Source organism: Mesorhizobium sp. M0491 (genome assembly GCF_040321265.1).
Taxonomy (GTDB): domain Bacteria; phylum Pseudomonadota; class Alphaproteobacteria; order Rhizobiales; family Rhizobiaceae; genus Mesorhizobium.
In genome coordinates, this window is the sequence record NZ_JAMYRE010000010.1 from 115,344 (window position 1) to 172,162 (window position 56,819).

Sequence of the window (56,819 nt, forward strand, 5' to 3'; positions counted from 1 at the left end):
CGTTGGCGAAAGCGATGCGACGGTCCGATCTCCCCCCTTGAGGGGGAGATGCCCGGCAGGGCAGAGGGGGGTGCAGCGCGCTAACCTTGGCGGTATTTTCCAGTGACCCAGCTCGGCGCCACCGTCACCCGCGAAGGCATCCGCTTTGCCGCCTGGTCGCAGGCCGCCCGTCGGCTTTGGGTCTCGATTTTCGACGAGCAGGGCAACCGGGAGATCGAACGGCTCGAACTGCAGCCGGAAGGTGAGGGCGTCCATGCGCTGTTCGTTGCGGGCCTTGGCCAGGGCATCCGCTACGGCTTTCGCGCCGATGGCGACTACGCGCCGGAACGCGGACTGTGGTTCGATCCCGCCAAGCTCCTGACCGATCCTTATGCCGTCGAGATCGACAGGTCCTATGTCTATGACTGGCGGCTGGCCCAGCGCCGGGGCGAGGGCGCTGATACCGCACCGCTGATGCCGAAGGCGATTGCCGCTGCGCTGCCGAAGCCGGTGCAGGCTGCCCCGCCGCTATTCCAGCCGGGCGGCCTTATTTACGAAGTGCCGGTGCGCGCCTTCACCATGCTGCATCCGGACATTCCCGAAGAATTGCGCGGAACAGTCGCCGCACTTGCTCACCCGGCGGTTATCGAGCATCTGAAAAAACTGGGGGTTGGCGCGGTCGAGCTGATGCCGGTGACCGCGTCGATGGACGAGCGACATTTGCCGCCGCTCGGGCTGCGCAATGCCTGGGGCTACAATCCCGTGACTTTCATGGCCCTCGATCCGCGTTTGGCGCCGGGCGGCGTCATGGAGTTGCGAAACACGGTCGCCGTGCTGCGCGAGGCTGGCATCGGCGTCATCCTCGACCTCGTCTTCAACCACACCGGCGAGAGCGACTGGCTTGGCCCGACGTTGTCGCTGCGCGGTCTGGACAACCAGGCCTACTACCGGCACTCATCAGACGGCGGGCTGGCCAACGATACCGGCACCGGCAACACGGTCGCCTGCGACCATCCTGTCGTCCAGGAGATGGTCCTCGACACGCTTCGCCATTTCGTCAGGGATGCCGGCGTCGACGGCTTCCGCTTCGACCTGGCGCCCATTCTGGGCAGGGTTGAAGGAACATTCGATGCCGAGGCGCCGTTGCTGAGAGCGATGCGCGACGACCCGCTGCTGGCCGATCGGGTGTTGATCGCCGAGCCGTGGGACATCGGTTCCGACGGCTATCAGCTCGGTAATTTCCCGCCGCCCTTCCTCGAATGGAACGACAAGTATCGCGACGATGTCAGACGCTTCTGGCGCGGCGACGCCGGCATGGTCGGTGCGCTGGCGACCCGGCTTGCCGGTTCGTCCGATGTGTTCGCAACGAACAGGCAAAATGCCAGTCGGACCGTCAATTTCATCGCCGCCCATGACGGCATGACGCTCGCCGATATCGTGCGCTACGAGCGCAAGCACAACGAAGCCAATGGCGAGCAGAACCGCGACGGCCACAATGAAAACCTGTCCTGGAACAACGGCGTCGAAGGGGATGCGGACGATCCGGCCGTACCAACTGCTCGCCTGAACGATCAGCGCGCGCTGCTCGCCACGCTGTTTGCCTCACGCGGCACCATCATGCTGACCGCGGGCGACGAATTCGGCCGCACCCAGCAGGGCAACAACAACGCCTATGCGCAGGACAACGAGATCACCTGGCTCGTCTGGGCCGGCCGTGACCAGGCGCTGGAGCGCTACACGGCGGAACTCTCGAGGCTGCGCCGGTCGATGCCGGCGCTCTTCGATACAAACTTCCTAACTGGCCAGCCGCAGGCAGGTTCGGGGATGCCAGACGTCGCATGGCTGACCGAGACAGGCGCGCCGCTCAATGAACAGTGCTGGCAGGACCCGCAGCGGTACCGCCTCGTCGTGATCCTGGGTGGCGTCAGCCGCCTTGCCGTCATCATCAACGGCGATCGCCGGGCCTGCATGTTCACCTTGCCTGAGCGAGACGGATTCTTCTGGGCTCCAGCCATCAAAGCGCCGGATGCGGCGGACAGCTCGCGACCGATATCGGGACGGGCGGTGATCTTCATGATCGAACGAGCGCAAGCCGGCACAGGGGAGAAGCGCAATGGCGGCAGGTGACAGGACCGGATGGTGGCGCGGCTGCGTCATCTACCAGGTCTATCCGCGCTCCTTTCAGGACACGACCGGCAACGGCAGCGGCGATCTCGCCGGCATTACGTCGAGGCTCGCTCATGTCGCCTCGCTTGGTGTCGACGCAATCTGGCTGTCGCCTTTCTTCAAGTCGCCGATGGCCGATATGGGCTACGACGTGTCGGATTACTGCGATGTCGATCCGATGTTCGGCACGCTTGAGGACTTCGATGCGCTGGTCGCCGAGGCGCATCGTCTCGGCCTGAAGATCGTCATCGACCAGGTGCTGTCGCATTCGTCCGACAAGCACGACTGGTTTGCCGAAAGCCGCGCCAGCCGCGATAATCCCAAGGCCGACTGGTACATTTGGGCCGATACCAAGCCCGATGGCGGCGCGCCCAACAACTGGCTCTCCGTCTTCGGTGGCCCAGCCTGGGAATGGGATTCGACCCGCCGGCAGTATTACATGCACAATTTCCTTGCCTCGCAGCCCGATCTGAATTTCCACAATCCGGATGTCCAGGACGCGCTTCTCGACACGGTGCGCTTCTGGCTGGAGCGCGGCGTCGACGGTTTTCGGCTCGATACGGTCAATTACTATGTCCACGACCGCTGGCTGCGCAGCAATCCGCCGCTGGCGTCGAGCGTCGCCGGCACCAACGGCGAGACCAACACCTACCTCTACCAGGAGCATCTGTTCGACAAGACGCAGCCGGAAAACCTGGCGTTCCTGCGCCGCTTCAGGGCGCTGCTCGACGAATACGCCGACCGCGCCGCGGTTGGCGAAATCGGCGATGAAGGCCGCTCGCTGCAGACGCTCGCCGCTTACACCTCAGGCGGCGACAAGCTGCATATGTGTTACACCTTCGACCTGCTCGGTCCGCAGTTCTCGGCCGCGCATGTGCGCGGCTGCGTCGAAGCCTTCGAAGCGGCCGTCTCCGACGGCTGGGTCTGTTGGGCGTTCTCCAACCATGATGTGGTGCGCCATGTCAGCCGCTGGACAAGGCCGGACAGCGATCCCGATGCGGTCGCAAGATTCTCGATCATGCTGCTCGCCTGCCTGCGCGGCTCGATCTGCCTCTATGAGGGCGAGGAGTTGGGCCTGGAGGAGGCGGAGCTGGCCTATGAGGATCTGCGCGATCCCGTCGGCATCCGCTTCTGGCCAGGCGTCAAGGGCAGGGATGGGTGTCGCACGCCAATGGTCTGGGAGGCCGGCGCCGACAATGCAGGCTTCTCCACGGCCAGGCCGTGGCTGCCGATACCGGCCAGCCATCGCGCCCGCGCGGTCGACGTCCAGAATGCCGACACGGCCTCGGTGCTGAAGTCCTATCGGACCACGCTGGCCTTGCGCGGGAAGCATGAGGCGCTGGTATCAGGCTCGATCCGCTTTCTCGACGCCGAGGGTGACGTGCTGGCTTTCATCCGCGAGGGCGGCGGCGAAAGACTGCTCTGTGTCTTCAATTTCGGCGGGGGATCGGCCAATTGGCCGTTGCCGGGGGACATCGGAGTGGTTACGGAACTTGACGGCGATGCCTCGCTAACCAGGGAGGTCGAGCTTTTGCTGCCGGGACTTGGATGCTTCCTCGGTAGGCTCGACTGATGCCTCGACTGCTCTACTGCACCAGCACGGAGCGTCCACAAGTCGCACCGGTGACCCGGACATCCGCCTCGCCGAGACGCACGCCAAGGGCTCCAAGCAGGTTGGCAAGCAAGGTATCGATCGGGGCTGCCACGCTGTTCAGAAGTGCCACCACCGGCGGCTTCACAAATCCCAGAAGGGCGTCCAGATTCAGCGGCAGGCCGAGTAAATTCGCCGTCAGCGACAGGCCGCTGACCAGCGACGTAGTCAACGATTGGGTAAAGTTTTGCGTGTAAGCGGTCCTTATCGTCTTGGCATCGATGTCGGCCTTGTTGAAAGTCAGCGTCGTCGCGGGGTTATTGGCCATGTTAAACGCCGCCGAGCCCACTACGGACACCACGGGGATGAGCAGAAGTTTCACGGCCGCGATTTCGGTGTTGGAAAACGTCTCCTTATTGGTGAAATCGGCAAAGCCGGCGCTGCTGCTGTCACCGAGATGTCCTTCGACGATACCGGGACGTGTAGCAACGGTGACCTTGATACTGTCAGGGCCTGTTGGACAACTTATGTCCATGAGCTTGGCCTCGGCATAGGCGACTTCGACATGCAGGGGCAAACTGACCGATACCAAGGTGATACCGCCTCCGACATTTTTGTTGCCGCCCCCGATCTTCACTATTAGCTTGATGCGGGTCTGCGCCGTCCGCACAATGGCGCCGACCTCGCCAACCGCCAGCCATGGCGAGGATTGCGGCGGTTCGCCGATAGCGATGGCGAGCGTGGTCGACAGCACCCCCGGAATGGCGGCGCCGAGCGCGACGTCGACCTGCTTCGAACCGTTTGCCAGTCCGGCGGCGGCGGTCAGCATGCCCATCGCACTGGCATCGACGCCAAGGCCGGCCGGCTTTTGGCCGAGGCCCAACTTGCCGACGGAGCCGAGATCGACCAGATGACTGAGCGGGATCTTGACCGTGCTGGTCGACTTGGAAGCGATCGTCTGCAGGGCGACCTTGGCCGTGTTGCCAAGCCCCGGCACATTGGCCATGGCCGTGGCGATTTGGCCGACGGTCGCCTTCGATGCCAGCACATCCGTATACGATACGCCGGTCAGGTTCAACTGTGTGGCAAGGCCGTCGACGAAGGAGAGCACGCTCACATCCGCAGAGAGCAGCGCGTTGTAGTCCATGACGCTGAGCGAGATGTTGCTGCCGAGAAGTCCGCCGAGAAGCGCGTTGAGGATACCGCCATCGAGGCTGGCGAGCCTCGATCCGACCGAGAACGTCGCCTGCGGCGTCATGCTGGCGATGGCTTGGGTGCCGATGACGGGAGTGGGGATCAGCGAACTCGCGAAATAGCGGGCCGGGATCTTCTTCAGGGTGACACGGACGGCATTGTAGGGTGTTACGCTGGCCTGGAAACGCTGGCCCACATTGGCGCCGGATGCCACATATCGCCCGGGTGTGACCGTCACGACGGTTTTGCCGGCCGCCGGCTCGATCGTCTGTCCCGAGCTTTGAACGACAACCCCTGGCATGCCGTTGTCGGTCAGCGTGGTGACAACCGCGGTGTTGACTTTGGTCATGTTCGAGGCGGCGGTGATCGCCGCCAGATCCACCATTGCCTGTGCTTCGCGGCGCTCGGTGTAGATCGAGGCTTCGTCGATGGCCACCGCGGCCAGCGCCAGCGCCACCGGCGCGCTCAATGCCGCCATGACGGTGAAGTTCGCTTTCCTGTCACCCAGCATCAACCGGGCAAGCCGACCGATCCCATTGCACGCATGCAGCAGCATTTAAATGCCCCCGACCCTAATCGTTGACTGGCGCTTGATGGTGGTCCCGGGCATGGCTATGCCCGGGAAAAGGTTCCAGATCGGCAGGTTGCGGGCATCGTACTGGATGGCCACCACGAACTGGCTTCCATCGGCCGCGCTGTCGTTGGCCTGGTAGGTCAACTTGCTGACATCCACGAAGGGATATCCGCCGGCATTGTTGGTGACGAAGCTGGCCACGAGCGTCTGGCGCTCGGTCTGGTTCAGCCCGGCAATGGCCGTGCGGGCCGCATCCGCTGCGATCTGCTGGATCGAGTTGGCGGCGCCGAAATATATACCGTATGCAACCATTCCGAGTAGAAGAAGAATGAAGATCGGCGAGAGTAAGGCAAATTCAACCGCTGAAGTTCCACGTTCTTCTTGAAATTTTCGCACCAAATGAAAGACTTTGGGCAATTTACTTGCTCCGTTGCTCATAGCCGCCACGCGTCTGAGATCGAACTGTATAGAAGGCAATCGTAATGTAACCTGTGGTTGCTTAAGAACGCATTAAGACATTCCGGCAAACTGGCGTGGCTCCGATTCGCGGTGAAAAATGGCGTCGAGGTGAAGAAACCAAGTCAAGCTTCTGGTTTCGGCTGGTGTTTCAGCGGCCACGCCATAGCTTTCGTCCGCCTTACTTTGGGTGACCCAGAGAGTCTGTTGAAATAAAAATTCTCCGCGTTAGTGTCTGGGCACGAGCCGCAGGACGGGAACCAGCGGCGCGCTCAAAGGGGTCAGATATCGGCTCCAGGGCGTCAACACTTAATAGGCGCGCCAACGGCAGCGCCGACAGGGAGAACTTCATGCTGAAAAACATGCTGAAGGCGACGGTGCTCGCCACGACCATGGCGCTGGCCGCCGGCACGTTCTACACGCCGGCTTTCGCCGAGACCGTCTATAACAGAGGCAGCGCCGCCGAAGCGGAGACGGTCGATCCGCACAAGACCTCGACAGTCTACGAAGCCGATATCATACGCGACCTGTTCCAGGGCCTGGTCATGCATGACCAGAAGACGAACCTCATTCCGGGCGCGGCCGAAAGCTGGACAGTGTCCGACGACGGCACTGTCTACACCTTCAAGCTGCGCAAGGATGGCCTCTGGTCGGATGGCAGCCCGGTGACGGCGGACGACTTCGTCTATTCGTTTCGTCGGCTGGAAGACCCGGCCACCGCTGCCGAATACGCCTCGATGCTGTACCCGGTGAAGGGTGCGGAGGACGTCAACACCAAGAAGGGCAAGCCGGAGGATATGGGTGTCAAAGCGATTGATGCAAATACCCTCGAAGTCACGCTGAAGGCGCCGACGCCTTACTTCCTGGAGATGCTGACCCATCAGGCCACCTATCCGGTCAACAAGGCTTCGATCGACAAGCTCGGCGCCGACTGGATCAAGGCGGGTAATCTCGTTTCGAACGGCGCCTATACGCTGGCCGAGTGGATTCCCAACGACCACATGAAGCTGGTCAAGAATCCGAAATTCTGGGACGCCGCGACCGTCAAGATGGACGTCGTCAACTATATCCCGACCGAAGACCGCTCATCGGCGATGAAGCGCTTCGAGGCCGGCGAACTCGACAGCTACGGCGACCTGCCGACCGAACAGCTCGCTGACCTCAAGACCAAGTTCGGCGACCAGGTCCGCGTCGGACCTTATCTCGGCACCTATTATTATGCGATCAAGACCGACAAGGCGCCGTGGGACAATGTCGAACTGCGCAACGCCATCTCGATGGCGATCGACCGCGACTTCCTCGCCGAGAAGGTCTGGCAGAACTCGATGCTGCCTGGCTATTCGATGGTGCCTCCGGGCATCGCGGGCTACTCGCCGGCAACGGCCAAATACGCCGACATGTCGCAGATCGACCGCGAGGACGCTGCCAAGAAGACCCTCGAGAAACTCGGCTATACGCCCGAGCATCCCTTGAAGATGGAGATCCGCTACAACACGTCGGAAAACCACAAGAACACGGCCGTCGCCATCCAGGAACAGTTGAAGCCGCTCGGCGTCGACGTCTCGCTCGTCAACACCGACACCAAGACCCACTACTCCTTCCTCGAGCAGAAGGGCGACTACGACGTGGCGCGTGCCGCCTGGATCGCCGACTACAAGGATCCGGAGACCTTCCTCGGCATCACCCGCAAGGCCAGCGGCAACAACTATTCGAGCTATGTCAGCCCGGCATATGAAGCGGCCATGGACAAGGCTGCGGCTGCCGGCGGCAAGCCGGAAGAGCGCATGAAGGACCTCGCTGAAGCCGAGCGCATCCTTGTCGATGACGTCGGTAACATTCCGCTTCTCTACTACAGCTTCCACGACATCGTTTCCTCGAAGCTGCATGGCTTCGACGACAATGTGATGGACATCCATCCGTCCCGCTTCATCAGCAAGGACTGATCCTTAGCCGGGCCGCCGCGCAACTCATGCGCGGCGGTGCTGGTTTGCCATCGCATCGGTCCGGAAACCGGAATCGATTTTCGGCATGTCGGTGCGAAGATTTGAAGGCTAGAGCGCAACCGTCCGGCTGGACGCGCGTTGCTCTGGATCAAGCGGGGCACCGATGCTGCGATACGTATTACGGCGGCTTCTGACCGCCATCCCGACGCTGTTCGTCATCGTGACCATGGCGTTTTTCCTGATGCGCGTCGCGCCGGGCGGCCCATTCAACCAAGAGCGGGGGCTGAGCCCCGAGATCAAGGCCAATCTCGAAGCCCAGTTCGGCCTCAACGACCCGCTCTGGCTGCAATTCGTCCATTATCTCGGCAATCTGCTGCGCGGCAATTTCGGCCCGAGCTACAACATGCCGGACTTCACCGTCACCGAACTCTTCGCCAAGGGCCTGCCTATATCGGTTCAGCTCGGCGCCTCGGCGCTCGTCCTGGCGCTGCTGCTCGGTTGTGTGCTCGGCACCATTGCGGCGCTTAACCAGAACAAGCTTGGCGACTATACGGTGATCGCGCTGGCGACGGCCGGCAGCACCATCCCAACCTTCGTCATCGCGCCGGTGATCCAACTCCTGTTCGGGCTGACCTGGAGGCTGCTGCCGATCGGTGGGTGGGGCGATGGCGCTTTCATCAACAAGGTCGGTCCGGTGTTGACGCTCGCTCTGCCGCAGATCGCCATCGTCGCCCGGCTGATGCGTGGCTCGATGATCGAATCCTTACGGTCCCATCACATCCGCACGGCGCGCGCGCTCGGCCTGTCCGATTGGTCGGTGGTGGTCAAGCACGCGCTGCGCGGCGCCATCCTGCCGATCGTCTCCTTCACCGGTCCGGCGGCGGCGGCATTGCTGACCGGCTCGGTCATTGTCGAGACGATCTTCTCCATTCCAGGCGTTGGCCGCTATTTCGTCGATGCCGCGCTCAATCGTGACTACACGCTGGTGATGGGAACGGTGGTGGTGATCGCCATCTTTACCATTGTCTTCAACCTGATCGTCGACGTCATGTACGCGGTCGTCGATCCGAGGGTGCGCTATGACTGACATCACAGCCACAGCCCCCGCCGTCATCGGCCGTTCACTCTGGGGGGATGCCTGGGCGCGTCTCAAGGCCAATCGCGCCGCCATGTTCAGCCTGTACTACCTTGCCCTGATCGGTGTCGTCAGCGTGTTCGGGCCGTGGTTCGTGCCACATCAATACACTACCATCTATGCCGACTATGTGCGCATGCCGCCAAGCCTGTCAGCCTATCCGAAGGCCGACATGGTCGAGACGGCGCTTACCGAAGCGATCAAGCGCATGCGGGTCGACATCAAGGAGTGGCGGCAGGAAGGCAACCAGGTCTTCGTCACCGTCAAGTCGACCAGGCCGATCGACGATCGCAACATCCGTTATCTCGACCGTTCCGATGCCTTTGACGGCACCAAGATCGAGAGCAAGTCGCCCGACGGTCTTGAAGCGACGATGAGCGCCTCGATCAAGCAGCAATATTTCCTGTTCGGCACCGACAACACCGGCCGGGACCTGTTGTCGCGCACGCTGATGGCCGGGCGCATATCGCTGGCCATCGGCCTGCTCGCGGGTGTCGTGGCGGTGGTCATCGGCGTGGTCTACGGGGCCGCTGCCGGCTTTGCCGGCGGCAAAATCGACGAGGTGATGATGCGCATCGTCGACGTGCTCTATTCCTTGCCCTTCATCTTCTTCGTCATCATGCTGGTGGTGTTCTTCGGCCGCAACTTCGTGCTGATGTTCCTGGCGGTCGGCGCCGTGCTGTGGCTCGACATGGCGCGCATCGTGCGCGGCCAGGCGCTGTCGATCCGCCGGCAGGAATATGTCCAGGCGGCGGAAGCCATGGGTGTCGGCCAGCGCGGTATCCTGCTGCGCCACGTCATTCCCAATCTGCTCGGCCCGGTGGTCATCTACATGACGCTGCTGGTGCCGCAGGTCATCATCCTGGAAAGTTTCCTGTCATTCCTGGGGCTCGGCGTACAGGAGCCGATGACCAGCTGGGGCGTGCTGATCTCGGTCGGCGCCAAGAACATCGGCACCGCCAACTGGCTGCTCCTGTTCCCCGCCTTCTTCCTCGTCTCGACGCTGTTCGCGCTGAATTTCGTCGGCGACGGCCTGCGCGACGCACTTGACCCAAGGGATCGCTAAGATGGGGATCGCCGAGATGGCTGCTTCCGAAACGATCCTCAGCGTCAAGGATCTGCGTGTCCGCTTCCGCACGCTTGACGGCGCCGTCGAAGCAGTCAAGGGCATCAACATCCATGTCAAATCTGGCGAGACCGTTGCCGTGGTTGGCGAATCCGGGTCCGGCAAAAGCCAGACGATGATGGCGGCGATGAGCCTGCTGGCATCGAATGGCGAAGCGACAGGCAGCGTCGATTATCGCGGCCGCAATCTTCTGACGCTCAGCAAATCCGAGCTCAACCAGGTTCGTGGCCGCAAGATCAGCATGATCTTTCAGGAGCCGATGACTTCGCTCGATCCGCTCTATTCGATTGGCAATCAGTTGATCGAGCCGATCCGCCGGCACCGGGGCCTGAATGCCCCCGACGCGCGGGAAGAGGCGCTCAAGCTGCTGCGGCTGGTGCATATTCCCGATCCCGAGCGGCGGATGAAATCCTATCCGCATGAAATGTCCGGTGGCCAGCGCCAGCGTGTGATGATCGCGATGGCGCTCGCCAACGACCCTGACATATTGATCGCCGACGAGCCGACGACGGCGCTCGACGTGACCATCCAGGCGCAGATCCTGATGCTTCTGGCCGAATTGCAGCGCAAGCTCGGCATGGCGATCGTCTTCATCACCCACGATCTTGGCATCGTCCGCCGCTTTGCCGACAGGGTCTATGTCATGCGCCAGGGCGAGGTTGTCGAGGAGGGGGAGGCGGAGGCCATCTTCGTCAATCCCCAGCATGCCTACACGAAAATGCTGCTGGCGGCCGAGCCGACCGGTAGCAAGGCGCCGCCGCCCGCCAATGCTCCGGTGCTGCTTGAAGGCAGAAATGTCGAAGTGACGTTCAGGATTGGCGGCGGGTTTCTTGCTGGTGAACCGCTGATGCTGCGTGCCGTCGATCACATCTCGATCCGGCTGCAGCGCAACCAGACCATCGGCATCGTTGGTGAATCCGGCTCGGGCAAGTCGACGCTCGGCCGCGCCTTGCTGCGGCTGTTGCCGAGCGACGGGCTTATCCGTTTCGGCGATCGCGACATTTCCCAAGCCGACAGGCAGGCGATGCGGCCGCTGCGGCGCCAGATGCAGCTCGTCTTCCAGGACCCGTTCGGCTCGCTGTCGCCGCGCATGACCGTCGGCCAGGTCATCACCGAAGGACTTCTGGTGCATGAGCCTGATCTCTCGGGCAAGCAGCGTGATCAACGCGCGGTCGACGCCTTGCGCGAGGTCGGCCTCGACCCCAACGCACGCAATCGCTACCCGCACGAATTCTCCGGCGGCCAGCGGCAGCGCATCGCCATTGCTCGCGCCATGATCCTGAAGCCCAGGCTGGTGGTATTGGATGAGCCGACCTCGGCGCTTGATCGCTCTGTGCAGAAACAGATCGTCGAACTGTTGCGCAAGCTGCAGGCGGACCACGAATTGTCCTATCTCTTCATCAGCCACGATCTGTCGGTCGTGCGCGCCATGGCCGACTACATCATCGTCATGAAACAGGGCAAGATCGTCGAGGAGGGGCCGACCGAGGCGATCTTCAGCGATCCGCGGCACGCTTACACACAGACGCTGATGGCCGCCGCGATCGACGTGACGCGATTTCGCCTGAGCGCCTGAACCAGGCTTCGCACCGATACACTGGCTGTCCGCTCAATTTGTGGAACTCGGGCACTTGCGTGCTCGCACAGCGGCAATGGCATCCTGTTGCTGCTTGAGCCGGTCGATCCTGGCTGTTTCACGGTTGGCCACCGCGGTCTTCACGCGTGAGCCGCCGAGCAGCCAGCGTGGAACATTGGTGTTGGCGACCTTGCCGCGCGTGATTGCCGTTTGCGAGATGTCACGGGCGACGTCTCCCATCGCCCTGTTGAGGTCGGTGCACGTCATCGAATCGTATTTCGCTGGATCGACGGTTCTGCCGAGCGATGAACAGCCAGCGACGAGAACCAGCGTCATCACGAGAATCAAGGGCGAGGCTGTGGTTGAATTCAAATTCATGTCGCACTCGGCCCGCCGTTCACTGACTCCATCAAGTTCACGACCCTAAGACCGACAGACCTTTTCGTCAAAATATGTGGCCTCGAAGAAACCTCCCACTGGGCCCGGCCTTTGCGGCCGACGCAGGAACATCTCAGTCACTGGAATTGCTATCTGCCGAGTGTTGGGCTCAATCGCTGGCAAACGGAGAGTACCGGTTCCGGCGACGTCGGGGCGGCCTTTCCTACGCTGCCTCGGCCACGAACCTCGACGGGGGGCAACCGCCGAGCACTGTCTGAGCGATGTCGGCGTCATTTTCATCGACATGCGCCGTCACCAGAACGACCCCTTCGGCAACCTCCTGATCATCCGCCTTTATGGCGGCCGTGGCGAATGTTCCAAACAGACCGGCAACGCCGCCACAGACCGCGCCAGCCACCGCTGTTGGCAATACGCCCGCAGCAACAGGATTGATGCCATAGGCCGCAACGGCACTCAGGCAGACCAACCCGCCGGCGGCAGCGCCAAATAACGATCCCAAAGCGGAAACCCGAAGAGATCCCGCCTCGTCATTGTAAGGCCCGATGATCGCGATCTGTACGCGAGGAATTCCGGCTGCCACCAAGTCGCTGGCGACCCGCGCCGCATCGACGGGGGAATCAAAAAGTCTGCAAATCGTCGGCATGGTCGCTTAACGCTTCTGGCTGTTCAGCGTCGTCTCGGTGAGGAATGACGCGGCAATCAGATCGTCAACCTCGATTGGGCCCTCGCCGCCCTCCATGATGGCTGCGACCTTCTGGAAGGTCTTCATCTCGTCTTCGGTAATCTGGGCTTCCTGCATCCTGGCTTTGATCTCTGTCATGCGCATGCTCAGGGCATAGGATTTCTTGGTCTCACGGTTCGACATGCTGCTGCTCATAGTTCATTGATCATTTTTTGCCCGCCACTCGAATTTGGGGCAAGGGGCAAACGTTTCCAACCCTGGACTTCGGTCGGGGAGGGGTCGGACCTAAGTCTGGTCGTGGGCCGCAATGGTCTTGCCGACGGCGCCGCCAAAGCATGACCCAGGAATGCGTGCCAAAAGGCCTTTCGTGGCCCGACTCATCAAGAATCGGGCCGGAGATCTGCGATCAGTACCCGTCGTTTTCGATCACAACGGGATGGTGCCGATGGTGGTGACGATGGGTGGAGACGGAACCTGTCACGACAACAGTATCGCGGTGATGATGCCGGCGCCCATGGTCATAGAACGCTACGGTACCATGGCGGCGGTGGTGCAAGCGCTGACCGTCTTCGTTGATGATCTTGACGCTTTCGTGATGTCGATGATGGGTTCTAACAACCACATCGGCTTCGGCTGCCGAAGCCACAACGGGTAGTCCAAGGGAAAGCGCCAACGCGCACATGATCATTGTTTTCATTGCAGTTTCTCCATTTTCTTAATTAGCCCTTCATTGGATAAACTGCCCCTGATCGCTTTGGTTCCGGTCGTCCGGCATCGACCCGAACGTTCACTGGTCATCGCTGGATCTCGTCAAACGGCGGAACATTAGGCGTGCCTGATGGTTTATTTCCCGCAGCCGGGATCACGATTTGGTGTCTGCTGCGGATCAGTCGGCAAAGGCTGGTCGGCCCGCGTTCTCTGCCAGAGGCGCGGGCTTCCCAGGCAACAGGAGAGAGATAATGAACAATATCATTTGGCTCGTTGGAGCTGTGGTCATCGTGATAGCGATCTTGAGCTTTTTTGGCCTCCGCTGAGGGGGACGCGCATACCAGTCGGGATGTTTACCCGAAACTGTCCGCGAGCGCACGCATGAAGGCATCAGGCGGCCGGTTGACTGGTTACTGTCCAGTGCAACGGGCATCGCTGTCGGCCGGGTCACAGAGGCACGGCGAATAGAAATTCGCCCATCCGACTGGCGGGGGACGCGAGTAATCTCGCTTGAGGGGCAGGCGGAGCGCCGAAGTCGGGATGCGCTAACTCTTTGTTTTTTCTGGTCGGAGTGGCAGGATTTGAACCTGCGACCCCCTCGTCCCGAACGAGGTGCGCTACCAGGCTGCGCTACACTCCGTGACCAGACCGCGGGCTTATAGCCGCCACACTTGGTTCCTGCAAGCGGCACGGCGGCACTTCTGTCGCATTTCGTCGGCTTTCGTCGAGCATTGCCCGAAAGGCCCGGATTCCCTTCCGGAATAAACGTGGCTTAAAGCCTTGTGTGCTAAGCCGCAGCCCTCGACAATTCGTAATTTCGGCCATTCGGAGTTTCCAGTCTTGTCCTTCAGCATCGTTGGCGACGCCCGGCCCAACAGTTTCGAATTCGAAACCGAAGCGCTGATCAAGCCATCCGGCTTTCGCGAATATGATGCGCGCTGGTGGTTCGGCCATCCCGGCTCCGCGCAACGACCGGAACTCAATCTGATCGGCGTCCAGGCGCTCGGCATGGGGCTTGGTACGCTGATCCGCCGTCTCGGCGCCGGTCCCGATATCGTCACCGGGCATGATTTCCGCTCCTATTCGCTGTCGATCAAACTGGCCCTGGTGTCCGGTTTGATGGCTGCAGGCGCACGGGTGAGGGACATCGGACTGGCGTTGTCGCCGATGGCGTATTTCGCTCAGTTCGCTTTGGATACGCCCTCGGTCGCCATGGTCACCGCTTCGCACAACGAAAATGGCTGGACCGGCGTCAAGATGGGTGCGGCGCGGCCGCTGACCTTCGGCCCGGAAGAGATGAGCGCGCTGAAAGCAATCGTGCTGTCCGGCGATTTTGACCTTGTCGGCGGCGGCTCCTACGATTTCATCCGCGACTTTCGCGCGACCTATCTCGACGATCTGACCCGCGACAAGCGCATCGCCCGAAAACTGAAAGTGGTCGCAGCCTGCGGCAATGGCACCGCCGGCGCCTTCGCGCCGCAAGCGTTGCAGCGCATCGGCTGCGAGGTCATCGCGCTCGACGTCGAGCTCGACCATACATTTCCGCGCTACAATCCCAATCCCGAGGACATGCGGATGCTGCATGCCATCCGGGACAAGGTGCTGGCATCAGGCGCCGACATCGGCCTTGGCTTCGACGGCGATGGCGACCGCTGCGGTGTCGTGGACAATGAAGGCAATGAAATTTTTGCCGACAAGGTCGGTGTGATGCTGGCAAGGGATATTTCCAGCCAGCATCCCAACTCGACCTTCGTCGTCGACGTCAAATCGACCGGCCTGTTCCATACCGACGCAATGCTGCGCGCCAATGGCGCCGTCACTGACTATTGGAAAACCGGCCATTCCTACATCAAGCGCCGCGTCGCCGAACTCGGTGCTGTCGCCGGTTTCGAAAAGTCGGGTCATTTCTTTTTCAATCCGCCGATCGGGCGCGGATATGACGACGGCCTGGTCACCGCCATCGCCATCTGCCAGATGCTGGATCGCAGCCCGGGCAGTTCGATGGCCGATCTTTATCGCGCGCTGCCGCTGACCTTTGGCACGCCGACCATGTCGCCGCACTGCGCGGACGAGGTGAAGTATGGTGTGGTCGAACGGGTGGTTGCCGATTTTCAGGCCATGAAGCGGGATGGAAGGGTTTTCGCTGGGCAGAAGATCGCAGACCTCATCACCGTCAACGGCGTGCGCGTCGTCGCCGACGACGGCACCTGGGGGCTGGTGCGTGCCTCGTCGAACAAACCGGAACTGGTCGTGGTGGTCGAAAGCCCGGTGTCGTCGCAGCGTCGACGGGAGATGTTCGAGGCTGTCGACGCCGTGCTGCGCCGCAGCTCCGAGGTGGGCGCCTACAACCAGACCTTTTGAATGGTAGTTGAATGACCGAGCGGATCGTCAGTTTTGTCATGAGCGGTGGCGTCGGCTCGCGGCTGTGGCCGCTGTCGCGCGAGGACAACCCCAAGCAGTTCCACGATCTGTCCGGCGACGGCTCGATGCTGGCCAAGACCTTGCGTCGGCTGACCGCCCGGCTGGAAGGCGGAACGCCGATCTTCCTGATCGCCGCGGAGCGCCATGCTGATCGCGTTCACGCCGATCTTGCTGGTCTCGACCTCGCCGGCGGCGGTCCGCTGTTCGAGCCGACCGGGCGCAACACAGCCGCCGCCGTCGCACTGGCGACGCTGCGCACACTGTCCGAGTTCGGCGACAGCCTGGTGCTGGTGGTGCCGTCTGACCATGAGATATCGACCCCGCGCCAGTTTTGGCAGAGCGTCGAAGCCGGCACCGAGGCTGCGCGCGTCGGCAGGCTGGTGGTGTTCGGCATCAAGCCGACGCAACCAGAGACCGGCTATGGCTATATCGAGGTCGCGGCCGAAAGCGGCGGCACCTTCGACGTGTCGCGCTTCGTCGAAAAGCCGGATATTGCGACTGCGCAGAGCTATCTCAAGGCCGGAAATTTCTACTGGAACACCGGCATCTTCCTGTTTCGCGCCAGCACCATGCGTGACGCCTTCATAGCGTTCCAGCCGGATATCTGGCAGGCCACCGAAGCAGCCTACAAGGCGGCGACATCGGATCTGTCGGGCCTTTACATGCCGCTGGAACTCTACGCCGCCATTCCGTCGAACTCGATCGACTACGCCATCATGGAGCGGGCAAAAGACATCGCCATGGTGCCGGCGGGCTTCCGCTGGAACGATCTCGGCTCGTGGCAGTCGCTGCTCGATGTCGGCCCCGCAGACGACCGGGGCAATGTCATCATCGGCGATGTCGTCGCCATCGATTGCGAGAATTCCTACATTCGCAGCGACGGCCGCCTGCTGTCGGCGATCGGCATGAAGGATATCGCCATCGTTTCGACATCGGATGCCACCTTCGTCGCCCCGGTCAGCCACAGCCAACACGTCAAGAAGATCGTCGAGCAGCTCGAAAAATCGGGTCGCCTGGAAACCAGGTTCACGCCGGCGCATGACCGCGTCATCGAAAGCGGCGCCTGGCGCCGGCGCGTGCATCACTGGCTGTTTCAGGAGACCTTGCCGCTGTGGTCGACATCGGGGGTCGACGAACGCCATGGCGGCTTTCACGAAGCGCTCGGCCTGGACGCCTCGCCGTTGATTAAGCCCAAGCGCATGCGCACCATGGCAAGACAGGTCTATGCTTTCGCCGTCGCCCGGGCGCGCGGCTGGGACGGCCCGGCCGATCGGTTGATCAGCCACGGCATCGCCTTCATGGCCGGCAAGGGCCGCACCGACAAAGGCGGCTGGGTTCGCACGCTGAATGTCGACGGTTCGGTCGCCGACGCCACCGAGGATGCCTACGATCATTCCTGCGTGCTCCTGGCACTGGCGCATGCGCATATGTCAGGCAATCCCGACGCCTTGCGCCTCGGCGAGGAAACCTTCGCCTTTCTCGATGCGCATCTCGAAGACAGCCGTATGACCGGCTTCCTTGAGACATCGGACGGCAAAGGCGAGCGCCGCTCCAACCCGCATATGCACCTGCTCGAGGCCTTTCTCGCCTGGCACCAGGCGACCGGCGAGCGCGCCCATCTGCGGCGCGCGGCGCGTATCATCGACCTCTTCCGCAGTCATTTCTTCGATCCGGAAAGCTGGACGCTTGGCGAGTATTTCGATGCCGAATGGAAACCCTCCGCCGGCGAGAAAGGGTCATGGACCGAGCCCGGCCACCATTTCGAGTGGGCCTCTTTGCTGGTAGATTTCGCCGGGCGTAGCGGCCAGGCCGAGTTGAGCGGCTTTGCCCGAAAACTTTACGCGTCGGCCACTGCCAATGGCCTCAACCGCGCCACCGGGCTTGCCTATGGCGCCGTCTCCAGGCAAGGCCTGCCGCTCGACCTGATATCCCGCAGTTGGCCGCAGGCCGAAGCCGTGAAGGCGGCGATCGCGCTGGATGGCTCTGGCGGCCCCGATCTCAAGCCGGAAATCGAAGCGCGCGTCGGCCGGCTGTTTCGCTGGCACATCGACCCGGCGCCGCTCGGCCTGTGGATCGACCGCATCGACGAGCGCGGCCGCTCGCTGGCATCGGACGTGCCGGCCAGCATCTTCTATCATCTGGTCTGCGCGCTGACCCAGTATCTGGACAGCACGGCGGAGAAGGGATGAGGCGTTGGGACAGACGACTGCCAAGGAATTTGTGGACGTTCCGGGTGACACAACTCTCTGGAAGACTCAGGACATTCCGCCACAAAGAATTGATCTTCCATTGGAGGTCGGTGGCCGCTTTCGTTGGTATTACCCAATCTTCGGAATCGCTGCCTTGTTGGCACTGTCCTCTTCGATAAAGTTCTATTTCGTCGCAGTCCAAAATTGGGAGCTCGGAAATTCACTCGACCGAATGGCGTGGGTAGCTGGAGTGATCGGATGCCTTTTTGTCAGCGTTCTCTTTGCGGGAATGTTGGTAAGGATGATAGTCGACGCCGCGAACTCTCTCCCATTGCTCATTCTTACCAGAGAAACGTTGTGGGATCAGCGTCAGTTAGACAAGCCAATCCAATGGAGCGATGTCGAGCGCATAAGGTTTCAGTCCGTCAGGGATACTACGGTCCTGTATCTGAAACTTGCGCAACCGGTGTATGTTAGGAGTGGACTGTTTCGGGTTGGTGGCGCGATAAAGAGCGGGCTCAGGTCAAATATAGTCGTCTTGCTGTCAGACTTGGAGGACGAGGATCTCGTTGAGAAGGTGATCGTCGCCCTTGCTAAAAAAGCCGAAATCTGAATCCATTCAATACGGGCTCGCCACGTCTCCAGTCTCGACATAGATCGACTTCAGCTGCGAATAGAGAGCCAGCGCTGCCAGCGAATTCTCGCGTCCGATGCCTGACTGCTTGAAGCCGCCGAAGGGGATTTCCACCGGCGTCAGATTGTAGGCGTTGATCCAGCAGGTGCCGGCCTGCAGTTCGGCGATGACGCGGTGGGCGCGTGGCAGGTCGCGGGTGAAGACGCCGGCAGCAAGGCCGAATTCGGTGTCGTTGGCGCGGTCGATCACTTCGTCCTCGCCGTCGAATTTCAGCACGCTCATCACCGGCCCGAAAATTTCCTCACGAGCGACACGCATGCCATCGGTGACGCCGGTGAACACCGTCGGCTCGACGAAGAACCCGCCCTGAAAACCCTGCAGTGAAGGCACGTTGCCGCCGCAGGCGAGAACGGCGCCGTCCAGCTTGCCGATTTCGATATAGCCGACCACCTTGTCGTGCTGCGCCTTGGAGACCAGCGGCCCCATCTGGGTTTCGGGATCGAGCGGATCGCCGATGCGGATTTTTTTGGTTCGCTCGACAAGGCGCTCGACGAAGCGGCCGTGGATGCCGCTCTGCACGAAGACGCGCGTGCCGTTGGAACAGATCTGGCCGGTCGAATAGAAATTGCCGAGCATGGCGCCGCCAATGGCGTTCTCGATGTCGGCATCGTCGAACACGATCAGCGGCGACTTGCCGCCGAGCTCCATCGTCGCGTGCTTCATTTTTGAGCCGGCCAGCGACAGCACCTTGCGGCCGGTCGGCACCGAGCCGGTCACCGAGACCTTGGCGACGACATCGTGGCCGACAAGCCCGGCGCCGACATCGCCATAGCCCTGCACGACATTGAACAGCCCGTCGGGCAGCCCGGCCTCGCTGTATATCTCGGCCAGCGCCAGCGCCGACAGCGGCGTGTTTTCCGACGGCTTGAACACCATGGCATTGCCCATGGCGAGCGCCGGTGCCGATTTCCAGCCGGCGATCTGGATCGGGTAGTTCCAGGCGCCGATGCCGACACAGACGCCGAGCGCTTCGCGCCTTGTGTAGGCGAAGGGTCCGCCGAGATCGACCGACTCGCCATTGTAGGCAGCAACCGCACCGCCGAAATATTCAAGGCAGTCCGCTGCCGAAGGGGCGTCCGCCACCAGCGTTTCCTGGATAGCCTTGCCGGTATCCAATGTCTCGATGCGGGCGAGGTCGGCGTTGCGCGCGCGCAATATGTCGGCTGCGCGGCGCAGGATGCGCCCGCGCTCGACCGGCTTCAGCCGCGCCCAGGCGGGCTGCGCAGCGCGGGCTGCCTCGACGGCGAGCTCCAGCACGTTCGGCGTCGCCGAACGCAGCATGGCGATGATCTCACCGGTTGCCGGATAGATGACCGGCAGCGGGGCGCCACCTTCGTCCTCGATGTAGCGTCCGTTGACATAGTGCGATGCCGTGGGCTGAGCGCGCATGGAAGTCTCCAGATTGTCTTTCGCGGCATGCGGATCGTGCAGTCACACGATCATGCTCTATCTGTCCGACGCCTGCCAGCGCGTATTGATCCATGGTTCCTGGTTGGACGGCGCCAGCGGCGTGCGGCCAAGGATGTGATCGGATGCCTTCTCGCCGGTCATGATCGAGGGCCCATTGAGATTGCCGTTGGTGACGCGCGGGAAGATCGAGGAATCGGCGACCCGCAAGCCGTCGACGCCGATGACCCGGCACTCCGGATCGACGACACTCATCATGTCGTCGGCGCGGCCCATCTTGCAGGTGCCGCAAGGATGGTAGGCGCTCTCTGCGTGATCCCGGATGAAGATGTCGAGATCGTCGTCCGACTGCACGTGGCTGCCAGGCGATATTTCCTTGCCCCGATAGGGGTCGAACGCCGACTGGCCGAAGATCTCGCGCGTCAGCCGGATGCAGTGGCGGAACTCCGCCCAGTCGTCGGGATGCGACATGTAGTTGAAGTGGATCACCGGCTTCGATTTCGGGTCCGGCGAGCGCAGCGTCACAGAGCCGCGCGACTTCGAGCGCATCGGCCCGACATGCGCCTGGAAGCCGTGCGACTTGGCCGCCGCCTTGCCGTCATAACGGACAGCCGCAGGGATGAAATGGTACTGGATATCGGGGTAGTCGACGCCGGCGCGCGAGCGCACGAAGGCCGCCGCTTCGAAATGGTTGGTGGCGCCAAGCCCGGTCTTGAGGAACAGCCACTGCGCGCCGATGAGCGCTTTCGAGAACGGATTCAGCACCGAATTGAGCGTGATCGGCAGCAATGATTCCTGCTGGATGTAGAGCTCCATATGGTCTTGCAAATTGCGGCCGACGCCGGGTCTGTCGGCCACCACGGCAATGCCGTTTTCGCGCAAATGCTCGGCCGGGCCGATGCCGGACAGCATCAGGATCTTGGGCGAATTGATCGACGAGGCGGCGACGATCACCTCACGTCGCGCCTTAACGACCTGAATCTTTTTGTGAGCTTCGATCTCGACGCCGATGGCGCGTTGATTCTCGATGATCACCCGCCGCGCAAAGCCCTTGACCAGACTCACATTTTTGCGCTTCAGCGCCGGCTTCAGATAGGCTGATGCCGCCGACCAGCGGCGGCCGCCGCTGATGGTCTGCTCCATCGGCCCAAACCCTTCCTGCTTGGAACCATTGTAGTCGTCGGTCAGCTCGAACCCGGCCTGGCGTCCGGCCTCGACGAAGGCGCCGTAGAGCGGATTGCGGCGCGAGCCGCGCTGCACATGCAGCGGACCGCCGTGACCCCGCCAGCCATCCTCGCCGCCATCCGAGTCCTCCATGCGCTTGAAATAGGGGAGCACGTCGGCGAAGCTCCAGCCGGCCGCACCCTCTTCGGCCCAATGGTCGAAGTCGCGGGCATGGCCGCGCACATAGACCATGCCGTTGATCGAAGACGAGCCGCCGATGACCTTGCCGCGCGGCGTCGCCAGCACGCGGCCGCCGAGATGCGGCTCCGGCTCGCTGGCAAAGCCCCAGTCGTAGAGGCTCATGTTGAGCGGGATCGACAGTGCCGACGGCATCTGGATCAGCGGCCCGATATCGGTCCCGCCGAATTCGATGACGATGACCGAATGCTTGCCGTCCTCCGACAGGCGGTAGGCCATGGCCGAGCCGGCCGAGCCGGAGCCGATGATGACGAAATCCGCTTCAAGCATGGTTCATATGCGCCATAAAATCGGCGAGCGAGACATTGCCGCCGGTAGCCACAACCAGGACGGTTTTGCCCGCCACATCCACCTCGCCGCCGAGCAGTGCCGCCAGCGAGGCGGCGCCGGACGGTTCGAGCACCAGCTTCATGCGCTCGAACGCGATCCGCATCGCCCGGCGGACAGACGCGTCGTCGACGGTGATGCCGCGAACACCCGCGGTCTTGACCGCGGCAAACGGCGCGTCGCCTGGCCGTCGCGACATCAGTCCGTCGCAGATCGATTTCGGCCCGATTGGCATCGTCTCGATGGCGCCATGCGCCAGCGACGAGCCCATGCCGTTGAAACCTTCCGGTTCGACGCCGATGATCTCAGTGGCGGGCGACAGATAGTGGAAGGCAAGCGAAACGCCGCCGATCAGTCCGCCGCCGCCGACCGAGCAGAACAAAAGATCAGCGCTGGCACCTTTGGCTTCGAGTTGGTCGAGCGCTTCGAGGCCGGCGCCCGCCTGGCCGGCGACGATCTCCGGATCGTCGAATGGATGCAGCAGCGCCAGCCCCTCGGTCTCGGCGATCTCGCGTGCCTTGGCGGCCGCGACTTCCTCACGTGCGCGCTCGCCGTGGTCGGTCAGCACGACACGAGCGCCATAGCCTGCCGTGGCGTCGCGCTTGGCGGCCGGTGCGTCGATCGGCATGACGATGGTGACCGGAATGGCAAGCGCTTGGCCGGCGGCCGCCAGCCCTTGCGCGAAATTGCCGGAGGAGTAGGCGACGACGCCCTTCTTCGCTTCGTCAGCTGAAAGCTGCTTCAGCCGCCAATAGGCACCGCGCACCTTGAACGAGCCGGCCCATTGCAGCGATTCCGGCTTGATGAAGACGCGGGCCGCACCCGTCTCGCGGGCCAGTGCCGTCGATTCCAGCAGCGGCGTGATCTGCGTCGCCCTGGATGTGACGGCATAGGCCTGCTTGAGATGGTCGAGGGAGGGGACGAGAAGGTCTGACATCATTCGCCTCGCGGATACCTTTTGCTCTCTTCGAGATTGTCTAGGTTCATGTGATTGCGCATGTAACGCTCGGACGCTTTTTGCAGCGGCTGGAAATCCCAGGGGTAATAGGCGCCGTTGCGCAGCGCCGGATAGACGACCCAGCGGCGCGCCTGGCTTTCGCGGACAGCGGCGTCGAAGCCGGCCATGTCCCAGCGCGCCTGGACCTTGTCCATGAATACCGCCACTAGGTCCGCATTGGCCGCGTCGTCGGCCAGATTGTCCCGTTCGAGCGGATCGGCTTCGAGATCGAACAGTTGCGGCGGATCGAGTTCGCAATGGACGAATTTGTATCTGCCGTCGCGGATCGCCACCAAAGGCGCGTTGGACCCTTCGGCGGCATACTCCATCAACACCGGCGCGGTGCGCTCAATGCCCTCGGTGAGCGGCAGCAGCGACTGGCCGTCGGTCCACGGCGCGATCGCGGCGATGTCGATGCCGGCGAGGTCGCAAAGCGTCGGTGCCACGTCGAGATTGGAAACCGGCGTTTCGATCAGCCCGGCCGGCACACCCTTGCCCGCAATCATCAGCGGCACCCGCGCCGAGCCCTCGAAGAAGCTCATCTTGAACCACAGGCCGCGCTCGCCGAGCATGTCGCCGTGGTCCGAGCAGAACAGGATGATTGTGTCGTCGGCCATGCGGGTGCGCTCGAGAACATCCAGGATCTCGCCCAGCTTGTCGTCGACATAGGAGATGTTGGCGAAATAGCCCTGCCGCGAACGACGCACCTGTTCCGGCGTGATCTCGAAAGAAGGATAGTCGCTGGCGTGGTACAGCCGCTGCGAATGCGCATCCTGCTCGTCATGCGCGATGAACCCGGTTTCCGGATCCAGCGCCTGGCAATACTCATAGAGATCCCAATATTGCTTGCGCGCGACATAGGGATCGTGCGGGTGCGACAGCGAGACGGTGAGGCACCAGGGCCGATGGCTCGCATCGTCCTGTTCGCGCGAAAGCTGATAGAGCTTCTGTGTGGCCAGGAACACGACCTCGTCGTCATACTCCATCTGGTTGGTGATCTCGGCAACGCCGGCGCCGGTCACCGAGCCCAGATTGTGATACCACCAGTCGATACGCTCGCCGGGCTTGCGGTAGTCCGGCGTCCAGCCGAAATCGGCAGGGTAGATGTCGGTCGTCAGCCGCTCCTCGAAACCGTGCAACTGGTCCGGCCCGACGAAATGCATTTTGCCCGACAGGCAGGTGTAGTAGCCGGCGGCGCGCAGATGATGGGCAAAGGTGGGGATCGATGAGGCGAATTCGGCCGCATTGTCATAGACGCCGGTGCGCGACGGCAACTGTCCGCTCATGAACGAAGCACGCCCTGGCGCGCAGAGCGGCGAGGCCGTGTAGTTGTTGGCAAAGCGCGCCGAACGCGCGGCCAACGCTTTCAGATGCGGTGTGTGCAGAAACTCCGCCGGGCCGTCCGGAAACAGGGTTCCGTTGAGCTGGTCGACCATGACGATCAGAAAATTTCGCTTAATTGTCACTTTTGCGCCGCTCGCCGAGTTTTGTTTCGAGATAGTCCTCGACCAGCGCGATCGCGGTCGCGGCATCAGGCACGCCGTCCTTCAGCGCCCGCCTGATGTAGAGCCCGTCGATCATCGCCGCTGTCGCTTCGGCGGCGCGGTCGGCTTCGGCTCTGGGCAAGATACCGACAAGCCCGCTCATCAGGTTCGAATGCAGTCGCCGCGCATAGACCCTGAGCAGTCGGCGCAACGCCGATGATTTCTGCGCCTCGACATAGAAGGCGAGCCAGGCGGCGATGGTTTCCGGCTGGAACTGGATGTCGGAGAAATTGACGGCGACCACCGCCGAGACGCGCTCGCGCGCGGTGTTGGCCGAACCAAGGGCGCGCAACGTGTCGGCGGTCAGTTCGGCCAGGATGTGGCGCATCGTTGCCAGCAGCAGCTCGTCCTTGGCGCCGAAATAGTGATGGGCAAGGGCCGACGAAACCCCTGCGCGCCCGGCGATTTCGGACATGGTCACGTCGAGCGAGCCGCGCTCGCCGATCGCCGAGATCGTCGCGTCGATAAGCGCCTTGCGGCGCAGCGGTTCCATTCCGATTTTCGGCATCTTGCAATGATCTCTTTCGAGAAGGATTATTTTTTATTGACGGGTCAATCAACAAAAAAATCAGCACTGGTGTCGCCTGTACCAAGCGATTGTCTGGTTCCAGCCCTTCACGAGGCGAGCAGGATTGTTTAGATTTGAACAATAGAGGCGAAATGCGCCGTGGCCCACATGCTAGGCTGGCGCCAAGGATGGAGACCGCCATGACCGCATGCATCGTTGGCTGGGCGCATTCGCGCTTCGGCAAGCTTGAGGGCGAAACGCTCGAAAACCTCATCGTCAAGGTCGCTACGGACGCGCTCGACCATGCCGGCATTGGTCCGGACGAGGTCGACGAGATCGTGCTCGGCCACTTCAATGCCGGCTTTTCGGCGCAGGATTTCACCGCCAGCCTGGTGCTTCAGGCCGACGACCGGCTGCGCTTCAAGCCGGCGACGCGCGTCGAAAACGCTTGCGCCACCGGATCGGCGGCGGTCCGCCAGGGCATCCGTGCCATCGACGCCAATGCCGCTCGCATCGTGCTGGTGGTCGGCGCGGAGCAGATGACGACAACGCCGGGGCCGGAGATCGGCAAAAACCTGCTCAAGGCGTCCTATCTGCCCGAGGACGGCGAGACACCGGCGGGTTTCGCTGGCGTCTTCGGCAAGATCGCGCAGGCCTATTTTCAGCGCTACGGCGACCAGTCGGATGCGCTGGCCATGATTGCCGCCAAGAACCACAAGAACGGCGTCGACAATCCCTATGCGCAGATGCGCAAGGATTTCGGCTATGAGTTCTGCCGCCAGGAGAGCGAGAAGAACCCCTTCGTCGCCGGTCCTCTGAAGCGCACCGACTGCTCGCTGGTCTCCGATGGCGCTGCCGCCCTTATCCTCGCCGACACCGCGACGGCACTGAAGATGCGCCGTGCCGTTGCCTTCCGCGCCAACGAGCATGTGCAGGATTTCCTGCCGATGTCGAAGCGCGACATCCTGACCTTCGAAGGCTGCGAACAGGCCTGGACCCGGGCGCTCAAGAACGCCGGCGTGACGCTCGACGATCTCTCCTTCGTCGAAACGCATGACTGCTTCACCATTGCCGAACTGATTGAATATGAGGCGATGGGCCTTGCCAAGCCGGGAGAGGGGGCCAAGCTGGCGCTGGACGGCACAACGGCTAGGGATGGTCGCCTGCCGGTCAATCCATCCGGCGGGCTGAAGGCCAAGGGCCATCCGATCGGCGCCACGGGCGTGTCCATGCATGTCTTGACCGCCATGCAGCTTGTCGGCGAGGCCGGCGGCATCCAGGTGCCGGGCGCAAAACTTGGCGGCATCTTCAACATGGGCGGTGCGGCGGTGGCCAACTACGTTTCCATTCTCGACCGGATCAGATAAACCGCCCGCATTTACGGGAGGGTTCATGACAAATCCGGTTCTGATCGAAGTGTTGCGCGGCGAGATCGTCGAGAGCGCGCATCGCGGCTCAGTCGCGGTCTTCGATGGCGACGGCAAGCCTGTCTGGGAGATCGGCGACACGGCCAAGCCGGTGTTTCCGCGCTCGGCGGTCAAGGCGATCCAGGCATTGCCGCTGGTCGAAAGCGGGGCGGCCGATGCCTATGGTTTCGGCAACCGCGAACTGGCGCTTGCCTGTGCGTCCCATTCGGGCGAGCCGGCCCATGTCGAACTGGCGCGATCCATGCTGGCCAAGGCCGGGCTGGACGGTTCGGCTCTCGAATGCGGCACGCATTGGCCGTCCAATCATGATGCTGAGATTGCACTCGCCCGCGGCGGCGGCTCGCCGAACGCATTGCACAACAATTGTTCCGGCAAGCATTCCGGCTTCCTCTGCACCTGCGTCCACGCCGGCATTGCACATCGCGGCTATGTCAAGCCGGGACACGGCCTGCAGGAGATGGTGCGCGATGCCATGCAGTCGGTCACGGGCGCTGTCCATGGTGAGGACCAGCGAGCCATCGATGGCTGTTCGATCCCAACCTATGCGGTGCCGCTCAGGAGCTTCGCGCTCGGCTTTGCCCGCATGGCCACGACATCAGGTTTTGGCCCAGAGCGAGCCAAGGCTGCAAAGCGGCTGCTTTCCGCCTGCATGGCCGAGCCCTTCTTGGTTGCCGGCAGCGGCCGCGAAGACGTCGCGCTGATGCAGGCCGCACCAGGGCGGATTTTCACCAAAGGCGGCGCCGAGGGCGTCCATTGTGCCGCAATTCCGGAGCTCGGTCTCGGCATCGCGCTCAAATGCGACGATGGCGCCGGCCGCGCCGGTGAAGCCATGGCTGCCGCCGTCCTTGCCAAACTGTTGCGCGCCGACGAGGCCTTGGCGTTCAAGCTGAGCGAATTGGCAAACACGCCCATCGAAAACCGCAACGGTGCCAAGGTCGGGGCGCTGAGGCCGACAGCAGCCCTCAACTGACGTGATTGCGCTCGACGGTCAGATGCGCATAGCCGGTATTGTCCGATGACGTGAGATCGCCAGTCGCCGGTTCGGCCCAGCGCTGGCCGACAATGGCGCCGTTCAGCGCACCGTCGATGACATTGTCTGAAATGATGGCCGTACCGGCGCCCTCGACCACGGATACGACGATCCCGGTTCCGGCCTTGCGAATGATGTTGCCGGTGGCGACGACATTGCGCAGGTACGGGCCCCAGCCGATCTGCATGCCATAGAGCGGCGTGTTCTCGATGACGTTGTTGGAAACGGTTGTGTCGGCTTCGACGCCGATGCCAACGCCAAACCCTGGCGAGTCGGCGGGGTAGGGGCCGCTGGTCGACAGATTGCGCACAATGTTGCCCGAGCAGACGCCCATGCGGCCGCCTTCGTTGAAATTGACGATCGAGATGCCGTTGGCGGCACCGTCGACGATGTTGTTGCTGATGATGGCGCCTTCGAACGAGAATTCGGAATAGACCGCCGTTTCGCCCGAGCGCGAGCAGGTGTTGCCCGATATCTGCAGGTTGCTGGCGCTGTTGGCCCGGATCGCCGAGAAGGCGCAGTCCGAGACGATGTTGCCCGAGATGACGACATTGCCGGCGCGAAAGGCATTGATGCCGTTGCCGTTCTGCCCGGTTCCGCCGCCGCGTGCCTGGATCCGTTGGACGCGGTTGCCGGTGACCATGGTGCCGTCTTCCGCCGCCTGCCAGCGGTGCACGAGGATGCCGCCATTGGCGCAATCGGAGACGGTGTTGCCCGTGATAGACAGCCCGCCAGCCTCGACCGAGTAAATGCCGGCATCGGCGGCACCCGATATCTCGCTGCGCTCGACCCCGCCCGCCGCATGTTCCAGCGCCAGTCCGTTCTTGCCGCTGCCGGTGATCTGGCAATTGTCGATGGCGAGGTGCGCGATACGGCGCAGATCGAGCAGCCCTTGCGTGTAATCGCCCATCGTGCGGTTCGAACCATCGAAGACCAGACCGCTAAGTTCGATATGGTCGGCCTGTTCGGCCATGAACAGGTGGCCGTCACCGCCGTAAACGATGCGCGTCGCGCCCGGCACGCCGGAAAGACGCACGCGGCCGGGCAGCGAAAGATTGGAGACGACATAGGTGCCGGGCGGCAGGAATATCGGCATGTCGCGGCTGTTTGCGTCACGCAGGAGTTTGGCGAAGGCCTTGCTCTGATCGTCTGATGTGCCGGGCTGCACGCCGAGGTCGGTGGCATTGATCGAGCCGCGGATCGAGGCTTTCTCGATGCCAGTCAGGTTTGCGGCCACCGCCTTGCCAAGCGCAAGCCCCATGACGGCAAGCCGGCGGTCCCGGTCAGCAGCGTTCGTCTGTTCAACATCGGCACAGAATCCCAGCGTTCAAGCCTGCTTATCGCAGGAATCGTGCCAGCCGTTCTGTCTCTCCTGCCGAGCGCGCGACAATGGCTTGTCGAGCAGCTTCTGCGGGCCTAAGTTCAGGAAATGAGCAGAGCTTTCACGCGCGAGGAAGACAGCGAAAATGCCATCGCCGGCGTCGGTGAACGGCCAGTCAGCCACCATCGCAATCTGGTGACAGAACGCGGCCTGACGCAGATTGAGGACAATCTCGCCGATCTGCGCGATATCTTGGCGAAGGCCGAACGCAAAGCCGACCGCGAGCGCATCGCGGTCGTGTCGCGCGACCTGCGCTATTGGACCGCCCGGCGTGAAAGCGCCGAACTCTCCGTACCGGAGCCGGGCAGTAACCTTGTGCGCTTCGGCATGGGCGTCACGATCGAGAGCAATGACGGCAGGAAGGTGCACTGGAAGATCGTCGGCGAGGACGAGGCCGATCCGGCCAAGGGCACGATTTCCCATGTGTCACCGATGGCTGTCGCCCTGTTCGGCAAGAAGGTCGGCGACTTGGCCAGCGTCAACGGCAAGGAATGGGAAATCGTCAAGCTTTCCGATGGCTAGTCTTCAAGCTTGACGACATGGTCGCGGAAGAAAGCGGCTGCACCGGCTTCATCGATCTCGCTGGCGGCAACCATCATAACCAACTGGATGATATCCGCAGGATCGGCTTCAATGCTCAACCCGTTGAAGTAGAGAAACAAGTCTGCTGCGGCAAAAGCAGTGCGTTTGTTGCCGTCAACGAAGGGATGGTTCTTGGCGATACCGAAGAGATACGCCGATGCTAATTCGCAGAGATCGGGCTCTCCATAGCTCTCTCTCTGTTGCGGCCGGTGGAGCGCCGATTCCAGCATACCCTCATCGCGGATGCCCGGCGCGCCACCGTGAAGGCGCAATTGCTCAGTGTGAAGCGCCTCGACAAATTCTCGCGAATGATGCTGACTCACTTCGCTAGTGCGCGATAAGCAACTTCATATTTTTTCATCCGTTCGCGAGCTACCTTCATTTTGTTCTCAAATTCTTCAGGATCGCTCGCAAGCCGACGAAGCCGAAGCTCGCCTGCGTTCTCGGCGGCAACAAGCGTATCCCCTGCTCGAACATTTAGCCGGTCAAGCATTTCCCGGGGCAAAATCACGCCTTCGGAATTGCCGATTTTGCGTACGGTAATGTTCATTTGTGACCTCCTTCAGTCTCCTCCTGCACGGCTAGTGGACTTGAGTTAACGCTCAAGTCCACTAGCCGTGCAGGAGGAGACACTCTATATGCTGTTGCAACAGTGATTATAACGACAAGCGTTGAATGTCAAGCCAGCAGCCGGTCCAACAAACGATCCGCTGCTTTCGGTATGACCGTGCCCGGCGGGAAGATCTCGGCAGCTCCCGCCTGCCGCACCGCGTCATAGTCTTGCGGCGGGATGACGCCGCCGGCGACGATCAGCATGTCGCCGCGGCCGAGCTTTTTCAGCGCGTCACGTAGTTCGGGGATCAGCGTCAGATGTCCCGCCGCCAGCGACGAGGCGCCGACGATGTGGACGTCCTGTGCGACCGCCAGCCTGGCGATCTCATCCGGTGTCTGGAACATCGCGCCGACGGTGACGTCGAAGCCGAGATCGGCGAAGGCCGTGGCGATGACCTTCTGGCCACGGTCGTGGCCGTCCTGACCCATCTTGGCGACCAGGATGCGCGGCTTGCCGCCGGTCTTCTTCTCGAAGGCGTCAAGCTTGTCCTGCAGACCCTCGACCACGGGATGATCGCCAAGCGCCTTGCGATAGACCCCGGAAATGGTCTGCACCGTGGCGACGTGGCGCCCAAACGCCCTTTCCAACGCGAATGAAATCTCGCCGACCGTGGCATTGGCGCGCGCGGCTCGGATGGCGAATTCCAGCAGGTTTTCATTGCCTTGCGCGGCACGGGTCAGCGCATCGAGCGCGCTTTCGACGGCGGCGACGTCGCGCGTGCCCTTCAGCCGTTGCAGCTTCGACAATTGCCGCGCCCTGACTTCGGCATTGTCGATCTTCAGCACGTCGACCTCGATGTCGGACTCGGGCCGATGGGCATTGACGCCGACCAGCATCTGCTCACCGGAATCGATGCGCGCCTGCGTGCGTGCGGCGGCTTCCTCGATGCGCAGCTTGGGTATGCCCTGTTCGGTCGCAGCGGCCATGCCGCCGAGCGCCTCGACCTCCTCGATATGGGCAAGGGCGCGCGCCGCCAGATCATGCGTCAGCCGTTCGAGATAGGCCGAACCGCCCCACGGGTCGATGATGCGCGTGGTGCCGGATTCCTTTTGCAGGATGAGCTGCGTGTTGCGGGCGATCCGCGCCGAATGGTCGGTCGGCAGCGCCATCGCCTCGTCGAAGGAATTGGTGTGCAGCGACTGGGTATGGCCCTGCGTTGCAGCCATCGCCTCGATCATGGTGCGGATGATGTTGTTGTAGGGATCCTGCGCCGTCAGCGACCAGCCAGAAGTCTGGCAATGGGTGCGCAGCGACAGCGAGCGCTCGTCCCTGGGCGAAAAATTCTTCTGCATCAGGGTCGCCCACAACAGGCGCGCAGCCCGCAGCTTGGCGACTTCCATGAAGAAATTCATGCCGATGGCCCAGAAGAAGGACAGGCGAGGCGCAAAGCGGTCGATGTCGAGGCCCGCCGCGACGCCGGCGCGGGCATACTCGATGCCATCGGCGATCGTGTAGGCGAGCTCAAGGTCGGCCGTCGCGCCGGCCTCCTGCATGTGATAGCCGGAGATCGATATCGAATTGAACTTCGGCATGTTCTTCGATGTGTATGAGAAGATGTCCGACACGATCCGCATCGAAGGTTTCGGCGGATAGATGTAGGTGTTGCGGACCATGAATTCCTTCAAAATGTCGTTCTGAATGGTCCCGGCGAGATCCTTCTGCGCAACGCCTTGTTCTTCCGCAGCGACGATGTAAAGCGCCATGATCGGCAGCACCGCGCCGTTCATCGTCATCGATACCGTCATCTCGTCGAGCGGAATGCCGTCGAAGAGCTGCCGCATGTCGAGGATGGAATCGATGGCGACGCCCGCCATGCCGACATCGCCGGCAACGCGCGGATGATCGCTGTCATAGCCGCGATGCGTGGCGAGATCGAAGGCGACCGACAACCCTTTCTGGCCGGCGGCAAGGTTGCGTCGGTAAAAAGCGTTGGAATCTTCGGCCGTCGAGAAACCGGCATATTGCCGGATCGTCCAGGGCTGCTGGACATACATGGTCGGGTAGGGGCCGCGCACGAAGGGCGGCAGGCCGGGATAGGTGTCGAGATGCGGCAGCCCCTTGAGATCGCTTTGATTGTACAGATGCTTGGCAATGAGCCCTTCCGGCGTGGTCCGCTGGCCTTTGACCTCGACAGGCGTGCGGCGTGGCGGGATCCAGCCGATCTGGCCGAAGTCCGGGATCAAGAGCCGGCTCCGATCGATTGGTCGATGCGGACTGGAAACAGCGGCTCGCAGACGGCAACGCCTTCGGTGAAGGCCGGTCGCCGTTCCGCCGCCAGCGTCTCGACCGGGCGTTCGTCTTTTGATGGATAGAGCGTGGTGCCGATGATGGCCCGTTCACCTGTGCGGTAGGCTGCATTGCGCTGCTCCGCCGCTGCGTGGACGCGCTTCTGGATGTGTCCGTCCTGAAGGCTGGACAGGACACCGCCCTCGGCTTCGATCGTCTGCAATTCCGCCCAGGCCAGCTCGCACAATTCCATGGTCAGCGCCTCGACAGCGCCGGAACCATAGGCGGGATCGGCGACATGATCGATATGGCTTTCATTGGCCATGATCAGCTGCGTGTTGCGGGCAACACGACGTGCAAAACCCGCCGGCAGACCATGCGCGATCGTGTGCGGCAGGATGGAGATCGAATCGGCGCCGCCGCACGCCGCAGCAAAGCATGCAATGGTGGTGCGCAGGATGTTGGTCTCCGGGTCCATCGCCGTCATCATGCGAAACGACGTCTCGGCATGGATACTGGCCGTGGATGTCGGGATCGAACAAGCCTCCTGCACCCGCGCCCAGAGCCTGCGCAGCGCCCGCATCTTGGCTATCGACAGCAACTGGTCCTGGTCGACGCTGAGTGCAAAACCGATATGAGGTGCGGCATAGACAAGCGGCTGCCGCGCCGTCTCGAACATTCTGAGGTAGGAGACAGCCGAAGCCAGCATGATGCCAAGCTCCTGCGCTTCCGTGGCGCCGGCATTGTGGAACACGCGCCCGTCAGCTTCCAGCAGCACGCCCGGAACGCCCATCGCGAAGAAATGCGCCAGCGACTGCGGCATGGAGGCCTGCAGCGCCTCGATCGACATGCGCAGCCGACCGGTTCCCGCGAAGATCGCCGCTGGATCGATGCCGAAGGAGAGGTTGAGCTTTGCCGGGTCCGACCGCCGCTTGCTCAGGAAAGCGACCAGCCAGTCGGCCACGGCGCGGCTCCAGGGATGGGCGTCGATGCGAACCTGGATGCGGTTGAGCGGTATGCCGTCCAGCACCGCCTCCAACGCCTCCGCCGTTCTCGGCAAGCCGTATCCGAACGCGTTCGGCGCCCCCTCGAAGACCAGCGACAATCCCGTGGCACCCTGTGCCACATCCTCCAGCGCTTGGCTTCTGGCGCGGTTGGTGTCGGGATCGTCGATTCGCTGGCTGACGATCCATGGCGATTTCGGGTTTGCGCACACGATCGGTTCCGCCGCGGTGCTGCGGTCGTAGAGCGGTTCGATACGGATGTTGTCGTCGCTGTGCGAGACCAGCCTTTCCTCGAAGGAAGCGCCTGCCAAAGCCTTTTCCGCCAAGGCGAGCCATCGCTGGCGCTCGATGTTTTCGGGTTCCACGTCCTGGATCAAGGCTCCGGCGCCCATCCGTCCTCCTCGTTTCATGCGGCCGCACCGGCCGGGAGTGGTTCAGTCTACGGTCCCCGGTCCGATATCGCAATGCAATGCGCTTTCAGAGACCGGATTCGATCCATCAGATATAGGTCAGTCCGCGAGGACGACGATTGCCAAACAGCGGCAAAATCCGCAAGCTCCAAAAACCCGACTTGAAAGAATGGGGTGATTTGGACGAATGGCCCGGATTTGGACGAATGGCCCCGATTTGGACGAATGGCATTGTCGCTGTCCAATGGCCTCACTATACCTGCGGCAAGGCCCCTGGCTTTAGACACATCAGTTTGCGGAGACCGTGCATATGGCTGACGACAGCAGTATTTTCATCGGCGCCAGCCGCAAGCCCGACGACAGCTATCAGCGTGCCGAGCAGCTGTTGCTGCAATATGGGAATCGTCATGGCCTGGTGACGGGCGCCACCGGTACCGGCAAGACAGTCACCTTGCAGATCCTGGCCGAAGGATTTTCCAACGCCGGCGTGCCTGTGTTCTGCGCCGACATCAAGGGGGATCTGTCGGGCATCGCGATGATGGGCACGGCACAGGATTTCCTCGTCAAGCGGGCCGAACAGGTCAAGCTCGATCCTTATGACTTCCAGGAATTCCCCGTCATCTTCTGGGACTTGTTCGGCGAACAGGGTCATCCGATCCGCGCCACGGTCTCGGAAATGGGGCCGTTGTTGCTATCGCGCCTGATGAACCTGACCGAGGCGCAGGAAGGCATCATGAACATCGCCTTCCGCCTGGCTGACGAGGAAGGCCTGCTGCTGCTCGACATGAAGGATCTGCAGGCGCTCTTGGCCAACATCGCCGAGCGCGCCGACGAGATCGGCTCACGCTACGGCAATGTGACGAAGCCATCGGTCGGGGCTATCCAGCGCACGCTGCTGGTCCTGGAGCAGCAGGGCGCGGCGAACTTCTTCGGCGAACCGGCACTGCGTATCGCCGATATCATGCGCACCACCCGCGACGGACGCGGGGCCATCAGCGTGCTTGCCGCCGACAAGCTGATGATGAATCCGCGGCTCTACGCGACCTTCCTGCTATGGCTGATGTCGGAACTGTTCGAGGTGCTGCCGGAAGTCGGCGACCCCGACAAGCCGAAGCTGGTGTTCTTTTTCGACGAGGCGCATCTTCTGTTCGACGAAGCACCCAAGGTGCTGATCGATCGCGTCGAACAAGTGGTCCGACTGATCCGCTCGAAAGGCGTCGGCGTCTATTTCGTCACGCAGAACCCTTTGGATATCCCTGAAAAAGTCCTGGCCCAGCTCGGCAATCGCGTCCAGCACGCGCTGCGCGCCTATACGCCGCGTGAGCAGCAGGCAGTCCGGACGGCAGCCGAGACGTTTCGGCCAAATCCCGATTTTGACTGCATGACCGCCATTACCCAGCTTGCCACAGGCGAAGCGCTGGTCTCGACGCTGGAGGCCAAGGGTGTTCCGTCCATGGTGCAGCGGACGCTTATCCGCCCGCCATCCTCGCGGCTTGGACCCATAACTGCCGCTGAGCGGCAAAAGCTGATCCAGGAAAGCCCGGTCGCCGGCCAGTACGATCAGGCCGTCGACCGCGAATCGGCTTTCGAAATGCTGCAAAAAAAGGCCAAGGACGCGCAGGATGCCGAAGAGCAGGCCCAGCAGGCCGGCAGCGGCGGCTCGCGCTGGACCATTCCGGGCTTCGGCAATGACGATCCCGCGCCGCAATCGGGTGGCAGGCGCACATCTGCACCGCGCCCGTCCAACCGCCAGACGGTGGCCGAGGCGGCGATCAAGTCGGTGGTGCGCTCGGTCGGCTCGTCGGTCGGAAGGGCAATCGTGCGCGGGATATTGGGCAGTCTTTCCAGGGGGCGGTGAGCTTCGGATCTGAGGCAGAGGCATCCGCTTTGGCGAAATGCCCGTGGCTTGAAGCCGCATCGGATAGGCGGCATTGAGCCGGTTTTGGCGGACAGACGTTGGTTGGCCGGTTCGAGGAGGGCCCGAACCGACCTTTTCTGCGTCAGGTCGCTTCGAGCACCATGTTGAGTGGGGTCTGGGCAGCCCGCCGGACACGAGAGAACCCACCCGACCGGATCACTTCCGTCAGCCGGTTCTCTCCTGCTTGAGCTCCGAGCGCGAGGCCCGTCTCCTGTGCCAGTGATGTGGGAACGCAGATCATCGTCGAGGCCGAGTAGTACAGCCGTCCGACCGGATTGATATTTTCCTCCAGAGTATCTCCCGCCATGGGTTCGACGATCATCCAGGTGCCGCCCTCTTTTAGCGATTTGCGAATATGCACCGCCGCGGCCTTTGGGTCGCCCATATCGTGCAGGCAGTCGAAGCAGGTGATCAGATCGAAGCCACGCCCGCCAAAATCTTGCGCCCGGCCGACCTCGAAATTCAGGTTCGTCAGTCCGTACGACCGGGCATGCGCGGTCGCGGCGGCAATCGAGGCCGGATGGAAGTCGTAACCTATGAAGCGGGAGGCGGGGAAGGCCTGCGCCATTAGGATCGTCGACAGACCGTGCCCACACCCAACGTCGGCCACCGATGCCCCTGCCTTCAACGTGGCGACGACACCGTCAAGCGCCGGCAGCCAGTCCTTCACCAGGGCATTGACATAACCCGGCCGAAACAGACGTGACACGGCGCAAAACAGACACCCTGCCTGATCGCCCCAGGCAACGCCTCGCCCGGTCCTGAAAGCCGATTCCACTTTTGGCTGGTTCTCGACCATAGCAGCCGCGGTGTCGAAACCGCCAATCAGATGGACCGGGCTGTCGGGTTCGGCAAATACGAATGACTGCTCGGGCGTCAGCGAAAACCGTCCATGTTCATAGTGCACGTAGCCGGACGCCGCCTGCGCCGACAGCCATTCGCGAACGTAGCGACGCGCGCATCCTGCAGCATCGGCAAGTTCGTTGGCCTTCGCAGGGCCGATTTCCTTGAGCGTTTTGTAGAGACCCAGCGCATCTCCGATCCGAACCAACGGCACGCTGACCGCACCACCAAGGTCGCCCAGAACGCGGCCTACCAATTCATTGAGCCTGGTTTCATTGAGTTGCGTCATGTCGGGTTCCTCCTGATCTTCGGACGACGGCTTGTCGCTCCGCCGATTCCGAGGATGAGACCCCCTCTGATGATGGGCATGATGCAGCAGTCCCGTGGGGGAAGTGAAAGCGAATGCAAATAGGGACAGAAGTCCCTTATTTGTGGTCTGCGAGGAACTCAATCGGGCTGGGGCGCTCGCTCTCTGTCGGACAGCGTCATCACGATTGCCTGCGATCGGCTGTGGACGCCGAGCTTGCTGAAAATCATCGACAGTTGATTGCGCACGGTCTTCACGCTCTTGCTCAAGCGCTGCGCGATCGCGCGGTTGTCCAGCCCCTGTTTGACCAGATCCAGAAGCGCCGCCTCGGCAGGTGTCAGGCCGGCCTCTCGGATTGCGCGCGGCTGCCTGGGCCGCTCATGTCCGAGGAAGGCATCGAGTTCATCCTGGAACACCTTCCAGGCTGGCTCGGTCGGCAGGAGAACATGATTCTTGCTTTCAAGCGGCAGGAAGCGCGCTCCAGGGATCGCTGCGGCAAGCTTGCAGCCTTCATCGAACGGCACGCGCATGTCCCCGCGGCTGTGCGCGATCAACGTCGGGACGCGGAGTTTCACCGCGAGGTCGAGGACGTCGATCCCCTGCATCTGCCAGAGCAGGCGGGCGGCTACGTCGGCGCTTGCCGTCACGCGCTCAAGATCGCCCCACCAGCGGTGCTGTTCTTGTGTCCCGTTGGGAATGAAAAGATTGGTGAAGAACTGGCAGAACGCAGGATTTTCGCGTCCCCAGCCAATGCGCACGAAATTGACGAGTGTTTCGGCTTCCAAACGCTCGGCCTCGGTCTGCGCTCGAACTCTCGCACCCTGGCCGTAGGCATTCAGCAGCACCAGATGCGACACCCGCTCAGGATGCCGCAGCGCATAGGCGATGCTGAGAGCGCCGCCTTGCGAAAGACCGAGCAGAACGAAACTTGGCTGCTCGATGGTCGCCGTCACGGCGTCCAGGTCTGCGTGCCACGCTTCGATCGAGAGGTCGGCGACATGGCGATCCGACAGACCGCAACCGCGTGGATCGTAGCGCACAAACTGGTTGTGGGCCGAAAGGGCCTGGAGCCATGGCCGCCAAACCGGGCTTTCGAGATCATAATCGACATGGCTCAGCCAGTGCGCCGCCCGAACGATCACCTTGCCTTCCCCGCATGATGCGACAGCGATGCGGGTACCGTCCTCGGACGTGCAGAACCGTATGCTCTGGCTGAGTTTCATCACCACAGAATATCGCAGTGGGCCGCCACGCGACAGACCGGTCTCCGCCGATGCAGAATCGGTTCCGTTTCAGAGAGACAATCCGGTGAAGGAGCGTCGTAACCGCCGCCCCTTCGCCTGCTCAGAAGATCGAATTGGTAATCGCCTTGACCGGTCCAAGTAGCACCGAACCGTCCGGCACGCCGGCGTCGATCGGGATCGCCTGTCGGTTGGCCGTCGCCACCATGGGTTGGCTGGCGTCGCTGGTCACGACGACCGGCGTCTTCGAGGGCACGCGATCATAGAGGTCGATAATGTCCTGGTTCATCAGACGCACGCAGCCTGACGATACCGACTTGCCGATCGACCGCCATTCAGGCGAGCCGTGCAGACGATAGAGCGTGTCGACATTGCCCTGGAACAGATAGAGCGCGCGTGCGCCGAGCGGGTTCTTCAGGCCGCCGGGCATGCCGCCATTGTCGGCGCTGTAGGGCTTCAATTCCGGCTGGCGGGCTATCATTTCGTCCGGCGGCGTCCACTTTGGCCATTTCTGCTTCCACTGAACGACGGCGTCGCCGGACCATTCGAAACCGGCGCGGCCAAGGCCGACGCCGTAGCGTATCGCCTGACCGCCTGGACGAACCAGATAAAGGAAGTGGCCGGTGGTATCGACGACTATGGTTCCCGGCTTCTGTCCCGTCGGGTCGGGAACGATCTGACGCAGGAACTGCGGATCGATCTTGTCGACGGGGATGGCCGGCAAATCGAAGCCGCCGTCGCTGACTGCCGCGTACATCGTCACATAATCGGTCAGGGGCGGTTCGACATAGGCTGGCGGCGGCGGCTCGACCGGGCCCGGCCCGGTAGTGGCGCATGCGGAAACCGCGATCGAAGCGGCGCCCAGGGCTGCGGCGTTGAGAAAGCCGCGACGGCTCAGGCGAAAAGATTCGATTTCGGTTATGGACATGGTTGCCTTCTTTAAGTCTCAAATCGCAACAAAGCGTGAATTCGCCGACAGTTCCGCGGGGTGCCTGACAACACCTGGGCCGATAGGCGGTTCCGATTCTGGCCCGAACGTGGGCAAACAAAGGCGAAGCTGTGACCGAGCCGCTACTGTGGCGCCAGAGACACAGGTCTCCTAGCTGCCGGGCACAAGGGCTTCGAGCGACGGCAGGATAAGGGCCGGTGGGAAATCCTGGTATTCTTCGGGCTGGTTGGAACGGTTGATCCACACCGTGCGAAAGCCGAATTTGGTGGCGCCTGCAATATCCCAGCGGTTGGAGGACTGGAAGGAAACCGCGCCGGGGTAGAGGCGCCAGCCGGTGGCGACCATATCGTAGACAGCCGGATCGGTCTTGAAGCGCCGCACCCTGTCGACGGAATAGATGTCATCCAGAACCTGGTCGAGCGCGGCGGATTTGACCGCTGCCTGCAGCATTTCGGGCGAACCGTTTGACAGAATCGCCAGCCTCGCTCCCGAAGCCTTGAGCGCCTTGAGCACGGCCGGCACTTCCGGATAGCAATCCAGCCGCCAGTAGGCATCCAGCAATATCGCCTTGAGACCGGGGTCGGCCGAGGGAACCTTGCGCAAGGCGAAATCGAGCGCCTGTTCGGTCAGTTGCCAGAAATCGGCATAGGCGCCCATCAGCGTGCGCACCCAGGAATATTCGAGCTGCTTGGCGCGCCAGATCTCGGACAACAATTGGCCGTCCGGCCCGATCCGGTCTGCATGACGGCGCACGGCGGCATGCACGTCGAACAGCGTGCCATAGGCGTCGAAGACATAGGCGGCGTATTGCATGACAACAGTTTTGAGGGCAGGTGCGACAAGGTGCAAGCTTTGATTGCATTGCGCCCCGGCACTGGCCTCAACAAAACTCCATGATGCCGGTTGACGGCGCCCGCCAAAGCATCTTCCAATGGCCGTCACACGAGACCGATTGAGGCGGGACGACACGATGACACTGGCGGCTGCGGCGCAATCCGCGACATGGACTTTCGTCGATGGTGATTGGCACGAGGGCAACGTCGCCATTCTGGGGCCGCGCAGCCACGCCATGTGGCTCGGCACTAGCGTGTTCGACGGTGGCCGCTGGTTCGAAGGCGTGGCGCCGGATCTCGACCTCCATGCCGCCAGGGTGAATTCCTCGGCGATCGCGCTCGGCCTGAAGCCGAACATGAGCGCCGACAAGATCGTCGGGCTGACATGGGATGGGTTGAAGAAGTTCGACGGCAAGACGGCGGTCTATATCAGGCCGATGTACTGGGCCGAGCATGGCGGCTATATGGGCGTGCCGGCCGATCCCGCCTCGACCCGCTTCTGCCTTTGCCTCTATGAATCACCGATGATTCCGGCGACTGGCTTTTCGGTGACCGTGTCGCCGTTCCGGCGTCCGACCATCGAAACCATGCCGACCAACGCCAAGGCCGGCTGCCTTTACCCCAACAACGGTCGGGCCATTCTCGAAGCCAAGATGCGCGGCTTCGACAACGCAATGGTGCTCGACATGCTGGGCAACGTCGCCGAGACCGGAACCTCGAACATCTTCCTGGTCAAGGACGGTCACGTCTTTACGCCTGCGCCGAACGGCACCTTCCTGTCCGGCATCACCCGCTCGCGCACGATAACGCTGCTCGGCGAATATGGCTTCAGGACCACGGAAAAGACGCTGTCGGTGCGAGATTTCCTCGAAGCGGACGAAATTTTTTCGACCGGGAACCATTCCAAGGTGGTGCCGGTCACGCGTATCGAGGATCGCAATCTGCAACCCGGGCCGGTGGCCAAAAAGGCGCGCGAACTCTATTGGGCTTGGGCGCATTCGACTTCCCCTGCTTGAGCGGATAAAAAGGCGACCGACGCTTCTTCCGGAGTTGTCCCAATCCATTCCAGACCTATCTTACTCCGGTATCGACACCGGATTTTTCCACGAGGGAGTACTATCCATGGCCTTTGAATTGCCCGCTCTGCCTTACGACTATGAGGCCTTGCAGCCTTACATGTCGAAAGAGACGCTGGAATATCACCACGACAAGCACCACAAGGCGTATGTCGATAACGGAAACAAGCTCGCCGCCGAGGCCGGCTTGGGTGATCTGTCGGTCGAAGAGGTGGTCAAGCAGTCGTTCGGCAAGAATGCCGGCCTCTTCAACAATGCTGCCCAGCACTACAACCATATCCATTTCTGGAAGTGGATGAAGAAAGGCGGCGGCGGCAACAAGCTGCCGGGCGCCTTGCAGAAGGCAGTCGATAGCGATCTTGGTGGCTATGACAAGTTCAAGGCCGACTTCATTGCCGCCGGCACGACTCAGTTCGGTTCCGGCTGGGCCTGGGTCTCGGTCAAGGATGGCAAGCTGGCGATCTCGAAGACGCCGAACGGCGAGAACCCGCTCGTTCATGGCGCGTCGCCGATCCTTGGCGTCGATGTCTGGGAGCACTCCTATTACATCGACTATCGCAACGCCCGGCCGAAATATCTCGAGGCGTTCGTCGATAGCCTGATCAACTGGGACCATGTCCTCGAATTGTACGAAAAGGCCTGATGCATGTTGCCCAAAAGTGCGCAGCGGTTTTGGGATAACGACATGCACGAAAACAAAGACTCAAACCGCGTCGTTCGAGTCCGCTTGAACACAGCGCGTTTGATGTCCTGATCGATCGTAGAGAAGCCCCGCGCGATGAACTGCTCCCCCGAAGGTTGATGCCCAACTTTCGGGGGGCAGTTCATCGAGCGGGGCTTTTCTTTTTCTGCGTCGAGATTCCCGTAACAACAAAGGTCTGGCAAAAATCATCAGGGGGAAGGGAATTTTCCCCCTGATGCATCCGTTAACGTCCTGTCCCGAAATGCCTTCATCATGGAGCCAATTGAATGAGAAAGCTTGTTATCGCCATCTCTATGCTCGCACTCGCGGCCTCGGCGGCTTTTGCCGACCCGATCCTCGATCGGCAGGCACTGATGAAGGAACGCGGAAAGATCGTCGGCGGCCTGTCGAAAGTGGTCAAGGGCGAGGAACCCTTTGATGCGGCGGCTGTGTTGACGCAACTTCAGGCGCTGCAGGCGAATGCCGACAAATTCGATGCCGATGCGCTGTTCCCGGCCGGCAGCGACACCGGCGACACCACGGCCTCGCCGAAGATCTGGGAAGACATGGCTGGCTTCAAGGCAGCGGAGGACAAATATCTCGCCGACGTCAAGGCTGCGGTCGCTGCGGCTCCCGCCGATGCCGACGCGCTGAAGGCGCAAGTCGGCGCTATCGGCTCCGATTGCGGCACCTGCCATCAAGGCTACAGAATCAAGAAGGGCTGATCACCAGCCATGGCGTGGCTGAAAAAACTTGTCGGCGCCGTCGTCATTCTGGGCGGCGTCGGCGCGGTTGCCGGGTGGGTCCTGTCGGCGCCGGTGAGGCTCGACAGGGAAACTCTGGCCAAGCTCGGTCCTGGCGACGCTGCCAAGGGCAAGCGCATCTTTTATGCCGGCGGTTGCACATCCTGCCATGCAAAGCCGGGCTCACAGGGCGACACGCGGCTTCAGCTCGTTGGGGGCCTCGAACTCAAGACGCCCTTCGGAACCTTCGTGCCGCCCAACATTTCGCAAGATCCCAAGGACGGTATCGGCGCATGGTCTGTCGAGGACCTCGCCAATGCCATGCTGAAGGGCGTGTCGCCTTCTGGTGAGCATTTTTATCCGGCGTTTCCCTATGCATCCTACGCGCGCATGAATCCGGCCGACATTGGCGATCTCTATGCCTTCTTGAAGACGTTGCCGGCCGTCGCCGGCAAGGCGCCGGGCAATTCGCTCGATTTCCCCTTCGATATCCGCCGCGGCATCGGCCTGTGGAAATTGCTCTACCTCAGCGACCAGCCGGTTGTTGCCTTCCCCGAAGGCACGCCTGATCCGGTGATATCAGGCCGCTACCTGGTCGAAGGGCCAGGCCATTGCGGCGAATGCCACACGCCGCGCGATCTTGCGGGCGGCACGAAGAAGAACGAATGGCTGGCGGGCGCCGTGGCCGCGGAAGGCAGTGGCGTCGTGCCGAACATCACATCAGGCGAGGGCGGTCTCGCCGAATGGTCGGAGGCAGATATCGCCAACTATCTCGAAACCGGCTTCACGCCCGATTTCGATTCGGTCGGCGGCGCCATGGTCGACGTCCAGCGGAACATGGCCGAACTGACGCCGCAGGACCGTGCGGCCATCGCCGCCTATCTGAAGGCGATCCCGGCGCATCCAAACGGCTATCCGGCCCGCAAGAAGACGGCGAACTAGACCGGGTCTGCGGATAACAGGTGGCGGTCGCCGAGAAAATCGAAGCCCGTTTCGAAGAAATGGTTGTAGTTGCAGGTCAGCTCTTCGCCAGGCGCGATGTCGCGCAGCGCAAAGCTCTCCTCGGGTGAGGAGACGTCGCAGTTCGGCTCGTCGGCATGGTTCATATAGCGCGCGTCGTCGGCTTCGAAGACGATGTAGTTCGGATCGCGGCGGTCGGGATAGGAGTAGCGATCGAGATAGCTCTTCACCGGGCCGGCCACGCGCTCATAAGTCTCGACCTCGATGAGCCGATCGAACCTTGGGTCCAGCTTCCAGATCAGAGTGCCGCGAGGAATGTGGTTCTTGGCAAAGACGCCGATTCCCTGGATAGGCGATTTGTCGAGATAGACGTCGACGAGCAGCATAATGGACCTTTACGCGATTGGAGGCTGTCAGGCCGGGAAAAGCCGCGCACTGGGTAGCGCGCGGTCACCGCAATTGCGAGTGAAAATGAGCAACGGGAACTTCAAAAAGTCCTGATCACCCAGCCCTCCGGAAAGGGCGCGTCGATCATCGTCTGGAGTCAGCGTTGCTGCAGCGCCAGACGGACGCCCAAAGCGCAGTAGATGCCGCCGACAACTTTGCCCTGCCATCGTAACACTGACGGATTTCGGCGCAGGAGCGTGCCGAGCCGGCCAGCGCTCACGGCAAAGACGACCGTGCTGAAAAGGCCCAGTACGACGAAGATGACCCCCAACGCGGCCATCTGAAGCATCACCGTTCCGTTTTCAGGCCGCACGAACTGAGGCAGGAAGGCGAGGAAGAACAGAGCGGTTTTGGGGTTGAGCACTTCGGTCAGGACAGCCTGTCGAAACGCCTTGCCGGCAGAGATCGCAAGCGCGCCGGCAGCCGGATTGGCCGGTGTTTTCTCCATGATCGCGCGAATGCCGAGATAGATCAGGTAGGCCGCGCCGATGTACTTTATGACGATGAACAGCGTCGCCGACGCGGCGATGACCGCCGATATGCCGATCATCGCCATGACGGTGTGAAAGACATCGCCGGCAGCGATCCCGGCGCCCGTCGCGATGCCGACCTTGGTTCCGGAACTCGTTGCCCGGGCGATCGTCAGCAGGGTGGCGGGGCCTGGAATGAAGACGAAGCCGAAAACGACCGCGATGTAAGCGATCAGAGTGGTGAGGTCGATCATTTGTTGGTTGCTCCCGTAGGCTGCGCCTTGCCCATCACTTTCAGCGCGAAGGAATAGGTGTAGGCGATCTCTTCCAGCCGCGAAAACCGGCCGGAAGCGCCGGCATGGCCCGAATCCATGTTGATCTTGAACAGAACCGGATTGTCCCCGCTCTTGCGATCACGCAGGCGGGCCACCCATTTGGCCGGTTCCCAGTAGGTGACGCGCGGATCGGTGAGACCGGCCAGCGCCAGGATCGGCGGATAGTCGTGATCAGCGACATTGTCATAGGGCGAGTAGGCGGCAATGGTCCGGTAGTCGTCGGCGGACGCGATCGGATTGCCCCATTCGGGCCATTCCGGCGGCGTCAGCGGCAGGGTCGCATCGAGCATGGTGGTGAGCACATCGACGAAGGGAACCTCGGCGACAATGCCGCCAAAACAATCCGGCGCCATGTTGGCGACGGCACCCATCAGCATGCCGCCGGCCGAACCGCCCTGCGCGACGATACGGTCATGCGCCGTGTAACGCTCCGTGACCAGATGGCGCGCGACGGCGATGAAATCGGTGAACGTGTTCATCTTGTTCTCCCGCTTGCCCTCATCGTACCAGCCATAGCCCTTGTCCTTGCCGCCGCGAACGTGAGCGATGGCGAAGACGAAGCCACGGTCGACCAGCGAGAACCAGTTGGTGTTGAAGGCGGCCGGCACGGTGATGCCATAGGAGCCGTAGCCATAAAGCAGGCAAGGTGCGGATCCATCCAGCGGCGTGTCGCGATGATGCAAAAGCGAGATCGGCACCAGTTCGCCGTCGCTGGCCGGCGCCATCAGGCGCCGCGTGACATAGTGGTCCGCATCATGGCCGGACGGCACTTCCTGGGTCTTCAGCAGCACCCGCTCGCGGGTGCGCATATTGTAGTCGAACACCTGCGCCGGCGTCGTCATCGACGAGTAGGAAAAGCGCATGATCTCGGTGTCGTACTCATAAGAACCCGACAGTCCGAGCGAGAAGGCCTCCTCGTCGAGGGACAGAAGATGCTCCTCGCCGCTGATCCGGTCGCGCACGACGATGCGCGGCAGGCCTTCCTTGCGTTCGAGCCGGACCATGTGGTCCCTGAAGCCGATCACCGACAGGATCAGCCGACCGGGCTCATGCGGCACCAGTTCCTGCCAGTTGGCGCGCACGGGATCGCCCGCCGGTGCCGTCATGATCTTGAAGTCCTTGGCGCCGTCGGCATTGGTCAGGATGAAGAAGATATCGCCGCCTTCTTCCAACTCGTACTGAAGGCCAATCTCGCGCGGCGACACCAGTTTCGGCTCGGCAAACGGATCGTCGGCGCGCATCAGGCGGTATTCCGAGGTCTCGTGATCGTTGATGCCGATCATGATCCACTCGTTGTTGCGGGTGCCGTCGACATTCATGAAGAAGCCGGGATCGGTTTCCTCATAGATCAGCCGGTCGCTTTGCGGGCTGTCGCCAAGCGCATGGAACAGCACCTTCGACGGGCGGTGGTTGGGATCGAGACGTGTATAGAAGAAGCCGTCATTGCCGGCGTTCCAGACACCTGAACCGCCGGTGTCGGGGATCTGGTCCTCAAGCTCCCTGCCGTCGGCAAGGTCACGCACGCGAAGCGTGTAGAATTCGGAGCCCTTGTCGTCGAATGCCCAAAGCAGCCTTGCGTGGTCGGCCGAATGGTCGACACCACCAAGACGGAAATAGGCCTTGCCCGCGGCCTCTGCGTCGCCATCGAGCAGGATATGCTCGGCACCGCCGTCGCGTGGCATACGGAAATAGCGCGGCTGCTCGCCACCAAGCTTGAAGGACGAGCCATAGGCATAGGGTCCGTCCTTCATCGGCACGGAAGAATCGTCTTCCTTGATACGGCCCTTCATCTCCTTGAAAAGCTGCTTCTGCAGTTCGGCCGTGTCGGCCATCAGCTTCGACTGGTACGCGTTCTCCGCCTCGAGTTCTGCGCGGATTCCCGCATCAAGCAATGACGGGTCGCGGAACATCTCCTGCCAATTGCCGGCCCGCAGCCAGGCATAGTCGTCGGTTCGCGTGATGCCGTGATGCGTGTCGGAAACCGGCCGCTTCTCGGGCGTAGGCGGGCTGACGATCGGAAATATGGATGTCTTGGTCATTGCGTCTCGCTTTGCCAGTATCTTGAATGGGCCAGTATCTTGAATAGGCCAGTATCTTGAATGGACCATCTCAAATGGAGAAAGATCTTGAACGGCGAATGAACACGCCACTCAGGGCAGGTTCAAGAGCCACAGCGTATGGGTTGTGTCGGCTCCAGGAGATGAGCCGGGAGGAGAGATGATGACTATTTGGTCTCGGACTGCTGCGGCTTTCGCCGTTGCTTCACTAACTCTGGCCTTTGCCGGCCAGTCTCATGCGACCGTATTCGCGGCTTGGCAAGTGGCCAATGTGCCGTTCGGCGATACGCTCAACGTACGCAAATACCCTTCGGGCACATCCCAGAAGCAGGCGGGATATCCGAACGGGACCGTTCTGCAGATGACCGGGCGATGCACCGGCGGAATAAACCTGCTCGACATCGCCAACCAGCCGGCATGGAAGCAGGAACAGAAGATTCGCTATCGCTGGTGCGAAGTCTGGCATGATCCGGCCCAGAACGGCAATTTCATCACCGGCTGGGCCTATGGCAAATACATCACCCCGCATTGATTGACGCGGCAGCAATCAGCCGATCGGTTGGATGACAGGCATGCATGATGCTTGCGTATGACCACGGCAACCTACGGTTTTGTGGATAAATGTGAACAACCAATATTGCTCGGGCGATAGCCAAGCAAGATCAAACATTAAAACCCGTGTCGTGAGTTGCCACGAATGTAACGGCGATCTGACGTTACGTCAGCCGCCGCCGGCGGAGCGCGAAATATCGATAAATTACACAATGCACGAAAGATTGAAGCTGATCGTGGAATAATTGATCAATATCGTTCAATATAGCGTAAGGGCCGAATTGACTTACTTGGTCTGCGCGCTCATTGATGTGCCCGCGACACGAATCGTAGAAACTCTACCTGCACAAAATTCGTGCGATGCCCTGCTTGTAAAAAAGGGCGCAGATCGATGTAACTCTTGTTGGGGCCCGAAGACCATGGATATTGTCGAAACACCTTCCAGAAACAGCGATGCGCTGATCGAATTGACCGCCGATGTGGTGGCCGCCTATGTCAGCAACAATCCCGTGCCGGTCGGCGAATTGCCGAACCTGATATCCGATGTCCATGCTGCGCTCGGGCGTGTGGGCGGAACCGCCGAACAGCCGCCTGCCGACAAGCAGAAGCCGGCGGTCAACCCGAAGCGGTCGGTTCATGACGACTACATCGTTTGCCTTGAAGACGGCAAGAAGTTCAAGTCGCTGAAGCGTCATTTGATGACCCACTATGACCTGACACCGGATCAGTATCGCGAAAAGTGGAACCTTGACCCGACCTATCCGATGGTTGCACCCAACTATGCGGCTGCCCGGTCACAGCTTGCCAAGAAGATGGGCCTCGGCCGCAAGCGCAAAGCGCGGTAATCGCTGCCAGAGCAATTCCAGGAAAAATGTGAAACGGTTTTCCCGGGAAAGCGCATAGAGCTTTCCCTTGGGAATTGCGTTAAAATAAGCCAGATCGGATCGACATCAACGGCGCCTTCGGGCGCCGTTTGATTTTTGCGCGCCGCGACGCGCGGATCGGGTATGGAGGTGTCAGGCGGTCTGCTTGAGCGCTGCCTCGGCGTCGCGCTTGATGCGCTTGACCATCGAGCGAAGGCCGTTGGCGCGCTGCGGCGACAGATGTTCGTCGAGGCCGAGTTCTTTCAATGTCGCTTCCGCATCGGTCTGCTGGATTTCGCTGGCGGTCCTGCCGGAAAACAGCGCCAGCATGATCGCAACCAGTCCACGCACGATGTGAGCGTCCGAATCGCCGGTGAAGGTGACGATCGGGTCGGTCCCGGCTCCGCGTTCGGTGGTCAGCCAGACCTGGCTCACGCATCCCGGCACCTTGTTGGCGGTGCTGCGCTGCTCGTCGGGAAATGGCGGCAGCGCCTCGCCGAGTTCGATGACATAGCGATAGCGGTCTTCCCATTCCTCGAGGAACGAAAAATCGTCGCGGATCGTCTGGATCGTGGTGGTCATGGCCCGGATATAGTCACGCGGCGGCGCCGCGTCACGGAAAAACAAGGACACCGCGGGCGTCGAGAGGGCAGACAGCCCGCGGTGCGCCGTCGAAACGGCTTAATTCTGAGGCGGCAGGTTGACGGTCTCGGGCAAGACGATTTCTTCGGGCAGGCTGCCGGTCATCGTGGATGTGTCGGGGCTGGCGGCGGACTTGTCGTCCATTATCGCTGCCGCGATCTTGGCGGTCTCCTTGGCGCGGGCGGTGATGGTGTGCATTGCCGACTTGCCGGTCTCGCAGACATCGGGCTTGCGTTCGCAAATGCCGGCGATATCGCCAACCGCTTCGCGTGCCGCAAACAAGGCCTGGATCGGCCCGACGCTTTCGCGGCCCGATTCATCGGGGCCGACAGTCAGCGGCAGCGCCAGCAGCACCAGCGAAAACCAGAAAGCCATTCTTATGAGGAAGACCATGCCCTTGCCCTCTCGTCGTGACCGGATCATGCATCCATATGGCATGACCTCTTTTGTAGGCAGGATCTTGGCACACAGGCGCAAAGGACGGCTTGCAGGCAAAGAGAGAATTTTCCTCAAATTTTAGGCAAATTCGAGACGAAGCGTTCTGCAATCGTTTTGTCTCAATTGCCAGTGATTTTCCTTAACAACAAATAACCATATATCCCCATGATTTTCCTGTATTTTTCTTGGAATGTGGAAGTCCGAGTGCCGTGTGCGTCTGTCCGATAGGTGCCGTCGCCGGATAACTCTCCGTTTACTATGGCTGCATTTGCCCGTGCTTTCGGCGGCCGGCATCCCGATATTTGCCGCAGGCCAGGGCCTTGGTCGGCCCTGCCTTATCCATTCCTTAAACGCTGGATGCGAGTTTCAAAGCCAACCAGAACCATCTGCAAAGCAGAGCTGTCCACGACAAGTGCGAGTGCGTTGAGTTGAGTTCAATCAAGGCCAGATACGTTGAATTGCCTGGCGCGATTTCTGCCGGTTGCGAACGTATGGTCCATCCGTCCATCCTTGGGCGGAGCGACCGCGAGCGCCAGCGCCGTTTCATCGGCGTCATGCTCGCCGCTCCTTTCTTTGCCGCCGGCGCCGCGGTCACGCTGGTCACTTCAGGCATGGGCGTTGCCGTCACCATGGCCGCCATCTTCGCCGCCTTTGGCCTGTGCTGGTTCGTCGCCTTGCTGGTGGCGGCGACCGGCAAGATGGCGATGGCGAGTCGGGTCGCCCTGGTGCTGGCCGGCATTTCGCTCGGCAGTCTCATTGCCGCCGCGGGCGGGTTGGGTTCGCCTGTCGCCATGCTTGTCTTGGCGCTGCCTTTCGAAGCCTGGTGGATCGGCGGCTCGCGACGTGCAGCACTGTGGGGAGCCGTGTCGGCCGCTGTCGCCATCCTGGCTCAGCCTTTGGCTGGAACCGTATTTCCTTTCGCAGGAGCGCAGATCGCGGCGTGGCACTGGCTGGTGCCGTTGGTGTGGGCGCTGACACTGATGCCGCGTGCATCGGCGTTTCAAAACACCGCCGACGCGGCTGTGGTCGACACTGCCGACCGGCTCGAAGACATCATCGATGCGGTGGTCTTGCGCGTTGCCCGTCATGGCGAGGTACTGGACGCGTCGCCAAAGGCCCGCACGCTTTTGAAACTGCCGCCCGAACTGCTGTCCGGAAACGGCCTCTTCGATCGCGTCCATCTGTCGGATCGCGTTTCCTATCTCAGCGCGATGGCCGACATGCGCGACGGTGCGCTGTCGCGCCGGCTCGAATTGCGCATCCGGCTGCCTCAGAACGGCAATAGCCTGACGGCCGACAATTACCGGCCGTTCTCGCTTGATCTGGTGCGTGGTGAGGAACAGGGTGACGTCTTTACGCTCGTCCTGCGCGAGAATGACGAGATCAGCCGGTTGCGCGAGGATCTCGCGGCGGCCAATGAGGCGGCCGCATCCGCCGAAGTGGCGAAGGGGCGCTTCCTGGCGGTGGTCAGCCACGAACTGCGCACGCCGTTGAATGCCATCATCGGCTTCTCGGATATGCTGCTGCACGAGATGTTCGGCGCCTTCAAGGATCCGCGCCAGAAGGAATATGTCGGCTTGGTACGGGATTCGGGCCAGCATCTGCTCGCCGTCGTAACCTCGATACTCGACGTGTCCAGGATTGAATCGGGCGTTTACGCGACCGAACCCGAGCCGTTCCGGTTCGCGGAAGCGGTCGACATGTGCCAGTCGATGATGCAACTGCAGGCGCAGGCCAAGAACATCGATCTGCGGGCGCAGATCGCGCCGGACGCCGGCGACATCAATGCCGATCAGCGCGCCGTGCAGCAGATGCTCATCAACCTGGTCTCCAACGCGATCAAGTTCACCCCCGACGGCGGCGACGTCGTCGTCGGTGCCAAGCGGATCGGTTCGCGCCTGCATTTCTGGGTCAGGGACACCGGCATCGGCATCGCCGAGGAGGATTTCGCCAATCTCGGCAAGCCCTTCATGCAGATCCAGAACGACTATACCCGCCGTTTCGAGGGGACTGGTCTTGGCCTTTCACTTGTCAAGGGTCTGGTGGCGCTCCACGAAGGCACGATGTCCATCGAAAGCATGCCGGGCGAGGGCACCACGGTGACCATCAGCCTGCCGGTGAACGGACCGAAGGGACATCAGGCGGAGAAGGCCGGCGTGCTGACCATGCCTGTAGCGATGGCGAAAGGGGACAGAAATGGCTCGCTCCGCAAAACAGGCTAAGGCGGTCAAGCGCCGCAGCAACGCCTTTCAGGACGGCGCTGTCGCCGTCGGCGGCATGATCTCGCGCAACCCTGTCCTGGTGGGCGGCTCGACGGCATTCCTGGTGACGCTGTTCTACGTCTCCGCAAATGCCTTGTGGTACCAGCCTTTCCCGCATGCCGGCGCATTCTTCGCGACCCGCAGCATTGCGGGTTTTCCGCACGCGGCGCCCGACGAGCCGGAAACGACGTTCAACATCGTGCGGCCATCCGGCGCGCCGGCACCGATCAAGGGCGATCCGGTTGTCGAGCAGGTGCAAGGCATATTGAAGGATCTCGATTTCTATTCGGGAACGGTCGACGGCATTTCCGGACCCAACACCCGCAAGGCTATCCAGGACTATCAGCAGAAGGTTGGGCTCAACACGTCCGGCGAGATCGACGCGCTTCTGCTCGATCAACTGGGCGCGACGCCGAAAACCGCTTCCGTGGTACCCAGGCCGCAGCCGCGTCCGGATACGCCGGCCGCCGTTCCGGTGTCTTTGCAGACAGGTTCGGGACAGACAAATTCCGGACAGGCGAATGCCGCGACGCAAGCGCCCGATGCCCGCATCGTCAAGATCCAGGCCGGGCTCAAGGCGTTCGGCAATGACGACATGCAGCTGGATGGTGTCGTCGGCGCGCGCACCAAGGCAGCGATCAAGGAATTCCAGTCGCTGTTCGGGCTGCCGCAGACCGGCGAGCCCGATGAGATCGTCTACGTCAAGATGCGCGAGATCGGCCTGACCAACTGACGGCTGAACGACGGCTCGCCCAGCGGCGGAAATATCGACAAAGCAATTCCAGGAAAAGTGTGAAACGGTTTTCCGTCCGGAATCGCGTCAAACAAGGGCTAAAGTAGTTTGCCGTTTCCTTGAAACGGCAAACTACTTTAGAGAACCCGCCTGCCTTGTTCTCATGCATGCCGTTGTTCCAAAACCGGAACCCACCTTTTGGGCGACATGCATTCGCGGAGTTTTCTCATGCGTGTCACATCGGATCTGTGGGTCTCGGCCCTGTTGCGCCGGGTTTTCGGCGCCGGCGGATTTGCCGCCGTGGTCAAGCGCGGCGCGACCGAGGCCGGCGCTATCTTCGTCCTGGCGCGGGGCAGGCTGGGCGAGGTTGCCCTCTTCGGGCCGGCGCCGCAGACAAGCTATGATTCGGCCAAGCCCGACGACCGGTTTTTCACTCTGCTCGGAGCCGGCGAGGATGCCTCCGTGCTCGACGCCAGGCTGGAAAGGGAGAAAAAGTTCGATCCCGACATTTGGGTGGTCGAGATCGAGGCCGGCACCGTGCCTGTCGAGGAGCTTATTTCCGTGAAGACGCCCTGAGGCCGGAGGTATCAGCCGCATCGTCGCTGTTCGAGGCGGTGCGTGTATCGCTGTTGGCAGGTGCTGCGCCGCGAACCGCCCTTGAAAGGGTTTCCGCCCGCCACGACCGCATCTTGTCCTGGGCCGCTTCGCGATGCAGCAGCCGGTAACGGTCGAGGAAAGTCCGGATAGCCTGCGGATGCGGGAACTGGCTGGGATAGACGGCAACCGCGATCAGGAAGGCCCTGTCCTCGCTGAGGTCGAGCGAGCGTAAGGCGGCAAGCAGTGAGGCATAATTCTGGTTGGCGGTGAGCGATCGCGCGATCTCGAAATCGATATCGAGTGCATCGGCGAGCGCGGTTTGGAAGAACGCGGCGTTTCCCGTCAGAGCTGTCTCGCGCAATTTCACATAGGTGTCGGCGCCCTTGAAAGGATCGGCGTTCGTCGCTGCCGCCTCATCGCCCGGGCGCATCATCGAGCGCAGCCTGCGCCGTGCATTCTCGGCTGCGATGCCGAGCGCCTGTTCCCGGGCCAACTCGCCGGAGGCGGTTTCCGCGCTCGCTGGCGCGATCTTGTCTGCCGCGGCGGCGTTCGCATCCGGTTCAGGCGCACGCACCAGGGTTGGCCTCTCTAGGGCCCTGATCAGATCAGCAATGGTCGGGTTCAAGCCCTTGCGGCGGGCGATGGCACGCGCATGCGGCAGGCCATGTCGCCCGATCAGGGCGATGAGATCGATGTCGCTGACGGCGCGTGAGCGGATGAGCAGCGGCGCGGCAATGTCGACCGGTTCCTCGCAAAGGCGGCGCACCAGGGCGGCGGGGGCGTATTCGCATTCGGAAAGGGCGGCCGCCACGTAACGGCGAGATTCGACGGACACATTGTCGAACAGCGGCAGCGTCAGGTCTTCGAGTTGGCCAATCTCACGGCGTGAAGGGCGGGTGAGCGAGCAGAACGCCGACACCGCGGCGCGGAACAGCCTTTCGGCCTTTCCCGAGTCTTTTCGTACCGCGATTTGCCTGAAGTCCGAAGATGACACGAAGGATACGCCCGTACTCGACACAACCTTGACGACGCTCGACCGGGACCGTGTCGGTTCCGAGAATGCCAAGAACAAAGTTCAAGTTAGCGACGATCCGTTAGCGTTCCGTTAACCCTCTGCCGGCCTTAATGACATTTGGAGGCGTTGCGTTGTGCTCCGGGGAAACCGAGAGGAATGCGCGAACCATGGGCATGGTACTGTCTTTCGTGCCGCGTACGGCACCAAACACCAGAGTAAAGCAAACCGCTGAAATGCCGGCGGCGGTGATCATCTTTCCCGGCATCCGCTACGAGCGGCCGTGTGCCGGCGAAGTGCGGCCGGTCGATCCCGACAAGCCGGGCTCGCCAGGAACAAAACCGGTCCCGCACCACTGAGTTTCGGCGGCCACCGACCACTGGTCCGGGATCATGGCTAGAAGTCCTGCAACTCGCAGGAACTCTGTTCGAAGAAGTGCGACACGATCGGCTTCCAGCTCTCGTCGGGGACGAAGGCGCGGATGACGAAGATGCCTTCCTCGATCGGCGCTTCGACGAAGATCGCCCCCTGAAGATCCTCTGGAAGATCCTTGCGCACGTCGATCATCTGCGCCGGCGTCAGCACGACGGCATCCAGAACGCCGCCGGTCGCTGTGTGGTCGTTGAAGGAATAGATGTTGTGGCCGCTGCGGTCATAGACCGAGACCGACCAGAACGGGACATGTCCAGGTGCCTTGACGCGGACCATGCCTTCGCCCAGATCGAACCGGCAGGCCGTCGCGTAAAACAGCGGGTCGACGGATTTCACCACGGGCGCGCCACCGGCCTCGGCATCGAGCCGCGTCATCTTGTATAGGTCCGACGCCATGGACAGCCGCGACCAGGCATCGCGTTCGGAAAACTCGGGCACCAGCAGCAGCACGGCGATGTGCACGATGCCGGCGCCGAGCAGGCCGAGCAGGACGGCATGCAGAAGTCCGCGCATCGCAGCGTAAAAACTACGCATTGCAGCCGACCTTGACGATTTGCGGCAGCGAGACGTCCGACAGGCCGGTGCTGCTGGCGATCGGCGTGTCGTAGAAGGTCAGCACGAAATACATCCTGCCGGAGCCGTCTGTCAGCAGCCAGTTGCCCGGCATCGGGTGATGGCCGGCGGAAATGATCACCGAATTGTCGGGCTGGCGCACCACCCCATAGGATTGCAGCGCCGCCAGCCGGGGTTTGCCGGTTTCGACCACGCCGAGCGACTGGTCGGCGGCATAAAGCGTCCAGAACCGTGCCGTCGGGAAACCACCCTCGATTGTGTAGGTGCATTCGCGCTTGAGCTCGGCGCCGCCCGTGTCGCGCTCGGCGACGAAGGACAGCCCCTCGGCGCGGCCGAGCGCAAGCACACCCTCGCGCGCCAAGCGGGCTTTGGAATAGGGATCGGCGGCCGGCGTGCCGATATCGGGAAAGGCCGTCCATTGGCCGATCCTGATGGCGCCGACACCATCCTGGACTTTCAGCGCATACCAGACGCTGCCGCCACCGCCGACGATGGCTATGGCAAGCGAAAGCAGCGTCAGGAAGGCATTCTTGAGCATGAGGGGCCGGGAACACGAAGAGTTGCCGCTCGGGGATATCGCGGCGCGGGGCCTTGTGGCAAGCGGGCCGATGGATTTGCCGCCCCGGACCAGTTGAAAGACCTGCCCAGTCGGAAAGATCACAGCGCCGACAGCGTCTCCGGCGGTTGAGGCGTACTGAGGACGGGGGCCGACTGGAACAGCGTGGTCATGTCCCGCAGCGTCTGGGTCGTGCGGCTGGACAGCACCGGCGGCCGCTCGGCCGCCGCATTGGCCGCCGCCTGTTCGTCGCTCTTCTTCAGCGCTTCCTCGGCCTTGGCCGCGATCTCCTCGTCGACGAAAGGTTTGTCGATGCCCGGGATCGGCTTGAGGTCGATATTCTGGTGCGCGTAGACCATCAGTCGCTGCCACACCATCGCCGGCAGTGAGCCACCGGTCATGTTCTTGGTCGGCGTGAAGTCATCATTGCCCATCCACACCGCCGCCGTGTAGTTGCCGGTGAAGCCGACAAACCAGGCGTCGCGGTAGGACTGCGTCGTGCCCGTCTTGCCAGCGACGACGATGTTGGGAAGTTGAGCCCGCCGCGCGGTGCCCATCACCGGCACTGCCGCCAGCATGGTGTTCATCGATTTCAGTGCCTGCTCCGACAGCACCCGGTGCGGCGGCGGCGCATCCTTGGCGAAATCATAGACCACCTCGCCGGTGCGGGTGACGAGCTGGCTGACGCCGTGCCGGGAGCCGACGAAGCCATTGTCGGCGAACACGCTGTAGCCCGTCGCCTGGTCCATCACGGTCATGCCCGAGGTGCCGAGAACCATCGTCTTGTGTGCTTCGATCGGCGATTCCACACCCATCGCCTCGGCCATGGCCTTGATCGGGCCGATGCCGAGATGATCCTTGGCCAGCCGCACCGGCACGGTGTTGATCGATTTGGCCATTGCCATGATCAAGGTGACGTTGCCCGCCGACCCGCCGTTGTAATTGTGCGGTGACCAGCTGCCCCAACTGATCGGGCCGCCGGAAATAATGGAGTTGGGAGTGAAGCCGTGTTCCATCGCCGTTGCGTAGACATAGGGCTTGAATGACGAGCCGGTCTGGCGCAGCGCCTTGGTGGCGCGGTTGAACTGGCTGGCGCCGTAGTCGCGGCCGCCGACGATGGCGCGCACGGCGCCGTTGGTCTCGATGACCACGACCGCGCCCTCGGTGACGTTGTACTCCTTGCCTAACTGGCGCAGGTGGAATTCCACCGATTCTTCCGCCGCCTTCTGGATGTTGGCGTCGAAGGTCGTGTGGGCGACGAGCGAGTGCTGGCCGGGCTTGGCGATCTTCTTGACCTCGTCGAATGCCCAGTCGAGGTAATAATCCGGGCTCTTCTGTTCGCCTCGATCGACGACGTCGGCCGGATGCAGCCTGGCCTGCAGGACCTGGCCCTCGGTCATGAAGCCGGCATCGACAAGGTTGGACAACACCACATTGGCGCGCGCACGCGCCGCCGGCAGGTTGATGTGGGGGGCGTATTTGGTCGGCGCCTTGAACAGACCGGCCAGCATCGCCGCTTCGGCGAGGTTCAGGTCCTTGACGCTCTTGCCGAAATAGAAGTCGGCGGCCGCCTCGATGCCGAACGTCC

General features: G+C 62.0%; 51 protein-coding genes, 1 tRNA gene and 1 pseudogene (1 of these 53 only partly in view). 24 read left to right on the top strand and 29 right to left on the bottom strand.

Translation table 11 applies throughout. From position 1 onward, the window contains the following. The first annotated feature begins 102 nt into the window (after positions 1–102). Both glgX and bglA read left to right on the top strand, forming a co-directional pair. Positions 103–2,106, top strand: a complete 2,004-nt coding sequence (gene glgX, locus NKI69_RS15010) for a glycogen debranching protein GlgX (RefSeq protein ID WP_352721807.1) — start codon at positions 103–105, stop codon at positions 2,104–2,106. After that, on the top strand, positions 2,093–3,718 hold the full coding sequence (bglA, locus tag NKI69_RS15015) for a beta-galactosidase BglA (protein ID WP_352721809.1): 1,626 nt from the start codon (positions 2,093–2,095) through the stop codon (positions 3,716–3,718). Before glgX ends, bglA begins: the two co-directional genes overlap by 14 nt. 13 nt (positions 3,719–3,731) lie before the next feature. On the opposite strand, the gene NKI69_RS15020 is transcribed toward bglA, so the two are convergent. Together NKI69_RS15020 and NKI69_RS15025 are read right to left on the bottom strand one after the other, a co-directional pair. Continuing rightward, positions 3,732–5,486: a TadG family pilus assembly protein gene (locus tag NKI69_RS15020; RefSeq protein WP_023808501.1), complete on the bottom strand. Its 1,755-nt coding sequence runs from the start codon at positions 5,484–5,486 to the stop codon at positions 3,732–3,734. After that, complete coding sequence (locus tag NKI69_RS15025) at positions 5,487–5,942, bottom strand: TadE/TadG family type IV pilus assembly protein (RefSeq protein ID WP_196815282.1); 456 nt, start codon at positions 5,940–5,942, stop codon at positions 5,487–5,489. It lies immediately after the preceding gene. A 368-nt stretch (positions 5,943–6,310) separates the two neighbouring features. On the opposite strand from NKI69_RS15025, the gene NKI69_RS15030 reads away from it, so the two are divergent. The 4 genes from NKI69_RS15030 (at position 6,311) to NKI69_RS15045 (ending at position 11,740) form a co-directional block, all read left to right on the top strand. After that, a complete protein-coding gene (locus tag NKI69_RS15030) occupies positions 6,311–7,903 on the top strand; it encodes a peptide ABC transporter substrate-binding protein (protein ID WP_023808499.1) in 1,593 nt (530 codons plus the stop codon). A 163-nt stretch (positions 7,904–8,066) separates the two neighbouring features. Beyond that, positions 8,067–8,990, top strand: a complete 924-nt coding sequence (locus NKI69_RS15035; protein WP_027035849.1) for an ABC transporter permease subunit — start codon at positions 8,067–8,069, stop codon at positions 8,988–8,990. Continuing rightward, entirely contained in the window at positions 8,983–10,104 is a 1,122-nt protein-coding gene (locus NKI69_RS15040; protein WP_352721812.1) for an ABC transporter permease, read from the top strand. Before NKI69_RS15035 ends, NKI69_RS15040 begins: the two co-directional genes overlap by 8 nt. 16 nt (positions 10,105–10,120) lie before the next feature. Continuing rightward, a complete protein-coding gene (locus NKI69_RS15045) occupies positions 10,121–11,740 on the top strand; it encodes an ABC transporter ATP-binding protein (RefSeq protein WP_352721814.1) in 1,620 nt (539 codons plus the stop codon). A gap of 33 nt (positions 11,741–11,773) precedes the next feature. Here the strand turns inward: NKI69_RS15045 and NKI69_RS15050 are convergent, their stop codons facing one another. From NKI69_RS15050 to NKI69_RS15060, 3 genes are all read right to left on the bottom strand, one after another. Further along, a complete protein-coding gene (locus NKI69_RS15050; RefSeq protein ID WP_023808495.1) occupies positions 11,774–12,118 on the bottom strand; it encodes a hypothetical protein in 345 nt (114 codons plus the stop codon). A gap of 223 nt (positions 12,119–12,341) precedes the next feature. Beyond that, positions 12,342–12,782 (bottom strand): hypothetical protein, encoded by a 441-nt coding sequence (locus NKI69_RS15055; RefSeq protein WP_023808494.1) that lies wholly within the window; start codon positions 12,780–12,782, stop codon positions 12,342–12,344. A gap of 6 nt (positions 12,783–12,788) precedes the next feature. Next, positions 12,789–13,004 (bottom strand): hypothetical protein, encoded by a 216-nt coding sequence (locus tag NKI69_RS15060; protein ID WP_127295641.1) that lies wholly within the window; start codon positions 13,002–13,004, stop codon positions 12,789–12,791. 184 nt (positions 13,005–13,188) lie between these two features. Between NKI69_RS15060 and NKI69_RS15065 the strand changes: the two genes are divergently transcribed. Beyond that, positions 13,189–13,476, top strand: a complete 288-nt coding sequence (locus NKI69_RS15065; RefSeq protein ID WP_352721817.1) for a hypothetical protein — start codon at positions 13,189–13,191, stop codon at positions 13,474–13,476. 616 nt (positions 13,477–14,092) lie between these two features. Here NKI69_RS15065 and NKI69_RS15070 read toward each other — a convergent pair. Further along, positions 14,093–14,169, bottom strand: a tRNA-Pro gene (locus NKI69_RS15070). A gap of 200 nt (positions 14,170–14,369) precedes the next feature. On the opposite strand from NKI69_RS15070, the gene NKI69_RS15075 reads away from it, so the two are divergent. From NKI69_RS15075 to NKI69_RS15085, 3 genes are read left to right on the top strand one after another with little or no spacing between them, the layout of a single operon-like run. Next, positions 14,370–15,890 carry a phosphomannomutase/phosphoglucomutase gene (locus NKI69_RS15075; protein ID WP_023812760.1) on the top strand — a complete coding sequence of 507 codons (1,521 nt, stop codon included), beginning with the start codon at positions 14,370–14,372 and terminating at the stop codon, positions 15,888–15,890. An 11-nt stretch (positions 15,891–15,901) separates the two neighbouring features. Continuing rightward, a complete protein-coding gene (locus NKI69_RS15080; RefSeq protein WP_352721819.1) occupies positions 15,902–18,139 on the top strand; it encodes a mannose-1-phosphate guanylyltransferase/mannose-6-phosphate isomerase in 2,238 nt (745 codons plus the stop codon). 4 nt (positions 18,140–18,143) lie between these two features. Beyond that, positions 18,144–18,752 (top strand): STM3941 family protein, encoded by a 609-nt coding sequence (locus tag NKI69_RS15085; protein WP_128302967.1) that lies wholly within the window; start codon positions 18,144–18,146, stop codon positions 18,750–18,752. A gap of 6 nt (positions 18,753–18,758) precedes the next feature. On the opposite strand, the gene betB is transcribed toward NKI69_RS15085, so the two are convergent. From betB to betI, 5 genes are read right to left on the bottom strand one after another with little or no spacing between them, the layout of a single operon-like run. Then, positions 18,759–20,222, bottom strand: coding sequence for a betaine-aldehyde dehydrogenase (gene betB, locus NKI69_RS15090; protein ID WP_128302968.1), 1,464 nt, complete (start codon positions 20,220–20,222; stop codon positions 18,759–18,761). Between the two features lie 57 nt (positions 20,223–20,279). After that, positions 20,280–21,932, bottom strand: a complete 1,653-nt coding sequence (gene betA / locus NKI69_RS15095; protein WP_352721822.1) for a choline dehydrogenase — start codon at positions 21,930–21,932, stop codon at positions 20,280–20,282. Beyond that, positions 21,925–22,926: a threonine/serine dehydratase family protein gene (locus NKI69_RS15100; RefSeq protein WP_352441319.1), complete on the bottom strand. Its 1,002-nt coding sequence runs from the start codon at positions 22,924–22,926 to the stop codon at positions 21,925–21,927. Before NKI69_RS15100 ends, betA begins: the two co-directional genes overlap by 8 nt. Further along, positions 22,926–24,452, bottom strand: a complete 1,527-nt coding sequence (betC, locus tag NKI69_RS15105) for a choline-sulfatase (protein ID WP_352441318.1) — start codon at positions 24,450–24,452, stop codon at positions 22,926–22,928. The genes NKI69_RS15100 and betC overlap by 1 nt, the downstream gene beginning before the upstream one ends. Then, positions 24,442–25,038, bottom strand: coding sequence for a choline-binding transcriptional repressor BetI (gene betI / locus NKI69_RS15110; protein WP_352441317.1), 597 nt, complete (start codon positions 25,036–25,038; stop codon positions 24,442–24,444). The genes betC and betI overlap by 11 nt, the downstream gene beginning before the upstream one ends. A gap of 200 nt (positions 25,039–25,238) precedes the next feature. On the opposite strand from betI, the gene NKI69_RS15115 reads away from it, so the two are divergent. Further along, positions 25,239–26,405: an acetyl-CoA acetyltransferase gene (locus NKI69_RS15115; protein ID WP_127292472.1), complete on the top strand. Its 1,167-nt coding sequence runs from the start codon at positions 25,239–25,241 to the stop codon at positions 26,403–26,405. Between the two features lie 25 nt (positions 26,406–26,430). After that, complete coding sequence (locus tag NKI69_RS15120) at positions 26,431–27,435, top strand: asparaginase (RefSeq protein WP_352721825.1); 1,005 nt, start codon at positions 26,431–26,433, stop codon at positions 27,433–27,435. On the opposite strand, the pseudogene NKI69_RS15125 reads toward NKI69_RS15120, so the two are convergent. Next, positions 27,428–28,803, bottom strand: a pseudogene (locus NKI69_RS15125) (TIGR03808 family TAT-translocated repetitive protein). The gene NKI69_RS15120 and the pseudogene NKI69_RS15125 overlap by 8 nt on opposite strands. Positions 28,804–28,924: 121 nt before the next feature. Between NKI69_RS15125 and greA the strand changes: the two are divergent. After that, on the top strand, positions 28,925–29,398 hold the full coding sequence (gene greA, locus NKI69_RS15130; protein WP_023812770.1) for a transcription elongation factor GreA: 474 nt from the start codon (positions 28,925–28,927) through the stop codon (positions 29,396–29,398). Here greA and NKI69_RS15135 read toward each other — a convergent pair. The 4 genes from NKI69_RS15135 to NKI69_RS15150 all read right to left on the bottom strand — a co-directional run bounded on the left by NKI69_RS15135 (position 29,395) and on the right by NKI69_RS15150 (position 33,693). Continuing rightward, entirely contained in the window at positions 29,395–29,781 is a 387-nt protein-coding gene (locus tag NKI69_RS15135) for a type II toxin-antitoxin system death-on-curing family toxin (protein WP_023812771.1), read from the bottom strand. The genes greA and NKI69_RS15135 overlap by 4 nt on opposite strands. Further along, entirely contained in the window at positions 29,778–30,008 is a 231-nt protein-coding gene (locus NKI69_RS15140; RefSeq protein ID WP_081734931.1) for an AbrB/MazE/SpoVT family DNA-binding domain-containing protein, read from the bottom strand. Before NKI69_RS15140 ends, NKI69_RS15135 begins: the two co-directional genes overlap by 4 nt. Positions 30,009–30,136: 128 nt before the next feature. Further along, positions 30,137–32,254: a methylmalonyl-CoA mutase gene (gene scpA / locus NKI69_RS15145; protein WP_352721827.1), complete on the bottom strand. Its 2,118-nt coding sequence runs from the start codon at positions 32,252–32,254 to the stop codon at positions 30,137–30,139. Next, the gene (locus tag NKI69_RS15150; protein ID WP_352721829.1) at positions 32,251–33,693 is read right to left on the bottom strand and encodes a methylmalonyl-CoA mutase subunit beta; all 1,443 of its coding nucleotides are present in this window, start codon (positions 33,691–33,693) and stop codon (positions 32,251–32,253) included. Before NKI69_RS15150 ends, scpA begins: the two co-directional genes overlap by 4 nt. Before the next feature lie 328 nt (positions 33,694–34,021). Between NKI69_RS15150 and NKI69_RS15155 the strand changes: the two genes are divergently transcribed. Beyond that, positions 34,022–35,569 carry a helicase HerA-like C-terminal domain-containing protein gene (locus tag NKI69_RS15155; protein WP_023812775.1) on the top strand — a complete coding sequence of 516 codons (1,548 nt, stop codon included), beginning with the start codon at positions 34,022–34,024 and terminating at the stop codon, positions 35,567–35,569. A 142-nt stretch (positions 35,570–35,711) separates the two neighbouring features. Here the strand turns inward: NKI69_RS15155 and NKI69_RS15160 are convergent, their stop codons facing one another. The 4 genes from NKI69_RS15160 to NKI69_RS15175 all read right to left on the bottom strand — a co-directional run bounded on the left by NKI69_RS15160 (position 35,712) and on the right by NKI69_RS15175 (position 39,782). Then, entirely contained in the window at positions 35,712–36,761 is a 1,050-nt protein-coding gene (locus NKI69_RS15160) for a class I SAM-dependent methyltransferase (protein WP_023812776.1), read from the bottom strand. Between the two features lie 158 nt (positions 36,762–36,919). Further along, positions 36,920–38,002: an alpha/beta fold hydrolase gene (locus NKI69_RS15165; RefSeq protein ID WP_352441365.1), complete on the bottom strand. Its 1,083-nt coding sequence runs from the start codon at positions 38,000–38,002 to the stop codon at positions 36,920–36,922. A 121-nt stretch (positions 38,003–38,123) separates the two neighbouring features. Then, positions 38,124–38,948, bottom strand: coding sequence for a L,D-transpeptidase (locus tag NKI69_RS15170; RefSeq protein WP_023812778.1), 825 nt, complete (start codon positions 38,946–38,948; stop codon positions 38,124–38,126). A 171-nt stretch (positions 38,949–39,119) separates the two neighbouring features. Beyond that, positions 39,120–39,782: a haloacid dehalogenase type II gene (locus NKI69_RS15175; RefSeq protein ID WP_023812779.1), complete on the bottom strand. Its 663-nt coding sequence runs from the start codon at positions 39,780–39,782 to the stop codon at positions 39,120–39,122. Between the two features lie 157 nt (positions 39,783–39,939). Between NKI69_RS15175 and NKI69_RS15180 the strand changes: the two genes are divergently transcribed. The 4 genes from NKI69_RS15180 to NKI69_RS15195 all read left to right on the top strand — a co-directional run bounded on the left by NKI69_RS15180 (position 39,940) and on the right by NKI69_RS15195 (position 43,245). After that, entirely contained in the window at positions 39,940–40,818 is an 879-nt protein-coding gene (locus NKI69_RS15180) for a branched-chain amino acid aminotransferase (protein ID WP_023812780.1), read from the top strand. Positions 40,819–40,924: 106 nt separating this feature from the next. Further along, positions 40,925–41,521: a superoxide dismutase gene (locus NKI69_RS15185; RefSeq protein WP_023812781.1), complete on the top strand. Its 597-nt coding sequence runs from the start codon at positions 40,925–40,927 to the stop codon at positions 41,519–41,521. A gap of 326 nt (positions 41,522–41,847) precedes the next feature. Continuing rightward, the gene (locus NKI69_RS15190; RefSeq protein WP_023812782.1) at positions 41,848–42,285 is read left to right on the top strand and encodes a c-type cytochrome; all 438 of its coding nucleotides are present in this window, start codon (positions 41,848–41,850) and stop codon (positions 42,283–42,285) included. Positions 42,286–42,294: 9 nt separating this feature from the next. Further along, entirely contained in the window at positions 42,295–43,245 is a 951-nt protein-coding gene (locus NKI69_RS15195; protein WP_023812783.1) for a cytochrome c, read from the top strand. Here NKI69_RS15195 and NKI69_RS15200 read toward each other — a convergent pair. From NKI69_RS15200 to NKI69_RS15210, 3 genes are all read right to left on the bottom strand, one after another. Continuing rightward, complete coding sequence (locus NKI69_RS15200; protein ID WP_023812784.1) at positions 43,242–43,649, bottom strand: SET domain-containing protein; 408 nt, start codon at positions 43,647–43,649, stop codon at positions 43,242–43,244. The genes NKI69_RS15195 and NKI69_RS15200 overlap by 4 nt on opposite strands. A gap of 158 nt (positions 43,650–43,807) precedes the next feature. Continuing rightward, positions 43,808–44,434, bottom strand: a complete 627-nt coding sequence (locus NKI69_RS15205) for a LysE family translocator (RefSeq protein ID WP_023812785.1) — start codon at positions 44,432–44,434, stop codon at positions 43,808–43,810. Further along, entirely contained in the window at positions 44,431–46,554 is a 2,124-nt protein-coding gene (locus NKI69_RS15210; protein WP_352721833.1) for a S9 family peptidase, read from the bottom strand. The genes NKI69_RS15205 and NKI69_RS15210 overlap by 4 nt, the downstream gene beginning before the upstream one ends. A gap of 181 nt (positions 46,555–46,735) precedes the next feature. On the opposite strand from NKI69_RS15210, the gene NKI69_RS15215 reads away from it, so the two are divergent. Beyond that, positions 46,736–47,104, top strand: coding sequence for an SH3 domain-containing protein (locus tag NKI69_RS15215; RefSeq protein WP_023812787.1), 369 nt, complete (start codon positions 46,736–46,738; stop codon positions 47,102–47,104). Positions 47,105–47,543: 439 nt separating this feature from the next. Next, the gene (locus NKI69_RS15220) at positions 47,544–47,969 is read left to right on the top strand and encodes a Ros/MucR family transcriptional regulator (protein WP_013532660.1); all 426 of its coding nucleotides are present in this window, start codon (positions 47,544–47,546) and stop codon (positions 47,967–47,969) included. Between the two features lie 171 nt (positions 47,970–48,140). On the opposite strand, the gene NKI69_RS15225 is transcribed toward NKI69_RS15220, so the two are convergent. Further along, positions 48,141–48,569: a SufE family protein gene (locus tag NKI69_RS15225; RefSeq protein WP_023812788.1), complete on the bottom strand. Its 429-nt coding sequence runs from the start codon at positions 48,567–48,569 to the stop codon at positions 48,141–48,143. Positions 48,570–48,668: 99 nt separating this feature from the next. After that, complete coding sequence (locus NKI69_RS15230) at positions 48,669–49,022, bottom strand: DUF5330 domain-containing protein (protein WP_023812789.1); 354 nt, start codon at positions 49,020–49,022, stop codon at positions 48,669–48,671. 536 nt (positions 49,023–49,558) lie between these two features. Between NKI69_RS15230 and NKI69_RS15235 the strand changes: the two genes are divergently transcribed. From NKI69_RS15235 to NKI69_RS15245, 3 genes are all read left to right on the top strand, one after another. Then, on the top strand, positions 49,559–51,289 hold the full coding sequence (locus tag NKI69_RS15235; protein WP_023812790.1) for an ATP-binding protein: 1,731 nt from the start codon (positions 49,559–49,561) through the stop codon (positions 51,287–51,289). Next, a complete protein-coding gene (locus tag NKI69_RS15240) occupies positions 51,264–52,061 on the top strand; it encodes a peptidoglycan-binding domain-containing protein (RefSeq protein WP_023812791.1) in 798 nt (265 codons plus the stop codon). The genes NKI69_RS15235 and NKI69_RS15240 overlap by 26 nt, the downstream gene beginning before the upstream one ends. Before the next feature lie 228 nt (positions 52,062–52,289). Next, the gene (locus NKI69_RS15245; RefSeq protein ID WP_023812792.1) at positions 52,290–52,637 is read left to right on the top strand and encodes a DUF1491 family protein; all 348 of its coding nucleotides are present in this window, start codon (positions 52,290–52,292) and stop codon (positions 52,635–52,637) included. Here the strand turns inward: NKI69_RS15245 and NKI69_RS15250 are convergent. Next, the gene (locus NKI69_RS15250; RefSeq protein ID WP_023812793.1) at positions 52,615–53,652 is read right to left on the bottom strand and encodes a hypothetical protein; all 1,038 of its coding nucleotides are present in this window, start codon (positions 53,650–53,652) and stop codon (positions 52,615–52,617) included. The genes NKI69_RS15245 and NKI69_RS15250 overlap by 23 nt on opposite strands. A gap of 188 nt (positions 53,653–53,840) precedes the next feature. On the opposite strand from NKI69_RS15250, the gene NKI69_RS15255 reads away from it, so the two are divergent. Beyond that, complete coding sequence (locus NKI69_RS15255) at positions 53,841–54,029, top strand: hypothetical protein (RefSeq protein ID WP_023812794.1); 189 nt, start codon at positions 53,841–53,843, stop codon at positions 54,027–54,029. Between the two features lie 37 nt (positions 54,030–54,066). Here NKI69_RS15255 and NKI69_RS15260 read toward each other — a convergent pair whose 3' ends face one another. The 3 genes from NKI69_RS15260 to NKI69_RS15270 all read right to left on the bottom strand — a co-directional run. Then, complete coding sequence (locus tag NKI69_RS15260) at positions 54,067–54,636, bottom strand: DUF1254 domain-containing protein (RefSeq protein WP_023812795.1); 570 nt, start codon at positions 54,634–54,636, stop codon at positions 54,067–54,069. Next, the gene (locus NKI69_RS15265) at positions 54,629–55,213 is read right to left on the bottom strand and encodes a DUF1214 domain-containing protein (RefSeq protein ID WP_352721837.1); all 585 of its coding nucleotides are present in this window, start codon (positions 55,211–55,213) and stop codon (positions 54,629–54,631) included. The genes NKI69_RS15260 and NKI69_RS15265 overlap by 8 nt, the downstream gene beginning before the upstream one ends. A 119-nt stretch (positions 55,214–55,332) precedes the next feature. Continuing rightward, a protein-coding gene (locus NKI69_RS15270; protein ID WP_352721839.1) for a transglycosylase domain-containing protein crosses the window boundary here: on the bottom strand, positions 55,333–56,819 show its 3' portion. 667 nt of this gene lie beyond the right edge of the window; 1,487 of the gene's 2,154 nt are visible here — the last part of the coding sequence; the start codon falls outside the window, past its right edge — the gene reads right to left on this strand; its stop codon occupies positions 55,333–55,335.

Excerpts from the sequence above, each read along its gene's own strand:
- NKI69_RS15220 (WP_013532660.1), top strand. The coding sequence starts at position 47,544 with ATGGATATTGTCGAAACACCTTCCAGAAACAGCGATGCGCTGATCGAA.
- NKI69_RS15265 (WP_352721837.1), bottom strand. The coding sequence starts at position 55,213 with ATGCTCAAGAATGCCTTCCTGACGCTGCTTTCGCTTGCCATAGCCATC.
- NKI69_RS15080 (WP_352721819.1), top strand. The coding sequence starts at position 15,902 with ATGACCGAGCGGATCGTCAGTTTTGTCATGAGCGGTGGCGTCGGCTCG.
- NKI69_RS15200 (WP_023812784.1), bottom strand. The coding sequence starts at position 43,649 with ATGCTGCTCGTCGACGTCTATCTCGACAAATCGCCTATCCAGGGAATC.
- NKI69_RS15020 (WP_023808501.1), bottom strand. The coding sequence starts at position 5,486 with ATGCTGCTGCATGCGTGCAATGGGATCGGTCGGCTTGCCCGGTTGATG.
- NKI69_RS15235 (WP_023812790.1), top strand. The coding sequence starts at position 49,559 with ATGGTCCATCCGTCCATCCTTGGGCGGAGCGACCGCGAGCGCCAGCGC.
- NKI69_RS15170 (WP_023812778.1), bottom strand. The coding sequence starts at position 38,948 with ATGTCCATAACCGAAATCGAATCTTTTCGCCTGAGCCGTCGCGGCTTT.
- NKI69_RS15025 (WP_196815282.1), bottom strand. The coding sequence starts at position 5,942 with ATGAGCAACGGAGCAAGTAAATTGCCCAAAGTCTTTCATTTGGTGCGA.
- NKI69_RS15030 (WP_023808499.1), top strand. The coding sequence starts at position 6,311 with ATGCTGAAAAACATGCTGAAGGCGACGGTGCTCGCCACGACCATGGCG.
- NKI69_RS15255 (WP_023812794.1), top strand. The coding sequence starts at position 53,841 with ATGGGCATGGTACTGTCTTTCGTGCCGCGTACGGCACCAAACACCAGA.
- NKI69_RS15060 (WP_127295641.1), bottom strand. The coding sequence starts at position 13,004 with ATGTCGAACCGTGAGACCAAGAAATCCTATGCCCTGAGCATGCGCATG.
- NKI69_RS15140 (WP_081734931.1), bottom strand. The coding sequence starts at position 30,008 with ATGAACATTACCGTACGCAAAATCGGCAATTCCGAAGGCGTGATTTTG.
- NKI69_RS15160 (WP_023812776.1), bottom strand. The coding sequence starts at position 36,761 with ATGACGCAACTCAATGAAACCAGGCTCAATGAATTGGTAGGCCGCGTT.
- NKI69_RS15175 (WP_023812779.1), bottom strand. The coding sequence starts at position 39,782 with ATGCAATACGCCGCCTATGTCTTCGACGCCTATGGCACGCTGTTCGAC.
- NKI69_RS15120 (WP_352721825.1), top strand. The coding sequence starts at position 26,431 with ATGACAAATCCGGTTCTGATCGAAGTGTTGCGCGGCGAGATCGTCGAG.
- NKI69_RS15180 (WP_023812780.1), top strand. The coding sequence starts at position 39,940 with ATGACACTGGCGGCTGCGGCGCAATCCGCGACATGGACTTTCGTCGAT.
- NKI69_RS15115 (WP_127292472.1), top strand. The coding sequence starts at position 25,239 with ATGACCGCATGCATCGTTGGCTGGGCGCATTCGCGCTTCGGCAAGCTT.
- NKI69_RS15150 (WP_352721829.1), bottom strand. The coding sequence starts at position 33,693 with ATGGGCGCCGGAGCCTTGATCCAGGACGTGGAACCCGAAAACATCGAG.
- NKI69_RS15185 (WP_023812781.1), top strand. The coding sequence starts at position 40,925 with ATGGCCTTTGAATTGCCCGCTCTGCCTTACGACTATGAGGCCTTGCAG.
- greA (WP_023812770.1), top strand. The coding sequence starts at position 28,925 with ATGAGCAGAGCTTTCACGCGCGAGGAAGACAGCGAAAATGCCATCGCC.
- NKI69_RS15215 (WP_023812787.1), top strand. The coding sequence starts at position 46,736 with ATGACTATTTGGTCTCGGACTGCTGCGGCTTTCGCCGTTGCTTCACTA.
- NKI69_RS15225 (WP_023812788.1), bottom strand. The coding sequence starts at position 48,569 with ATGACCACCACGATCCAGACGATCCGCGACGATTTTTCGTTCCTCGAG.
- bglA (WP_352721809.1), top strand. The coding sequence starts at position 2,093 with ATGGCGGCAGGTGACAGGACCGGATGGTGGCGCGGCTGCGTCATCTAC.
- NKI69_RS15040 (WP_352721812.1), top strand. The coding sequence starts at position 8,983 with ATGACTGACATCACAGCCACAGCCCCCGCCGTCATCGGCCGTTCACTC.
- NKI69_RS15210 (WP_352721833.1), bottom strand. The coding sequence starts at position 46,554 with ATGACCAAGACATCCATATTTCCGATCGTCAGCCCGCCTACGCCCGAG.
- NKI69_RS15245 (WP_023812792.1), top strand. The coding sequence starts at position 52,290 with ATGCGTGTCACATCGGATCTGTGGGTCTCGGCCCTGTTGCGCCGGGTT.
- NKI69_RS15260 (WP_023812795.1), bottom strand. The coding sequence starts at position 54,636 with ATGCGTAGTTTTTACGCTGCGATGCGCGGACTTCTGCATGCCGTCCTG.
- NKI69_RS15205 (WP_023812785.1), bottom strand. The coding sequence starts at position 44,434 with ATGATCGACCTCACCACTCTGATCGCTTACATCGCGGTCGTTTTCGGC.
- NKI69_RS15195 (WP_023812783.1), top strand. The coding sequence starts at position 42,295 with ATGGCGTGGCTGAAAAAACTTGTCGGCGCCGTCGTCATTCTGGGCGGC.
- NKI69_RS15050 (WP_023808495.1), bottom strand. The coding sequence starts at position 12,118 with ATGAATTTGAATTCAACCACAGCCTCGCCCTTGATTCTCGTGATGACG.
- NKI69_RS15165 (WP_352441365.1), bottom strand. The coding sequence starts at position 38,002 with ATGAAACTCAGCCAGAGCATACGGTTCTGCACGTCCGAGGACGGTACC.
- NKI69_RS15100 (WP_352441319.1), bottom strand. The coding sequence starts at position 22,926 with ATGTCAGACCTTCTCGTCCCCTCCCTCGACCATCTCAAGCAGGCCTAT.
- betI (WP_352441317.1), bottom strand. The coding sequence starts at position 25,038 with ATGCCGAAAATCGGAATGGAACCGCTGCGCCGCAAGGCGCTTATCGAC.
- NKI69_RS15055 (WP_023808494.1), bottom strand. The coding sequence starts at position 12,782 with ATGCCGACGATTTGCAGACTTTTTGATTCCCCCGTCGATGCGGCGCGG.
- betB (WP_128302968.1), bottom strand. The coding sequence starts at position 20,222 with ATGCGCGCTCAGCCCACGGCATCGCACTATGTCAACGGACGCTACATC.
- NKI69_RS15190 (WP_023812782.1), top strand. The coding sequence starts at position 41,848 with ATGAGAAAGCTTGTTATCGCCATCTCTATGCTCGCACTCGCGGCCTCG.
- NKI69_RS15045 (WP_352721814.1), top strand. The coding sequence starts at position 10,121 with ATGGCTGCTTCCGAAACGATCCTCAGCGTCAAGGATCTGCGTGTCCGC.
- NKI69_RS15230 (WP_023812789.1), bottom strand. The coding sequence starts at position 49,022 with ATGGTCTTCCTCATAAGAATGGCTTTCTGGTTTTCGCTGGTGCTGCTG.
- NKI69_RS15035 (WP_027035849.1), top strand. The coding sequence starts at position 8,067 with ATGCTGCGATACGTATTACGGCGGCTTCTGACCGCCATCCCGACGCTG.
- betA (WP_352721822.1), bottom strand. The coding sequence starts at position 21,932 with ATGCTTGAAGCGGATTTCGTCATCATCGGCTCCGGCTCGGCCGGCTCG.
- NKI69_RS15240 (WP_023812791.1), top strand. The coding sequence starts at position 51,264 with ATGGCTCGCTCCGCAAAACAGGCTAAGGCGGTCAAGCGCCGCAGCAAC.
- NKI69_RS15155 (WP_023812775.1), top strand. The coding sequence starts at position 34,022 with ATGGCTGACGACAGCAGTATTTTCATCGGCGCCAGCCGCAAGCCCGAC.